This is a genomic window from Kitasatospora sp. NPDC004240, assembly GCF_053603215.1.
Genome location: NZ_JBSGFD010000063.1, coordinates 1 through 43,561 on the forward strand (window position 1 = coordinate 1; position 43,561 = coordinate 43,561).

Below are 43,561 nucleotides of genomic sequence, written 5' to 3' on the forward strand. Positions count from 1 at the left end.
CGGGGCACCCGGCCCCGGCCGGCCCGGCGGCGCCGGCACCCTCGACCCGCACCGCCCGCCGTGGCAGCATCGGCGGCGCGGGGCGGGGCGGGACCGATCTGGGGAGAGATGCGGTGGCGTACGACTTCGACGTGCTGGTGGTGGGCGGCGGGATCGTCGGGCTGTCCACGGCGTACGCGCTGACCCGGGCGCGGCCCGGGCTGCGGATCGCCGTCCTGGAGAAGGAGGCGGTGGTCGCCGCGCACCAGACCGGCCGCAACAGCGGGGTGATCCACAGCGGCGTCTACTACCGGCCGGGCTCGCTCAAGGCCCGGTACGCGGTGGCCGGCGCCGCCGAGATGGTGGAGTTCTGCCGCGAGCACGGCGTCCCGTACGAGGTGACCGGCAAGCTGATCGTGGCCACCGGCCGGGACGAGCTGCCCCGGCTGCGGGCGCTGGCCGACCGCGGCCGGGAGAACGGCATCCCGGTCACCGAACTGGACCCGGCAGGCATCGCCGGGTACGAGCCCGAGGTGACCGGCCTCGCCGGACTGCACATCGGCACCACCGGCATCTGCGACTTCCCCGCGGTCGCCCGCGTCTACGCCCGGCTCGCCGGCGAGGGCGGCGCCGAGCTGCGCACCTCCACCGAGCTGCGCGAGGTGCACCGCCGCCCGGACGGGGTGACCGTGCGGACCTCGGCCGGCGAGCTGCGCTGCGCGGTGCTGGTCAACTGCGCCGGGCTGCACAGCGACCGGATCGCCCGGCTGGCGGGCGACGACCCGGGGGTGCGGATCGTGCCGTTCCGCGGCGAGTACTACGAACTCGCCGAGAAACGGCGGGAGCTGGTGCGCGGCCTGGTCTACCCGGTGCCCGACCCGGCGTTCCCCTTCCTCGGCGTGCACCTCACCCGGGGCGTCCACGGCGACGTCCACGTCGGCCCGAACGCGGTGCCCGCGCTGGCCCGCGAGGGCTACGACTGGCGCACGGTGCGACCGCGCGACCTCGCGGAGACCGCGGCGTTCCCCGGCACCTGGCGCATCGCCCGCCGCCACTGGCGCTACGAGGTCGGCGAGCTGCGCCGCTCGCTCTCCAAGCGGGCGTTCACCACCGCCGTCCGGCGGCTGCTGCCCGCCGTGACCGCCGACGACCTGGTGCCGGCCACCGCCGGGGTCCGGGCCCAGGCGGTCGCCCGGGACGGCGCGCTGCTGGACGACTTCGCCTTCGCCGGCTTCGACCCGGACGACCCGTGCTCCGCCCGCCGACTGGTGCACGTGCTCAACGCGCCCTCCCCCGCCGCCACCGCCTCGCTGCCGATCGGCCGCGAGGTGGCCCGCCGGGCGCTGGCCGCGCTGGAGGCGGGCGGGTGAGCGGCCCCGCCCCCGCGGCCGGGTGAGCGGCGCCGGACCCGCCCGCCCGTGATCCCCCGGGGCCGGGCGGGCCCGGGTGAGCAGCACCACTCCCGCCCGGGCCCGCGGGCCGGCCGGGCGGGGCCGGCGCCCCCGTAGACTCGGGTGATTGTGACTGCCACTGCCCCGATCCCCCAGCGATCGCCCTCCGCCCGGCTCTCCGCCGCACCGGCCGCGTACCCCGCGCCGATGTACCCGCACAAGGCCACCGAGGCCCAGCACAGCGAGCGCCGCATCCGAAGCTTCCAGCCGCGCCGCGGCCGGATGACCAACGCCCAGGCGGGCGCGCTGGACCGCGGCTGGGAGCGGTACGGGATAGCCATCGACGGCAGCCCGCTCGACCTCGCCGCGCTGTTCGGCGGCCTCCCGGTCACCCTGGAGATCGGCTTCGGCATGGGCGAGACCACCGCCGCGATGGCCGCCGCCGACCCCGCGATGGGCATCCTCGCCGCCGACGTCCACACCCCCGGGCACGGCAACCTGCTCGGCCTGCTGGAGCGCGACGGCAGCGAGAACGTCCGCCCGGCCGCCGGGGACGCGGTGATCCTGCTGCGCGACATGCTCCCGGACGCCTCGCTGGCGGGCCTGCGGGTCTTCTTCGCCGACCCGTGGCCCAAGCCCAAGCACCACAAGCGGCGGCTGGTCCAGTCGTCCTTCCTCGACCTGGTGCTGCCGCGGCTCGCCCCCGGCGCCCTGGTGCACTGCGCGACCGACTGGGAGCCGTACGCCGAGCAGATGCTGGCCGTGCTCTCGGCCTCGCCCGAGCTGGAGAACCTGCACCCGGAGGGCGACGGCACCGGCTGGCTGGAGCCCGCCGACCACCCGGACGGCTCCGTGCCCGGGTACGCGCCGCGGCCCGACTGGCGCCCGGTGACCAAGTTCGAACGGGCCGGGATCGCCAAGGGCCACGTGGTGCACGACCTGCTGTTCCGCCGCCGCTGAGTGTTCGGGCCGGTCCGTACGGGCCGGCCCCCCGCGTCGTTCCGGGCGGCGGCGCCCGCGTCCGGGGGCTCCCTGCGGGCCCGGCCGTGGCCTACCCTGTGCCGGGTGAGCAGCCCGTCCGGCGGCGGGCCCCCGGCCGGGGTCCAGGCCGCCGACGACCAGGAGATGCCCACGCGCGCCGCCGGCACCCGCGTGATCCCGGGGCCCCGGACGCGCCGGGCCCACCGGTTCGTGCCCCGACCCGCGTTCACCGCCCGGCCGGCCCCGGCGCCCACGGCCCGGGCGGGCGCGCCGCCCCGCCCGGTCGCGGTCTCCGCCGTCACCACCACCGCCGCGCTGACCCTGCTCGGCTGCGGGGTGCTGATCCTCCACCTGGTGCGCCGGCAGACCGGCACCACCGGGCTGCTGGTCGGACTGGGCCTGGCGCTCGTCCCGCTCCCCTTCGTGCTCGGCGGGCTGGTCTGGCTCAACCAGACCGCCCGGATCCCGCTGCGGCACATCGTCTTCTGCCTGGGCTGGGGCGCCTTCGCGGCGACGACCGTGGCGATCCTCGCCAACGGCTGGACCGCCGACTACCTCACCACCCACCAGGGCGGCCTCGGCGAGGCGTTCGGCGCCGACGTGGTCACCCCGCTGATCGAGGAGAGCGCCAAGGGCGCCGCCCTGCTGATGCTGCTGCTGCCGTTCGGTCCACGGCTGCGGTGCCGCGGCCACGGCTCCGACCGGCCCTGCTCCCCGCTGCTGCGTCCGCGCCCGGCGCCCCACCCGTACGCCCGGCGCGGGGCCGTCCTCCCGGCGCGGACCCGCCGGCGGCTGCGCCGCTGCCTGCGCCCGCTGCCGTACCTGCGCCCCCACCCCTTCTCACGCGCCCACCCGCGCGCCCGGTCCCGGCCGCGGACCCTGGCCGCCGGGGTGGTGCTCGCCGGGATCACCGCCTGCGGGTTCGCGTTCACCGAGAACGCCCTCTACCTGGGCCGGGCCTTCACCGACGACCAGCAGCAGCGGCTCGACAGCATCGGCCTGGGCGAGGAGCCCAGCCTGCGCGACTTCGACAGCACCGTGCAGACCTTCGTGCTGCGCGGGCTGCTCTCGCCGTTCGCCCACCCGCTGTTCACCGCGCTGACGGGCCTGGGCCTGGCCGTCGCGCTCACCACCGGACGCCGCTGGCTGGCCCGGCTGGCCGCCCCGGCCGGCCTGCTGCTGTCGATGGCCCTGCACGGCACCTGGAACGCCGCCGCCGACCTCGGCACGCACGGCTTCCTGGTGGTCTACGCGGTGCTGATGGTCCCGTGCTTCACCGCGCTGGTCTGCTTCGCCGCCTGGGCCCGCACCCGCAGCGCCCGACGGACCCGCCGGCCCGGGCGCGAGCGGCCGACCGGGGAGGGCGGGGAGGTCGGGGCGGCCCGCCGACGCGTCCGCCGGTTCGCCTTCCGACGGACGTCCGCGGCGGCCGCGGAGCCCGGTGCCGCACCCCCGTGAGGAACGGATTTCCCATCCGGGCGACTTCCCCGTATCGTTGTGTTCACCGACGCGGGGTGGAGCAGCTCGGTAGCTCGCTGGGCTCATAACCCAGAGGTCGCAGGTTCAAATCCTGTCCCCGCTACTCAGTAGCCGAAAGGCCCGGAGGATCATCCTCCGGGCCTTTCGCGTTCCCGGGGCGCGACGAGGGCACGGTCCGGGAACGAAGCGGTAACGCAGACCGGATTCAAGATCCGGTAAAGGGTGCGCGACGGATACTGATCGCACACTCACCCGTACGGGTGGCGACACCGCACCAGAAGGAACCCGATGTCCTCGAAGCGCCTCCTCAGCACCGCCGTGATCTGCCTGGCCCTGGCGGCCGGTACGACCGCCTGCGGGGACAAGGGCGGCAGCACCGCGGCGGGCACCCCGGCCGCCGCTCCGACCAGCGCCAAGCCGACCCTCGACACCGAGAAGCTCACCGCCGAGGAGATCGAGCAGAAGGCCAAGGACGCCCTGGCCTCCGCCAAGTCGGTCCGGATCAAGGGCGAGATCACCATGGAGGAGGAGGGCACGATCAAGATCGACGTCGCCCTCGACACCAAGGGCCAGTGCACCGGCTCGATGACCATGGCCGGCCTCGGCAGCTTCGAGATGATCAGCGACGGCACCCAGACCTGGGTGAAGCCGGACGAGAGCTTCTGGAACGGCATCGACGAGAAGGGCGCGGCCGCCGAGCTCTTCAAGGGCCGCTACCTGTCGGGCGTCAACGACGACCCGCAGATGAAGCAGATGGCCTCCGTCTGCAACCTCACCGAGTTCACCAAGCAGATCACCGAGCCCGGCAGCAGCGAGAAGGTCACCAAGGGCACCGCCGGCACCGTCAACGGGCTGAAGACCTTCAGCCTCAACATGGTGGACGAGGACGGCCAGCCGGGCGTCCTCCACGTCGCCACCGAGGGCGCCTTCTACCCGGTCCGGATCGAGCAGACCGGCGGCAAGGAGCCGGGCAAGGTCGACTTCACCGACTACGACAAGCCGGTTGAGGTCAAGGCCCCGGCCCCCGAGAACGTGGTCGACGTGTCCAAGCTCAAGTCGCAGTTCCCGAACGCCGTCTGAACCGGGCCGGCGCCCTCCCGGGATCGGCGGAGATAATCCGTTGCCCTCCTTCGGGTGGGCTGCCTATGGTGGCAGCACACTGAAAGGAGGTGATCCTGAGTTGAGTACCTTCAGGATGCGTGAGGTGGCTGCTCGCTAGAGCCGCCCCTGCCTGCGCAGGGTGGAGCCGAAGGCTCCCGGCAGGCGAAATCCATAGCAGTCACCCGGCCCGTGGGCTCACCGGTACATCCCCGGTGCCTCGGCCGTCGGCCCCGCACGGGGCCGGCCGGCGAGGAGCAGCCCACGGGCTGTCTGCTGTCCCGGCCCGGGCCGGCGCCTCACGACCTCCCACCGGGGCCGCTAGAGTCGCCCCGGATTTTCCGGGCGGGACGGGCGGACGGGGGCAGGAATGGCGAGGGGGCAGCGGGCCGGGAGCACGGCGGCCCTGCGCAAGGTGCAGCAGGTCGCGGGGACGGGGCTGCTCGGGGTGGGCGTGGTCGGGCTGGTGCTCTTCTCGCTCGGCCGCGAACGGGTCTGGCAGGCCCTCGGCGGCGGGCTGGTGGTGGCCGGGGCGGCCGCGGTGCTCGGCGCCGCACTGGGCTTCCTGTTCGGGGTGCCCCGGGTCCGCTCCGGCGGCGAGCAGCCGCGGCGCGGGGCCGGCTCGTACGTGCCGAACACCAATCTGGAGCAGGTCTCCGACTGGCTGACCAAGGTGCTGCTGGGGGTCGGGCTGACCCAGCTCGGCTCGCTCGGGGAGCGGCTGCGCACGCTCGGCGACGCGCTGGCCCCGGCGCTGGGCGGGGAGGCCGGGGCGGCCCCGTTCGCGGCGGCACTGGTGCTGTACTTCCTGCTCGCCGGGTTCCTGGCGGGCTGGCTGGTGACCCGGCTGCTGCTGCCGCAGGTGCTCTCGGACGCCGACCGCGCGCTGGACCTCTTCCTGGCCGGCCAGGACCGCGACCGCCGGGGCGACAAGGTGGGCGCGGACGACCTGCGGGTACGGGCGATGCAGCACCTCGGCCTGCTGGGCGGCAGCGCCGACCGGCCACGGGAGGACGACGCCCGGCTGCCCGCGGGCGGGCCGGAGAGCGTGGTGGCCGAGGTCCGCTCGACCGCGCGCCGCTCGGTGCTGGCGGCCGGGCAGGTGCGGGAGCTCTTCGCGGACGGCGGCGGGGCGCGCCGCATCGAGGCGCTGGCGCTGATGCAGGGCGATCCGGCGCTCGCCGACCTGGCCAGTGTGCTGGACGCGATCGAGCGTCCGCGCTCGGGGTTCGAGCAGTACCAGGCCCTGCTGGCGGCCCGAGGTCTGCTCTCCCGGCTGCCGGCCGGTGAGGCGCGGCGGCTGCGCGAGGCGGTGGCCGGACGGCTGGTGGCGGCGGACGGCATCCCGTACGGGTCGGACCGCAGTTGGCTGGCGGAGAAGATCCTGTCCCGCCTGGACGGGCCCGGCGGAAGCGGGCCGGCCGGGGGGCCGGCCGGAGCGGCCGACGAGGCCGGCCCGGTGGTACCGCAGCAGCCCCAGGGGCCCGACCGGCCCTGAGGATCCGACGCCGAGGATCCGACGCCGAGGATCCGGCGCTGAAGACGCGGGCCGGGGACGCGCGCCGGGGACCGGCGCCCGAACGGCGGTGGCCCGCCTCCCCGACGATCCGGGGAGGCGGGCCACCGATCGTGCTCAGGAGGCTCAGGCGGCCGTGGCGCCCTTGCGGCGGCGCAGCACCACGACGGTCGCGGCACCGGCCAGCAGGGTCGCGGCACCGACGCCGGCGATCACCGGGGTGGCCGAGGAGGAGCCGGTCTCGGCGAGGTTGCCGCCGGTGGTGAGGGCGGCGCGCGGGCCCTTGCCCTTGCCGCGCAGCTCGTCCACGCCCTTCAGGTCGGAGACCTTCACGGTCTTGCCCGTGGCGTCGCCGCCGGAGGCCTTGCCACCGGCCGCGGCGATCTCGAAGCCGAAGAGGTAGACGTCGCCGAAGCTGCAGTTGCCCTCCTTGCCCATGGAGAAGCCGGCGGTGAGGAAGAAGCCGCTGGAGGCGGGCGCCTTGCCGTCGACCATGATCCGCATCTTGGCGTCGGCGTACTGGCCGGCGCCGATGTTGCGGGCGCTGGCGAAGAAGCCCCAGGTCTCGGCGCCGCGGTCGGCGTTCTTCCACTGGCCGGCCGAGGCGTCCCACCACTCGACGGTGACCATCAGGTCCTCGACGTCCTTGACCCGCGGGTCGACGGTGCCCAGGTGCAGGTCGATGTCGACCTGGGTGAGGGTGCGCTTGGAGATGTTGGTGGCCCGGTAGGTGAACTCGTGCCAGCCGGAGCCGGCCACGATGTTGCCGGGCAGGCCGCGCAGCGAGGTCTGCACGGAGTTCTCGTCGGCCGGCCAGGCCTCGCACTGGTCCGGGAACGGCGTCTTGAGGTCGGACGGCGTCGGGGTGGTGGAGGGCGTCACGGTGGCGCCGGCCGAGGGGCTGGCCGAGGAGGACGGCCGGGCGGACGTGCTCGCGGTCGGCGAGGCCGACGCGGAGGGCTGGGCGGAGGTGCTCGCGGACGCGCTCGCGGAAGGCGAGGCGGAGGCGGAGGCCGAGGCCGAGGCCGTCGGCGTGGTGCTGGGAGAGGCGGCCGTCAGGCTGCTCCCGGTCGCGCTCGCCAGCGGCGCGGCCATCAGCGTGGCCGAACCCATGACCGTCGCGACCGCGGCCGTCGCCCAGACACGGCGAAGCTTCATCTTGTTCTGTCTCTTCCGAGTGAAGTGGGAGGCCGCCGTGACCTGCGGGACCAGTGGGTCCCGTGGGTCTCGACGGACTCATGTGGCCGGATGGCCAAACCGTATGACGATCACTTCACCCGATTGGTTGTAGGCGGATGGTCAGAATGAGAACGGATTTTCAGCCCGCCCCCACGCAGTCCCACCGCCCCGCCGTACCCGGCCGTCCCGGGCCGCCCCACCGCCCCGCGCCGCCCCACCGCCCGGAGCACCAGCACCCGTCCGGTCCGCCGCCCGGGCCGTACCAGCCGCAGCACCTCGCTGCCGATCCGCCGCTCGCCGAGCTCCCTGCGCAGCCCGTCCAGGTGCGGGCAGCTCCGCCCGAGGCCGTCGTGCAGCGGCCGCACCCGCACCTCCCCGCCCGGCGCGGTGACCCGGACCAGCTCGACCAGAGCGGCCAACTGGTGCTCGGGGCCGAAGCGTTCCGGGTAGGCGAAGAGCAGGTACCCGCTCAGCGCCAGCGCGAAGGTGCCGTCCGCGAAGGGCAGCCGGGGGAGCTCGGCGGCCACGTACTGCTGCGGGTGCGCGGCCGCGTCCTCGGCGAACAGCCGGCGGGCCCGGTCCCAGCTGCGCAGGTAGCGGTCGTACGGGAGATGACGGGCCGGCGGGTACAGCTCGGGGCGTTCGGCCATCGCGGCGGCCATCGCCGTACGGGCGGCCACCGCGCCGGCCTCGACCTCGCGGACCGGGCGCGCGTACACCGGGTCGGCGGCGATGACGCGGCAGCCGAGTCCCCGGGCCTCGGCGACCAGCGCGGCGGCGCCGCCGGGGCAGTCCAGGACGGGCCCGGGCAGGGCGGCGAGGCGGGCGCGGGTCAGCCCGAAGAGTCCGCAGTACTCGTCCAGCGGACGGGAGGTGACCAGGATTCCGGGCGGCGGGTCGGCCATCCGGCCATCGGAACACGGGCCCGCCCGGCCCGCACGCCCGGCGGAGCGGGCGGATGACGGGCCGGGCGGATGACGGACCGGGCGGATGACGGACCGGGCGGATGACGGGGCGAAGGGCTCAGCGGCCGAGCAGTCCCTGGACGGCGAGCCGGTTGACGTTGGTCAGCCCGCGCACCAGCTGCGGGGTGAGGAAGACGAGGAGCAGCCCGAGCAGCGAGACCGCGGCGATCTGCGCGGGCGACTCGATGAAGAACTGGTGGCGCACGTTCTCGTCGTCGTAGTAGTCGTACAGCTGGGCGCCCGGCCAGTCGGTGAAGGCGCCGTACACCCAGTGGTAGGCCGGGTAGAGCGCCAGCGACCAGCCGACCAGCAGGAAGACCAGCGACAGCACGAAGCTGAGGATCGCCCACGGGAACATCAGCACCTGGTACAGCACGGCCTTCCAGCCCGCCGCGTCGCCCAGCCGGCTGCCGACGGTGGCCCAGAAGCCGGACCGCTTGGGGCGGACGGGCCGCGGGCCGGGCACGTCCAGCGCCAGCATGCCGCGGGCCCGGGCCCGCTCCAGCCGCCCGAAGCCCCGCCCGCCGGTGAGCAGCAGGGCCAGGACCGGGAGCCCGAGGACGGTGATGAAGGTGCCGGCGCCGAGGGAGAACAGCACGATCGAGAAGGAGAAGCCGGCGATCGCCACCGGCAGGCCGGTCAGCGTGTAACCGATCTCGCGGTAGGTGTAGGAGGAGAAGGGGGCGCGCCAGAAGTACGGGGGCCGCTCGGTGCGGTGGGCCCGGGCGGGGCGGTCCGTCCGGTCGTGGTTCTCGGGGGAGTCGTCGACGTCGTACTCACGGTGGGGTGCGTACTGGCTGCTCATGGCCGGTCGGTCCTCGGTCTGTCGTGGCGGCGGTTCCTGGGGGTGATCCCAGACTCGCAGAGCGGCAGCGGGCCGGACATCCGGTCTCCCGGCGAACCGGGGGTGGGGATAACCCCCGGCCGCCCTACCCGGCCCCGGACCCGCGCCGGACCACGGTGACCACGCGGATCGCGGGGATCACGCGGATCGCGGGGATCACGCGGATCGCGGGGATCACGACGACCACTCGTCCTCCAGCAGCGAGTACTGGTAGGAGTCGTGCCAGCGGCCGCCCAGGTACAGGTCGTGCCGGATCCGCCCCTCCAGCCGGAACCCGGCCCGTGTCAGCACCCGGGCCGAGGCCGCGTTGTCGGTGTCCACCCGGGCCTCCAGCCGGTGCACACCCAGGGTGGCGAAGGCGAAGTCGCACAGCAGGGCGGTGATCTCGCCCGCGTAGCCCTGCCCCCAGGTGTCCCGGCGCAGCGCGTAGCCGAGGGTGGCGCCGCGGTGCTCGCCGAGGCCGAGGGCGGCGTTGCCGATCGGCACCGCGTCGGCCGGGTCCTCGGCGTCCGCGAGCCGGGTGACGGCGAGCCGGTAGACCGTGCGGATCTCGCGCTGGGCCTCCTCCAGGTACTGCTCGACCTGGTCGTCGCAGTCCTCGCGGTCGCGCGGCTCGAACGGCAGGTACCGGCAGGTCTCCGGGTCGCCGAAGACCGCGTGCAGCGCGTCGACGTCCTCCGGGGTGTGGTGGAACTCGCGGACGGCCAGTCGCGGGCCGGTGAGCAGAACGGGCACCATGCCTGCCGACCCTACCTCCGGCCAGCGATTACCGTACGTGAACATGGAAGAAGAAGACCTGCGGCTCGCCCCGCGCACCAGGGCCGCCGACCTGCTCGCCTGGGCGCAGGCCCAGGGCCGCGCGCCGGTGGCCGAGGAGCCGGTGCGGACGGTGCTGGCCCTGCTGGAACTGGGCGACGGCAGGATGCACGACGGATGGCCCGAGCTGACCTCGAACACCCTGGAGCAGCTGCTGTACGAGCGGCTCCACCTGTACGTCCAGCCCGCGCCGGAGCAGGACCCGCTGGAGTACGGCCGGGCGGTGGACCTGCTGATCGACCACCAGCGCGCGGCCAAGCGGCTGAACGCCAAGCGCCAGGAGCGGCTGCACGCCGAGGCCGAGTGGCAGGGCGAACTGGCGGCCGGCCTGCTGCGCCGGGCCGACCTGGTGACCTGGCCCCGGCTGTACGCGCTGCTGCTGCGCGCCGCCGGGGTGGACGTCGCGGACGACGCGGCGGTCCGGGCCTGGCTGGAGGGGTTCCGCACGCTGGATCCGGCGGGGCGGGCGGCCGCGTACGAGGAGCTGGAGCGGGCCGGTCTGCTGGACCCGGTGGACGGTGACGGCGGCTGGGGTCCGACCCGGCTGATGTCGGTGGGCATGGCCACGGACGGCGCCCGGATGCTGCTGGAGCAGGGGCTGATGCGGCGCAGCTACCGCAACCTGGCGGAGCTGACCGCGCTGGGCCGCCCGATGCCGCAGGAGCTGGCCGGGGACTTCGAGGGCTTCGAGGCGGCGGCGGTCTCGGTGGCACTGGACCTGTACGGCGACTGGACGGTGCCCAGTCTGCCGCGGCTGCTGGTGGAGGAGTACCCGGACCTGGCGCCGGAACCGGGCCAGGAGGAGATCGAGGCGTACCTGGCGCAGCTGCCCCAGGACGACATGGACGAGCCGCCCCAGGACGACACGGCCCAGGACGAGCTGCCGGAGTGATCCGGGCGGCGTGACACGGAGGGCAGGAACGCGGACGGTCCCGGGAGCGCGTGCTCCCGGGACCGTCCGGTGTGGCGTGGGGCGGGCGTCAGGGGGTGAGGCCGCGCTGCTCGAACCAGGTCTCCGGGTCGACCGGGGCGCCGCCGCCGGGGCGGACCTCGACGTGCAGGTGCGGGCCGGTGACGTTGCCGGTGGCGCCGACCTTGCCGATCTGCTGGCCGGGGACGACCTTGCCGGAGCCCTTGATGATCGAGGAGAGGTGGCAGTACCAGATCTCGGTGCCGTCGGGCAGGGTCTCGACGATCCGGTAGCCGTACGAGCCGGACCAGCCGGCCGAGGTGATGGTGCCGGCGCCGACCGCGTACACCGGGGTGCCGGTGGAGGCGGCGAAGTCCAGGCCGGTGTGCAGGTGGGCCCAGTAGCGGGCGCTCTGCCCGTAGTGGGCGGAGAGGTTGTAGTCCTTCACCGGCAGGTTGATGGCGGCCATCCGGGCGGCCTCGGCCGCGTCGGCGGCCTTCTTGGCCTCCTGCTGCTGGGCGACCTTCTTGGCCTGGGCGTCCTGGGCGGCCTGGAGGCGGGCGCTCTCCTCGGCGGCGGTGCGCTGGCTGTCGGCCTGGAGCTGGATGCGCGCGGCGAGGGCGAGGCCGGGGTCGGCGGCGAGCGCGACGGGGGTCTCGTCCGGGGTGGAGACGGCGGGCGCGGAGGCCGGCGTGGCGGAGGCGAAGCCGGTCGCGCCGAGGGTGGCGGCGACGGCGGTGACGCCCAGCAGCGGGGCGGTGCCCCGGGTCTGGCGGGGCATCCGGTGCCGGTTGGTCTCGGCGGGCTGCGGGGCCGTCTCGTCGGCGACGCCGGCGTACACGCTGTCGTGCGCGGGCGGCCAGTCGAGCAGCTGGGTGCCGGCGGCGGAGCCCGTCGGCTGGACCGGGGAGTGCGTCGACGCCACGGAGGCGCGCTCCTTTCCTTCCTTCGCGCCTACCGGGTTAGCTGACGGGTTCGGAGCAGGAAGGTCTCCTACGGCCGGGCCCGGGGGCCTGGCCGATTCACCCCAAGGAACGTGGTTCCCCGGCTCCCTGACCTGCCCGGGGGCGGGTCGTGCGGGATTAGGCGACGTGCACGGTGCCGTCGGGTACGGCGTTTCGACCGCGCTGCGTTATCAAACGTTAATCCTAGGAGCCCCTGATTCCAAGCCATTCGTTCGGGACAGTCGGTCACTGCCCTGACGCCGTGGCACGCGATGGGCGCTCCGTCACGTCTGACGACAGCACGCACCCTACCGGACGTAAAAGTGCGTCAACGAACGACCCTTGAACTGAGTACGCCTACTCATGCGTACGGCCCGACCGGCCGGGATTCTGGCGCCATGAGCTCACAGATGCAGTCCCGCACCACGGCGGCGTACCACGTCCAGGCCGTGCTGTCCTTCGCCATCTCCGGCACCGCGCTCGCGGTGGGCATCGCCTACCTCCCGGTGGAGGGGTGGACCCGGGCCTTCCTCGGCGTCGGCCTCCTCTACACGATCACCTCGGCCTTCACCCTGGCCAAGGTGATCCGGGACCGGCAGGAGGCCGGCGAGATCGTCAGCCGGGTCGACCAGGCGCGACTGGAGAAGCTGCTCGCCGAGCACGACCCGTTCAAGGTGGAGGGGGTCTGACCACCGGAGGGTCCACCACCGACGCCACGGACGCCACGGGCGCCTCCGCACCCTCGACACCCTCGACACCTTCGACGCCTCCCGGCGGTCTCCCCGCGCCGAGCGCTTGACGGCTAAGGCTATTAGCCTTAGCTTTATGGCTATCGGCAGTCGCACAACGGACCGAGGAGGCCCACGATGTCCCGCACCGCCACCCCCGCCACCCGCCACCTGGACCTCCCCGGCGGCCGGCTGGCCTTCGACGACACCGAGCACGGCGAGGGCCTGCCCGTCGTCCTGCTGCCCGGCATGCTCGACAGCCGCGCCGCGTACCGGCACCTGCACCCGCTGCTGGTCGCGGCCGGCCGCCGGGTGATCACCATGGACCTGCGCGGCTTCGGCGAGTCCTCGATCGTCTGGGACGACTACTCGCCGGCCGCCATCGCCGGCGACGTCCTCGCCCTGCTGGACCACCTCGGCATCGAACGGGCCGTCCTGGCCGGCAGCTCCTACACCGGTGCGAGCGTGGTCAGGGCCGCGGGCGACGCGCCGGAGCGGGTCGCCGGGATCGTCCTGCTGGACGCCTTCATCGAGAACCTCCCGCCGAACCTCGCGCAGCGCACCCTGGTCCGCGCCCTGGGCGCCCTGGTGGAGCGCGCCCCCGCCTTCTGGGGCTTCTACCTGCGCAAGATGGCCTTCCCCGGCCCCCGCCCGGCCGACCTCGACGCGTACGTGGCCGGCCTGGTCGCCGCCCTGCGCACCCCGGGCCGCAGGACCGCCACCCGGGGCTACACGCACGGCAACTCGGCGCCCGAGGGCTGGACCGCCGCGGTCCGCTGCCCGGCGCTGGTGATCATGGGCTCCAAGGACCCCGACTTCCCGAAGCCGGAGCTGGTCGCCGACCGGCAGGCCGCCGCGCTGAACGCCCGCAAGGTGATGATCGAGGGGGCCGGCCACTACCCGATGGCGGACTCCCCGCAGGCCACCGCCGACGCCCTGCTGCCCTTCCTCGCCTCCCTCTGAGCCCGGCCCCTCAGCCGAACCCAGAACCGAAACCGACACCGACGCCGAAACCGACGCCGGCACCGTCGCCGAGACCGACGCCGTACGCGAGCCCCCGGAGAACCCCCATGCCCCGCGCCGGACTGACCCCCGACCAGGTCGTCACCCACGCCCTCGCCCTCATCGACGAGCAGGGCCCGGAGGCCCTGACCCTGGCCGCCGTCGCCGCCCGCGCCGGCGTCGCCACCCCGTCCCTCTACAAGCACGTCAGCGGCGGCCTCGCCGAGCTGCGCCGGCTGATCGCCGTCCGGGTCACCGGGGAACTGGCCGACCGGCTCGCCGAGGCGGCCCTCGGCCGCGGCGGGGACGAGGCCGTGGACGCCGTGCTGCGCGCCTACCACGGGTACGCCGTCGAGCACCCGCACCGCTACGCCGCACTGCCGCAGGCCCCGCAGGCGGACGACGAGCTGACCCGGGCGGCCGGGCGGCTGGTCGGGGTGATCGTGGCGATGCTGCGCGCGTACGGCCTGGAGGGTTCCGAGGCGATCCATGCGGCGCGTACGGTCCGCTCGGTCGCCCACGGCTTCGCCTCGCTGTCGATCGGCGGCGCCTTCCGGCTCGCCGAGGACCCGGCCGTCACCCAGGACCGGCTGATCGGCGTGCTGACCGACGGGCTGCGGGCCTGGCCGAAGCCCTGAAGCCCGGGGCCCGGGGCCCGGGGCCCGGAGCACCGAGGCACCGAGGCACCGAGGCACCGAGGCACGGAACCCCGCGGCCCGAGGGCCCCGGCAGGCCCCCCGTCGCCCCGCGCCACCGGGCCGGAGCGGTCCATCCGGGTTACATTGGCCGCGCTGCCAGGTGGTCATCGACCGGGGACCGCCCACCCGAGGCGGAGGTCCCTCACGTGCCCGCACCCAAGGCGTGGTGGCTCCGCGCCCGGATACCGCTCCGGAGCCCGCTCGCGCACTGGCGCGAGCGCCTGCTGGACGGCGACCGCCGTGCCGAGCGGGACGCGCTGTGGCTGCTGCTGGTGGTGGCCGCGCTGTTCAGCGTCCTGCCGGTGGCGTTCCCGGCCACCTGGCCGCCCTCCTCGCTGGTGCTGCCGCTGGTCGCCGGCGGTCTGGTGCTGCGTCGCCGGCTGCTGCTGGTGGTGTCCTGCGCGGTGCTCGTGGGCTGTCTGCTGAGCGTGCTGACCGCAGAGCCGCGCGGCGTCCGGGTCGGCGTGCTCTTCGTGCTGGCGGCGACCGCGATCGGGGTGCTGGCCAGCAGCCGCTCCCGCCACCGGCTCGGCCTGCGCGGCAACCGGGGCGACTCGATGCTGCTGGAGCTGGCCGAGCACACCCGGGAGCTGGGCCGGCTGCCCGACCGGCTGCTGGACTGGCACTTCGACGGCGCGCTGGCGCCGGTCGGCGGCGCGTCCTTCTCCGGTGACTTCGTGCTCTGCTCCCACCGGCCCGAGGACGACCTGCTGGAACTGCTGCTGGTGGACGTCTCCGGCAAGGGCAGCCGGGCCGCCGCCCGTTCCACGCACCTGTCCGGGGCCTTCGCGATGCTGCTCGGCCGGGTACCGCCGGAGGACTTCCTCCCGGCCGCCAACGACTACCTGGTCCGGCGGGGCTGGGAGGACGACTTCGCCACCGCGGTCCACCTGGCGCTGCGCCCGGCGAGCGGCCGCTACCGGCTGTTCAACGCCGGCCATCCGCCGCCCGCGCAGTACCGGCCGGGCGGCGGCGGCAGCTGGTGGCTGGGTCCGACCGGGGGCCCGGCCCTGGGCCTGCTGCCCGACACGCCGTACCCGGCGGTGCACGGGCGGCTGGCGCCGGGCGACTCGCTGCTCATGTACAGCGACGGGCTGGTGGAGCTGCCGGGGGCGGACCTCGACGAGGGCGTCGAACGGCTGCTGGCCGCCGCCGAGCCGGTGCTGCGCACGCCGCGGACCGTCGAGCGCGGCGGACGGCCGTGGCAGGGCGCGGCCGACCGGCTGGTCGAGGCGGTCGCACCGGACGTCGCCGACGACCGGACCCTGGTGCTGGTGCGACGCCTGGGACACCATTCGCCGATCTGAGGAAATAAGGTATGAAGAATCACGTAACCCCCTAGGGCACCTGTCCCGGAGCGGAAAGGCCCGGTATCCCGATGGACCTGTCCTCCCCCCGGCTCCCCTCCACCGAGGACGGCGGCCGACCCCCTCGCAGCAGCCCCACGACCCGGAGCGCGATGCGCTGCGTCCGCTTATTGCTCGGCTGCTCCAGCGCCGCCGAACTGCTCGCCACCGTGCTCGCCGAGGGCCCCGGCTGGATCACCGGCGAGGGTTCCGCGCTCTACCTGACGGACCCCGGCGGGATGCTCCGGCTCACCGCCTCCCACGGACTGCCCGACTGGGCCCACGAGCGCTACGGCGTGGTCGACCCCGCGAGCGACCTGCCCGCCGCGATGGCGCTCCGGCTGCGCCGCCCGTACCTGCTGAGCCCCGAGCGCACCGGCGCCGACTACCCCAACCGCAACACCGGCATGGGCACCGGCATGATCGCCATCATCACCCTGCCGATGATCGTCGACGAGCGGCCGATCGGCGTCCTCGGCCTCGCGCTGGCCCACCGGGGCACCGTCCCCCGCCGCGACCTGGACGTGCTGGAGACCATCGCCGACGCCTGCGGCCACCGCCTCGCGTACCTGCTGGACAGCGACCTCGCGCGGGCGCGCACGCCCCGGGGCACGACGGCCGCCGACGCGCGTGTCGCGGGCGGGGTGCGGACCGGCCCCGGTCCGGAGGGCGGCAGCGAGGGCGGGCCGGACGCCGGGCTGGCCCATCCGCTGCTCTCGCTGGCCGTCCGCGCCGCCGGGCACGGCGCCTTCGAACGCGACCTGGTCACCGGCGAGGACTTCTGGGACGTCCAGGCCCACCGCGTGGTCGGGCAGCCGGTGCCACCGGAGGGCGCCCGGGGCGGCCCCGGGATGGAGCGGATCGTCCACCCCGAGGACCTGCCCGACTTCCAGGCCGCGCTGGCCGAGGCGCTCGCCACCGGCGGGCCGTACCGGCTCACCTACCGGGTGCTGCGCCCGGGCGGCGGCGTGATCCGGATCGCCGAGCACGGCGAGGTGATGCTCGACGTGCACGGCCGCCCGGTCCGCATCGCCGGGCTGCTCGCCGACCGGGACCGGGCCCGTACGCCCGAGGAGCGCCCGCCCGCCGGGCCCGCCGGCCGTGCCGCCCCCGCCGTCGTCGGCGCCCGCTCCGCCCTGCTGCTGGCGCTCACCCGGGCGCTGTCCCGGGCGGTCACCGTCCGGGACGTCACCACCGCCGTCACCGACGTCGCCCGCCCGGCCCTCGGCGCCGCCAGCATCGTGCTCGACCTGGTCGACGAGGGCCGGCTGCTGCCCGTCTCGCACACCGTCTACGGCGGCCCGCGCCGCAGCGAGCTCAACCGGCTGGCCGACCTGTCCGCCGGGGTGATGCAGCGCTCGCTGGAGCGCTCGGCCCCGCTGTTCAGCGAGCCCGGCCAGGCCGGCCGGGCCAGGGAGGACGGCCGGGGCCGGGAGAACGGCCGGGCCCGGGAGGGCGGCGGCCCGCTCACCCCGGCCGCCTGGGCGGTGCTCCCGCTGATCGCCTCCGGCCGGCAGGTCGGCTCCTGCCTGATCACCTTCGCCACCGAGCGCGGCTTCAGCCGCGAGGACCGCACCCTGTACTCGGCCTTCGCCGGCGTCCTCGCGCAGTCCCTGGAACGCGCCCGCCTCTACGACACCCACCACCACCGGGCCACCGAGCTGCAGCGCGCCATGCTGCCGCGCACCCTGCCCCGGCTGCCTGGCATAGCCAGCGCCGCCCGCTACCTGCCCAGCACCGAGGGCATGCAGATCGGCGGCGACTGGTACGACCTGCTGAAACTCCCCGACGGACGGATCGGCCTGGTCATCGGCGACGTCCAGGGCCACAACGCCGAGGCCACCGCGGTGATGGGCCAACTGCGCAGCGGGCTGCGCGCGTACGCCACCGACGGGCACGACCCGGCGGACACCCTGGCCCGCACCAGCCGGCTGCTGTCCGAGCTCGACACCGACCTGTTCGCCACCTGCCTGTACGTGACCCTCGACCCCGCCGACGGCACCCTGCTCGCCGCCCGGGCCGGCCACCCCTCGCCGGTGCGGATCGGGCCGGACGGGCGGGCCGCCGAGCTCGCCGTGCCGGGCGGCCCGCCGCTGGGCGTCGCCCCCGGTCTGCCGTACCGGCTGACCTCCGGGCGTCTGGCGGGCGGCGAGACGCTGCTGGTGTACACCGACGGCCTGGTGGAGGACCGTGAGGAGGACTACGACGAGTCGGTGCAGCGGATGATCGACGGCCTGGAGGTGTGGACCCGCACCGCCGGCCCGCTCCACCCGGATCCGGCCCACGCCCTGGAGCGGCTCGCCGACCTGCTGACCCTCAACGTCACCGAACGCCGCTCCCGCCCGGACGACGTGGCCCTGCTGCTGCTCCACCGTGTTACTCGCCCACTCGCCTCCGGGCCCTCCTGAGCCGCCTCCTTTGCCCCGTCGCGCAGCTGCCCAAACCCCCGAAGACCGACTGTTTGCAGACGTATTGACGGGTTTTTGACGGGATCGGGTCACCTGATGAGATCCGTTCACACCATCGTAGGATCATCGCCCTAGAATTCGCCGCGTGACGATGACTCAGTGGTGTGCAACGGCTACCGGCGTACTCGCCGCGATCGCCCTGTTGGCCGCCGCCCGCTACCGCTCGGTCACCCGCACCCAGCGCCGCCGGCTCGGCCGACAGCAGCGCGAGCTGGACCGGCTGCGCGAGCAGCTGTCCGTCGAACTGTCCCGCCGCGGCGCCGAACTGGCCGCCGTGCAGCAGGAGCAGGAGCTCACCGCCTCCACCCAGCGGGCCTTCCTCAGTGTCGCCCGCCGGATCCTCGTCATGGCGCACGACCAGCAGGCCCTGCTGGACGAGATGGAGCGCACCCACGACGACCCCGCGCTGCTCGAAGGCCTGCTCAAGGCCGACCACGCCGCCGCCCAACAGGCCCGCCTCGCCCAGACGCTGGCCGTGCTGTGCGGGGCGCGGGCCGGCCGGCACTGGCCCGAGCCGGTCCCGCTGGAGGACGTGGTCCGCGGCGCCCAGTCGCGCATCCTGCCCTTCCAGCGGGTGGTGGTCCGCAGCCGGATCGAGACCGCCGTGGTCGGCGCCGCCGCCGAGGCGCTGATCCACGCCGTCGCCGAGCTGCTGGACAACGCCACCCGCTATTCCCCGCCCAGCACCCAGGTGTTCGTCACCCTGATGCCCGTCCACAACGGTGCCGTCATCGAGATCGACGACGGTGGGGTGGGCATGCCCGAGCAGGCCGTGCTCAAGGCTGCCTCCGCCCTGGCCGGCGGCAGCAGCCTGGAGGTCTCCCGGCTCGGCGAGGTCCCGCAGTTGGGCCTGGCCGCGGTGGGCCGGCTCTCCGAGCAGTACGGGTTCCGGGTCACCCTCAGCTCCGCGCCGTCCCCGTACGGCGGGGTGCGGGTCGTGGTGCTGCTGCCGAACGCCCTGCTCACCGACCCGCTGCCGCCGACCGTCCCCGGGTTCGACGACCGCGACTTCCCGTCCGCCCCACCCCGGCGGCCGGAGCCCCCGCGCCGGCCGGCCGCCCCCGCGGCCCCCGTCGCACCCGCGGCCGGCACCACCGTGCCGCCGCCCCTGCCGCGCCGCAGCCACCGGCGTGACCGCTCCGGCCCCCCGGCGCCCGCGGCCGCCCCCGCGCCGCTGCCGCCGTACCGCTCCGCCCGGGACGCGCAGGCCTTCATGGCGATGTTCCAGGCCGGCACCGCCAGCGGACGTTCCGCCGTCCGCGGTGCGGCCGCGCACCCCGACCCTTCCCTGCCCGCTTCCCCCCAGCCTCCCCAGCGCACCGGAGAGTTCCATGACCACCACCCCTGATCTCGGCTGGCTGCTCGCCGACATCGTCGCCGTCCCCGAGGTCCAGCACGCCGTCGTGGTGTCCAACGACGGTCTGGAGATCGGTCGTAGCGTCGGCATCGTGCGCGACGACGCCGAGCGGCTGGCCGCGGCCTGCTCCGGCCTGCAGTCGCTGGCCCGCGGCGTCGCCCAGGGCTTCGGCGGCCACGGCAGCGCCACCCGCCAGATCATCATCGAGTACGGCGGCGGCTACCTCTTCATCGTCGCCGCCGGCGCCGGCGCCCACCTCGCCGTGGTGACCGGGGAGGCCGTGGACGCCGGCCTGGTCGCGTACCAGATGCAGGTCCTGGTCGAGCGGATCGGCACCCACCTCACCAGCCCGCCGCGGGTCGATCACGCGGCGGGGGGCCAGCGGTGAACGGGCCGGTCCGGCCCTACGTGATCACCGGCGGCCGGGCCCGCCCGACCCGGGCGGCGCTCGCCGTCGAGAGCCTGGTCAGTGCCGTGCCGGACCGGCCCGAACTGCCCGAGGACGCCCTGCTCAACCGGGAGCACCAGCGCATCCTGGACCTCTGCCGCAGCCTGCTGTCGGTCGCCGAGGTCGCCGCCCACCTCGGGCTGCCCCTCGGCGTCGTCAAGGTGCTCGTCGGCGACCTCTGGGACCTCGGCGCCGTCCAGGTGCTCCCACCCGTACCGCAGGCCGAGCGCCTGCCCGCAACCCTCCTGGAAGAGGTGCTCGTTGGCCTCCGCCAACTCCGCTGACCAACCCGCCCCCGGGCCCGACTACCTGCCGTCCTCCGTGCAGGGCGCGGTGAAGATCCTGGTCACCGGCCCGTTCGGGGTCGGCAAGACCACCCTGGTCGGCTCCCTCAGCGAGATCACCCCGCTGCGCACCGAGGAGACCATGACCGCCGCCAGCAGCGGCGTCGACGACCTCACCGGCCACGAGGGGAAGACCACCACCACGGTCGCCCTGGACTTCGGCCGGATCACGCTCAACTCCCGGCTCGCCCTGTACCTGTTCGGCACCCCCGGCCAGGAACGTTTCTGGCCGCTCTGGGACGACCTGTCGCAGGGCGCGCTCGGCGCCATCGCGCTGGTCGACCTGCGCCGGCCGCAGGAGAGCTTCGACGTGCTCGGCCGCCTGGAGGAGCAGCGGATCCCCTTCGCCGTGGCCGTCAACACCTTCCCGGACAGCCCCAGTTACCCCGAGGACGAGCTGCGCTCGGCCCTCGACCTGCTGCCCGAGGTGCCGATCCTGCACTGCGACGCGCGCGACCGGCGGGCCTCCTACGACCTGCTGATCGACTTCGTCGACCACCTGCACTCCACCGCCGTACTGGAGCTCCAGCGATGACCAGTCCCGAGCCGGGCGGCGCGGTCGCCCCGCCCCCCGGCTGCCCGATGCACACCGCGCCGACGCCGGGCGGCGGATATCCGCCGCTGTACGGCGCCGCCGTGGCCGAGGACCCGCACGGCCTGTACGCCCGGCTGCGCGAGCACTACGGCCCGGTCGCCCCGATCGAGCTGGAGCCGGGCGTCGAGGCCTGGCTCGTCCTCGGCTACCCCGAGCTGCTCGAACTCACCCGCAACGAGGCGCTGTTCTCCAAGGACTCGCGCCGCTGGCGGGTGCCCGCCGAGGGCCGGCTGAAGGCCGACTCCCGGCTGCTGCCGATGACCGCCTGGCGGCCCACCCTGCTCAACCTGGACGGCGCCGAGCACCAGCGGCTGCGCGCCGCCGTCTCGGACACCCTCGCCCAGATCGACCACCGCCAGCTGCGCGGGACCACCGAGGCCGCCGCCGACGCCCTCATCGACAGCTGGGGCCCGGACGGCACCGCCGACCTGATCGCCCAGTACGCCCGCCGGCTGCCGCTGCTGGTCTTCACCCAGCTGCTCGGCCTGCCCGCCGAGGCCGGTCCGCACCTGATCGGGCTGATCAGCCACATCGCCGACAGCGGCGCGGACTCGCAGCGGGCCAACCAGGAGTTCCAGGCGCTCCTGGTCGACCTGGTGCGCAGCCGCCGGGAGCGGCCCGGCGCCGACCTGACCTCCTGGCTGCTCGCCCACCCGGCCGCGCTCAGCGACGAGGAGGCGGTGCACCACCTGGTGGTGCTGATGGTCGCCGGCAACGAGACCACCATCAACTGGACCGGCAACACCCTGCGGCTGCTGCTCACCGACCGCCGCTTCCGCGCCACCCTCACCGGCGGCCGGCTCACCGTCTCCGACGCCCTGGAGGAGGTGCTCTGGCGCGACCCGCCGACGCAGAACTTCCCGGGCCGCTGGGCGACCTCCGACACCGTCCTCGGCGGCCAGTACATCAGCGCCGGCGACATGCTGGTGCTCGGCCTGGCCGCGGCCAACGCCGACCCGGCCGCCCAGGGCCCGGCCTCCGCGATCGCGCACGGCGCCCTCGGCGGCAACCGGGCCCACCTGGCCTGGGGCGCCGGCCGGCACGTCTGCCCCGCCCAGCACCCGGCGCGGATCATCGTCGAGACCGCGGTCGAGACGCTGCTGCACCGCCTGCCCGACCTCCAGCTCGCCGTTCCCGCCGGGGAGCTGGCCTGGCGTCCGTCGCCCTGGTCGCGCGCGCTGGCCGGGCTGCCGGTGCTGTACAGCGCCTTCACCCCGCCGCGGCCGCCCGCCGCCGCCGCCGATCCCGCCGTCCCCGCCGATCCCACCGCCCCCGAGAGGCCCGCATGGACACCGCCGACGCCTTCGAGCCCGTCCGACTCGACCCCTTCGGACGCGACCAGCACGCCGAGAACGCCCGGCTCCGAGCCGCCGGCCCGGCGGTCCTGGTGGAGCTCCCTGGCGGGGTGGTGGTCTGGGCGATAACCCACCACGACACCCTCCAGGAGCTGCTGGCCGACCCGCGCGTCGGCAAGGACCCGCAGCTGTGGACGACGTTCCGGGAGGGCCGCCTGCCCGAGGGCTGGCCGCTGATGAACTTCGTGACCGTCCCCGGGATGATCACCGCGGACGGCGAGCAGCACCGCCGGCTGCGCGGCCTGGTCACCCAGGCGTTCACCCCGCGCCGGATCGCCGAGCTGCAGCCCGCCGTGGAGGCCCGCACCCACGCGCTGCTGGACGCCGTCGCCCGGCTGGAGGGCCCGTTCGACCTGCGCGAGCACTTCGCGTACCCGCTGCCGATGCAGGTCATCGGCGAGCTGCTGGGCCTGCCGCCCAAGCAGCAGGACGAGCTGCACGAGCTCTCCAACACCCTGGTCTCCAGCTCGGCCACCCCCGAGTCGGCGGTCGCCGCCCAGCGGGCGCTGTTCGCGCTGCTCGCCTCGGTGGTCGCCGCCAAGCGCGCCGAGCCGGGCGACGACCTCACCACCGACCTGATCGCCGCCCGCGAGTCCGAGGACCGGCTGAGCGAGCAGGAGCTGGTCGGCACCCTGCTGCTGATGCTGGTCGCCGGCCACGAGACCACGCTGAACCTGATCACCAACGCGGTGCGCGCCCTGCTCGCCCACCCCGAGCAGCTGAAGCTGGTGCTGGACGGCGCGCAGCCGTGGTCCGCGGTGATCGAGGAGACCCTGCGGTACGACTCGCCGGTCGGCCAGTTCCCGCTGCGCTACGCGGTCGAGGACATCGAGGTCGGCGGGGTGCTGATCCGCCGCGGCGAGGCGCTGCTGGCCTCGTACGCCGCCGCCGGGCGGGACGGCTCGCACCACGAGGACGCCGACCGCTTCGACATCACCCGCCGGCCGAACCGGCACCTGTCGCTGGGCCACGGCCCGCACTTCTGCCTGGGCTCGGGCCTGGCCCGGCTGGAGGCGGAGACGGCGCTCGGCGCGCTGTTCGGGCGCTTCCCGGGCCTCGCGCTCGCCGAGGGCGCGGCACCGGAGCCGATCGGCTCGTTCGTGAGCAACAGCGTGAAGACGCTCGTCGTCACGGTGTGACACCCGAAACGGCCCGGTAGGACACCCGGACGGCCGGGTACGGCACCCGGACGGCCCGGTGACCACCGGGCCGTCCGGTCGTTGGGCCCGTCATGAAGAAGATCGCGGCGCTCGCCGCCCTCGCCATGACGGGCCTCGCCCTGTCCGCCCCGGCCGCGTCCGCCACCACCTCGGTCGCCGAGCAGCCGGACGCGCTGGGCGGGCTCTCCAGCGGATTCCAGGTCTCCCCGGCGGACATCGTGCTCGACACGGCGTCCGAACTCCCGGTCACCGACAAGCCGGTGAAGGCGCTCAAGGAGCTCGGCGCCGCCCAGGTCAAGCAGCAGCTCACCGAACCGGGCCTGCACGGCCACATCGGCTGACCGGCCCCGCCGGTCAGCCGATCCGATCCGGTCGTTCATGCCCGTCGGCCGGCCCTCCCCGTCGGGCCGGCCGTACGGACTCAGCGCGCCGGGTTCGGCGCGGCGGATTCAGCGCGCCAGCGCGTTCATCTCCCCGTAGCCGAGCCCGCCCGCCAGCGCGGTGTACGTGCCGGAGCCGTACACCGCCTCGGCGGCGAACCGCAGCGTCCCGAAGGCCAGGAGGGCCAGGCCCGGGCCGAGGCTGACCCGGGCCACGCCGAGCTCGGCGAGCTCCGGGACGGACGGGAAACCGGGGCCGGCCAGCACGTTGAGCGGCGCCGGGACACCGCCCACCAGCTTGGCGATCGACTCCCGGTCGGCGACGCCGGGCACGAACACGCCGTCCGCGCCCGCCTCGACGTAGGCGTTGAGCCGGGCGATCGCCGCCTCGACGCGGCCCGCCGGATCGCCGACGCCGCGCAGGAAGAGGTCGGTCCGGGCGTTGATGAACAGGTCCACCCCCGCCTCGTCCGCCACCGCGCGGGCGGCCGCGATCCGCTCGGCGGCCTCGGCGGTCGACCAGAGCGCCCCGCCGCCGCCGTGCCGGCCGTCCTCCAGGTTGACGCCCACCGCGCCGGTGGCCAGCAGCCCGGCGATGGTCGCGCCGACCCCGGCCGCGGTGTCCGCGAACCCGCTCTCCAGGTCCGCCGTGACCGGCAGGTCCACCGAGCGGGCGACCAGCGCGGTCTGCGCCAGCACCTCGGTGAGGTCGGCGCCCTCGCCGTCGCGCGCGCCGAGGGTCCAGGAGACGGCGGCGCTGGCGGTCGCCACGGCCGGCGCCCCGGCCCGCGCGACCAGCCGGGCACCGGCCGCGTCCCAGACGTTGGTGAGCACCAACGGCTCGCCGCTGTGGTGCAGTTCGTGCAGGAGTCGGGCCTTGGCCTGCTGGGTGTTCGTCATGGACTTCCTCGTCACATCGTCGGCCTTACTTGGGGGCTGGGGAGAACCGGCAGGTCACGCTGATCCGGTTCCAGGAGTTGATGACGCAGATCAGGCCGATCAGCTGCGACAGCTCCTTCTCGTCGAAGCACTCGGCGGCCTCCCGGTACACCGCGTCCGGGACGTGGCCGGCGGTGAGCTGGGTGACGGCCTCCGTCAGCGCGAGCGCCGCCCGCTCGCGCGCGGTGAACCACGACGTCTCGCGCCACGCCGGCAGGGAGAGCAGGCGGTACTCCTGCTCACCGGCCTTCACGGCGTCGGTGGAGTGCATGTCTATGCAGAAGGCGCAGCCGTTGATCATCGACGCGCGGATCTTGACCAGTTCGACGATCACCGGGTCGAGACCCCTGCGGGCGGCGCCGTCCAGCGCGATCATCGCCTTGTAGAACTCGGGGGCGTGGGCGGCCATGTCGAGCCGGCGGTCGGGCGCGGGAACAGGGGTGGCATCGTCAACAGTGGTCATGACGCCCACAGTAGGAACGCCCTGGCCTGCTCCTTTGGTGCATTTGGGCGCGGAGATCGTGGGCCACTTCACGACCTTCGCCGGGCGGCGGCCCTGGCCAACATCAGGTTGGTGACCACGGTGACCGAGCAGAGCACGAAGAGGAAGAGGAGGTTCGCCGTCCCGGGATGCGCGGCCCGGTACGGCCGGGCGACGAGGAGGCCCACGGCGGCGCCGGCGACCACGGAGAGCGCCGACGCCGCGACCAGGACCAGCGGGTGAGGACCCGCGCGCCTCATCCGGCGGGCCTCATCCGGAGGGCGGCGGGACGGGCGGGCTGCCGATGTGCTCGGGTCTGGCCGTCCACTCGACGCCCCCGCCCGGCGGGCGCAGGTAGACCCGCCCGTCCAGGACGTCCATCACCACGCCCGTGCGCCGGGCGCGGATGTCGTGCACCAACTCGCCCGGCTGAGGGCTCGCGGCCTCGTTCACGCCCCCGCCTCCCGTTCACGCCGGGCGCGCACGCCGTCGCGGATCACCTCGACGAGCTTCACGACCTCGTCCGTACGGGCGGCGCCCAGGTCGATCAGCACGACCCCCGTGACGGAGGCGGAGATCCAGTCCACGCCGACGGAGGGCAGGCGGACGTCGGCGGCGGCAGTAACGGCGAGGAGGTCCTCGACGGCCTGCGCGGCCTCCCGGCGGGCCTCGGCGGTCATCCTGCGGAGCATCGATCCCATCCCGCCGCTCACCCCTCCCAGGGGGCGAGGAACGAGGTGGCGACCTCGGCCCGGAAGTCCCCGCTCATCACGACGGTGGCCAGCCGCCCGTGGACGGCCAGCACCCGCGCCTCGGCGCGGAGTTCACGGCCGCCGAGGAGGACGGGCGGGGTGAGCCCGACACTGACGACGTCGCCGACGGCCGGCCAGGGGACGGTCAGGTGGGGGTCGGGTTCGGTTTCGCGCTCGTACGGCATGGGCCGGGCTCCTGTGGGGGCGGGATTTCCTGATTACCCCTCCAGAATCGGCACGCTTGATTACGCTGTGAAGTCGAACGAGCACGACTGGTTGAATGCTGGAAGAGCGAGGTGCACGATGGCCGCTCCCAAGGGTCTCCCCGCCGGCAAGTCCCCCCGCGAGTACTACGGCTCCGAGCTGCGACGCCTGCGCGAGGCCGCGTGCCCGCGGATGACGCAGGAGAAGCTGGGCGAGCTCACCTTCGTATCGGGCGGCTACATCGGCCAGTTGGAGTGCGCGGTGCGCGTCCCGCAGCTGGACCTGTCGCAGCGCATCGACCAGGCGCTCGCTACAGGCGGCGTGCTGGAACGGCTGCACGGCCTGCTGGAGTTCTCGCGATTCCCGGACTACTTCAAGCATGCCGCCGAGTACGAGCTGAAGTCCCTGACAATCAGCGAGTTCGCCGGGCATCTCGTTCCGGGCGTCCTTCAGACACCGGACTACGCCAAGGCGATCTTCATTGATTCTCAGGAGCTGCTCACCGATGACGAAATGGCAGAGAGGATCGCGGCACGGCTGGAGCGAGCCCGACACGTAACCGCTCCTACTGGACCCGAATTGTGGTACATCCTCGACGAAGCGGTGCTGCGCCGCGTCATCGGCAGCCACGAGGTCATGGCGGATCAGCTCCGCCACATCGCAGATCTGATGATCCGCCGGCGCCTGGTGGTTCAAGTCACCACTTTCGCCGCAGGGATGCATCCGCTACTCACCGGACTTCTCTGCCTCATGACGTTCGAGGACGCCCCTCCTCTCGCCTACAGCGAAGGCCCGTTCGCAGGTCAACTCCTCGACGATTCCGTGTTGGTCGCCAAATGCCGCCGGGCCTACGATCTGGCACGGGCCGTCGCGCTGTCGCCGAAGGCGTCCCTTGCCCTGATCCTGTCGGCGGCGAAGGAGCACGAACATGCCCAAGCCCAAGACTGAACCGCAGCTGGCCCGTTGGCGGAAGAGCAGCTACAGCAACGCCGAGGGTGCCTCCTGCGTCGAGGTGGACGACGCCAACCCCGGCCATGTCCGCGACTCCAAGGACCCCCACGGGCCCACCCTCGACTTCACCACCCACGCCTGGCAGACCTTCGTGACCGCCGTCCGCCGGGGCGACTTCGGCACCGTCTGACCACAGCAATCGCCTTGCTGCCCCCGCCGCCCCACGGGGCGGCGGGGGCAGCTGCGTCCCGCGACCGCCCGGTTCACGACGCGGAGCCCGGGGCCGGGACGGCCTTCTCCGCCGCGCGGCTGGTCTCCTCCCAACCGGCCCAGGTCGACATCCGCTGCTTGGCGAGGTCGAAGGCCAGGTCGTAGACCATGCTGCCCAGCAGCAGCCGCAGCGGCGGCTCCTCGGCGTCCACGAGCTTGATCAACGCCTCGGCGGCCAGCCGGGGTTCGCTGTCGATGGAGCCCTCGGCCCACTGCTTCTCCAGCTCGGCCCGGAGCGGGGCGTACGCGTCGACCGGCTCGGTGGTCCGCATGGCGGTGTAGAGGTCCGTCCAGTAGCCGCCCGGCTGGACGATGCTGACCTTGATCCCGAAGGCCGCGGCCTCCATGGCGAGGGCCTCGCTCATGCCCTCCAGGGCGAACTTGCTGGCGCTGTACAGCCCGGTGCTCGGGAAGCCGCCGAGGCCGCCGATGCTGGAGATCTGGACGATGTGCCCGGCCCCCTGGGCGCGGAGCACCGGCATGACGGCCTGGCTGACCCAGAGCGCCCCGAAGAAGTTGACCTCCATCTGCTCGCGGGCCTGGGCCTCGGTGAACTCCTCGACCATGCCGGCCGACAGCGTCCCGGCGTTGTTGACGACGATGTCGAGCTGGCCGAAGTGCTCGGCCGCTGCCGCCACCGCGGCGAACGCGGCCGTCCGGTCAGTGATGTCCGCGGTGAGCGGCAGGACGCGGCCGGGGTGGGCGGCGGCCAGTTCGTCGAGGGCCGTGGTGGTGCGGGCGACGGCGGCGACGCGGTCGCCCGCCGCGAGGGCGGCCTCGGCGAAGGCGCGGCCGAGGCCCCGGCTGGCGCCGGTGATGAACCAGGTCCGCGGCTGGGCGGCGCCGGCGGTGACGGTGGTGGTGGCTGCGGCGGTGGTACGCATGGATGGTCCTCCCCTAGTGAGACGAGACGATCCGTCTCGTCGATGTGCTCAACTATGCGCCGGGCCGTTCGCGAAGTCAAGACGGACCGTCTCGTCTCTTCACTTTGCTACCGTGGACCCATGACCACGCCACCCAAGGCCCCGAACGCCGCCCGCCGCAGCGAGGCCTCCCGCCGCGCGATCCTCACCGCCGCGTTCGAACTCGCGGGGGAGGTCGGCTACGCCAAGCTCGGCATCGAGGCCATCGCCGCCCGGGCGGGGGTCGGCAAGCAGACCATCTACCGCTGGTGGCCCACCAAGGGGGCCGTTCTCTTCGACGCCTTCCTGATGCTCAGCGAGGACGCCGAGGGCAACGCCGAACTCCCCGACACCGGCGACCTGGAGGCCGACCTCAAGACGGTGCTCCGCGCGACCATCGCCGAACTGAACGACCCCCGCGTCTCCGAGCCGATGCGCGCGCTCACCCTGGAGGTGGCCGCCGACCCCGCGCTCGCCGCCGTCTACGCCGAGCGGCTGGAGGAGCCCGTCCGCGCGCTCAAGCGCCGCCGCCTGTCGGCTGCGCGCCAGGCCGGGCAGCTCGACGCCGCCGTCGACCTCGACGCCGCCGTCGACCTGATCTGGAGCCCGCTGCTCAGCCGCTGGCTGCTGCGCAGCGGCCCGCTGACCGAGGAGTACGCCGACTCCGTGGTCGACACCGCCCTGCGCGGACTGCGTCCCGCTGGCTGAACCGGCCGGGAAAAGCCTCAGGGCCGTCAGACCCCGTGGTCTGACGGCCCTGTCGGCTTTTTCTCATGATCAGGCCTTGTTGAAGGTGTTCTTGGCCCAGAGGTAGGAGACGACGGCGATACCGGCGCTCCAGGCGAGGGCGATCACGCCGCTGTTGCCGATCGGGGTGCCGAGGAGCAGGCCGCGGACGGTCTCCATGATCGGCGTGAAGGGCTGGTACTCGGCGAACCAGCGGATCGCGGTGGGCATCGAGTCGGTGGGGACGAAGCCGCTGCCGAGGAAGGGCAGCAGGATCAGCGGCATCGGGGCGTTGCTGGCGGCCTCGGCGGTCGGGGACTTCAGGCCGAGGGCGACCGACAGCCAGGTGATGGCCACGATGAACAGGGTGAGCAGTCCGGCGGCGGCCAGCCACTCGACGGCGGTGGCGTTCGGGCTGAAGCCGATCGCCAGGGCGACCCCGATGATGGCGGCCATACCGAGGAGTTGCTGGATGACGCTGCCGACGACGTGGCCGGTGAGGACCGAGGCCCGGGAGATCCGCATGGTGCGGAAGCGGGCGATGATGCCCTCGGTCATGTCGGTGGCGACCATGACGGCGGTGCCGGTCGCGGCGGTGACCACCGCCATCAGCATGATGCCGGGGACCACGTAGTCGACGTAGGCGTCCCGGCCGCCACCGCCACCGAGACCGGCGCCGAGGGTGCCGCCGAAGACGTAGACGAAGAGCAGCAGGAGGATCACGGGCGTCAGGACCAGCTGCACGGTCATCGACGGGTAGCGGAGCAGGCGCTTGAGCTGGCGCCGGACCATGGTGGACGAGTCGCGCATGCTCAGGGCGAGGGTGCTGCTCATCGGACGGGCTCCTTCTGCTGGCCGGTGAGGGTGAGGAAGACGTCGTCGAGGTCGGGGGTGTGGACGCTCATCGCGGCGACGTCGATCCCGCGGTCGTCCAGGAGGGTGAGCAGTTCGCGGACCGTGCGGACGCTGCCGTCGCCCGGCACCTGGAGGGTGAGCGCCTCGCGGTCGACGGCCCCCGCGCCGACGAGGCTCCGGGCGGCGTCGAGCAGGTGGGCGTCGGCGAAGGTGAGTTCTATGTGGCCGCCGGGGATGAGCCGCTTGAGGTCGTCGGCGGTGCCCTCGGCGATCAGCCGTCCGTGGTCGAGGAGGGCGATCCGGTCGGCGAGCTCGTCGGCCTCCTCCAGGTACTGGGTGGTGAGGAAGATGGTGACGCCGCTCGCGACCAGCTCCCGGACGATGCCCCACATGGAGCGGCGGCTGCGCGGGTCGAGGCCGGTGGTGGGCTCGTCCAGGAAGATCAGGCGCGGGTCGCCGACCAGGGTCATCGCCAGGTCGAGCCGGCGCTGCATGCCGCCCGAGTAGGTGCCGGCCGGCTTGCGGGCGGCCTCCACCAGGTCGAACCGCTCCAGCAGTTCGGCTGCCTTGCGCCTACCGTCCCGGCGGGACAGGTGCTTGAGGTCGGCCATGAGGAGCAGGTTCTCCTCGCCGGTGAGCAGCTTGTCGACGGCCGAGTACTGGCCGGTGACGCCGATCGCGCCGCGGACGTCGTCCGGCCGGCGGGCCAGGTCGTGACCGGCCACCTGGACGGTGCCGCCGTCGGCCTGGATCAGGGTGGACAGGATCTGGACGGTGGTGGTCTTGCCCGCGCCGTTCGGGCCGAGCAGGGAGAAGATCGTTCCCTCGGGGACGGTCAGGTCGACGCCGTCGAGCACGACCTTGTCGTTGTAGGACTTGCGCAGCCCGTTCGCCGCGATCGCCAGGTTGGTCATGTCGGTGCTCCTCAGATGCTGCGCGCGGCGATGTTGCCGTACGAGGTGGTGGCGGTGATGGTCAGCGCGGCGCCGGTGTTGGTGTTGGTGAGGGCGTTGGTGATACGGCCGTAGGCGGTGCCGGCGTCGAGGGTGGCGGAGGTGCCGCGGGCGGCGGTCACGCTGATGTCGCCGTGCTCGGTGCGCAGTTCGACCGCGCCGGAGACGGCCTCGGTGACGGTGAGGTCGCCCTTCTGGGTGTGGAGCTTCGCGTCGCCGGTGAGGCGGCCGAGGGTGATGTCGCCGGCCTGGAGGGTCAGTCGGGCGGCGGCGAGCTCGTCGAACTTCACCGAGGCCTGGGCTCCCTCGAAGGTGACCTCGCCGAGGCGGCCGACGCCGCGGAGTTCGGCGAGGGCGGCCTTGGCGTCGAGGTGGGAGCCGGCCGGCAGCTGGACGGTCACCTCGACCTGCCCGGAGTTGCCGAGGATCCGGTTCTTCGCCGGGGCGGCCTCGATCCGCAGCACACCGTCGGTGTAGGTGACCTGGATCTGCTCGGCGGCCTTCACGTCCTTGCTCTTCGAGGCGTCCTGCGGCCGGACCTCGACCACGGTGTCGGCGCGGTCCGCGGCGATCAGCCGGATCAGACCGGCCGGGATGTCGAGGACGGTGGTGATGGCGGCGGGGGTGTCGAACTTCTGCATCGTTGCTTCTCCTGCGCTTGCGCTTCGGCGTTTCTGACAGGGGAAAAGCTACGTTGCTTTCCAACACCCGACAACAAGTCCGTTGCGCAAAAATACAATCATCGCAGGTCAGGACAGTGAAATCGTTGCACCGGTTCAGAATCTAACGCAATGACAGATGCTCTTGCATTGCAATGGACTGCTGATGAACGCTATGCTGGGGCCACCACGGACCATGAAGGAGGCCCCGATGCCGGGAGGCAGGCTCACCCAGCAGGAACGCCAGCAGATCGCCCTGGGCGTGGCCGACGGCCTCGCCTACGCGGAGATCGCCAGGCGCCTCGACCGTCCGACCTCGACGGTCACCCGGGAGGTGATGCGCAACGGCGGCCCCGCCGGCTACCGCGCCGACCTCGCCCACCGCGCCACCGAACAGCGCGCCCACCGCCGCAAGCAGGCCGCGCCCCGCGGGCCCGAGGCCGCCCCGCAGGCGTACGGGCGGGACGCCGAGGCGGTGCGCGCGTACGAGGAGACGCTCACCACCGTCCTCATGCAGACGGGCACGCCGAAGATGATGGCCCGCATCCTGACCTGCCTCTACATGAGTGACACCGGCAGCATGACCGCCTCCGAACTGGTCCAGAAGCTCCAGGTCAGCCCGGCGTCCGTGTCCAAGGCGATCGCCTTCCTCGACAGCCAGGGCCTGGTGCGCCGCGAACGCGACGAACGCCGCCGGGAGCGCTACATCGTGGACGACGACGTCTGGTACCAGTCGATGATCGCCAGCGCCCACGGCACCACCCAGCTCGCCGAGGCCGCCCGCGAGGGCGTCGGCGTCCTCGGCGCCGGCACCCCGGCCGGCGTCCGTCTGGAGAACATCGCCCGCTTCGTCGACTTCGTCTCCGAGAGCATCATCCGGGCCGCCGAACAGGCCCGCGACATCCTCCACACGAAGCCCCCGGCCACTCCGGCCGCCCAGCCCGCCCCGGACGACACCGACTGACCGGCTGGCCGACCGACCGTCACCGCGCCCACCGTCGAATCCGGTTGCCCGCCGGGGCTGGTGGGCGCGGATAATCCCCGTACGGACTCGTGACCCGTGACCCGTGACCGATCGGTGGAGATACCCCCATGACCACCTCTTGGACCACCTTCGGCGGTGACCTCCACCTCGACCTCACCGGCCGCCGCGCCGCCGGGGCCGGACTGCGCGCGGCCCTGGAGGAGGCCCTGCGGGAGGCCGTGCTGGACGGCCGGCTCGCCCCCGGCACCCGGCTGCCCTCCTCCCGGGCGCTCGGCGAGGACCTCGGCATCGCCCGCAACACCGTGGTGGAGGTGTACGGCCAGCTCACCGCCGAGGGCTGGCTGACCTCCCGCCAGGGCTCCGGCACCACGGTCGCCGAGCAGTCCGCGCCGCACCGCGCCCCCGCCGGCCCGCGCCGCCCGGACGCGCCCCGGAGCCTGCGCCACGACTTCCGGCCCGGCCGCCCCGACGTCTCGCTGTTCCCGCGCAGCGCCTGGCTGGCGGCCGCCCGGCGGGCCCTCGCGGTGGCCCCCAACGAGGCGCTGGCGTACGGCAGTCCGATGGGCCGCCCCGAACTGCGCGAGGCCCTGACCGGGTACCTGGCCCGGGTCCGCGGCGTGCGCACCGACCCCGAACGGCTGCTGATCTGCACCGGCGTCACCCAGGGCCTCGGCCTGCTCGCCACCGCCCTGCGCGAACGCGGCACCCGCGCACTGGCCGTCGAGGCGTACGGGCTGCCGCCGATGCGCCGGGTGGTGGAGGCCAACGGGCTGGCCGCGATGCCGCTGCCGGTCGACGAGGAGGGCGCCCGCACCGACCTGCTGCCCTGGACCAACGCCGGCGGGGTCCTGCTCACCCCCGCCCACCAGTTCCCCACCGGGGTGCCGCTGGCCGCGCACCGCCGGGCGGCCGCCGTGGCCTGGGCCCGGGAGAGCGGCGGCTTCGTGATCGAGGACGACTACGACGGCGAGTTCCGCTACGACCGCCAGCCGCTCGGCGCCACCCAGGCGCTCGACCCCGAGCGGGTGGTCTACGCGGGCACCGCCGCCAAGAGCCTGGCCCCCGGACTACGGCTGGCCTGGCTCGCCCTGCCGGACGAACTGGTCGAGCCGGTGGCCGAGTTGAAGCGCCTCGCGGACACCCAGTCCGGGGTTCTGGACCAGCTGACGCTGGCCGAACTGATCACCTCCGGCACCTACGACCGGCACGTACGCCGCTGCCGGCTGCACTACCGGCGCCGCCGCGACCGCCTGGTCACCGCGCTCGCCGAGCGCGCCCCGCACGTACGGGTCACCGGGATCGCCGCCGGGATGCACGCCGTCCTGGAGCTGCCGCCCGACTCGCTGCCCGAACCGGAGCTGCTGGAGCGGGCGGAGGCCGCCGGGCTGGCCCTCAACGGCCTCGCCTGGTGCCTGGCCGACCCCGCGCTGGCCCGGGACGCCGCCCCGGGCCTGGTCATCGGCTACGGCACCCCGCCCGAGCACGCCTTCCCGGCGGCCCTGGACGCGCTCTGCGCGCTGCTGGGCAGGGTCTGAGGCGGGTATGTCCCGGTCGGGCTACTTGTTGCGGTTGCCCAGCTCGAAGAGCAGCATCAGGAAGCCGGCGAAGGCGTGGGTGGCGACCATGTAGATCAGCACCCGGACGGTGACCCGGCGGTTGGCCCACTTGCCGGCGTCGATGGTCTTGGGGGCATTGGTGGTGTCGGCCATGACGGTTCTCCTCGGGTGCGGGTGATGAGGGGTCAGTGGGTGCCGGGCGAGGGTCAGTGGGGCGTGGCGGGCCCGCCGCCGAGGCACAGCTCGCCGCCGGGGCTCTGCAGCAGGGTGTGGACGAACAGCAGCTCCACCCCGTCCGCCGACTCGGCGGCGATGCAGTGCGGGGTGAGCGAGTCGAAGTGCGCGGAGTCGCCCTCGTCGAGCTGGTGGACGCGGTCGCCGAGGGTGAGCCGCAGCCGCCCCTGGAGCACGTACAGCCACTCCTCGCCGGGGTGCACCCGGACCACCGCGTCCTGGATGCCCGGCGGCACCTGGACCCGCAGCGCCTGCATCGCCCGGCCCGGGGCACCGGCCCTCCGGTAGCCCCAGCCGCCGGCCCGGCCGGGCTCGATCGCGCCGCCGCGCACCACCGGGTCCGGCTCCACCATCGCCTCGCCGAGCAGGCCGGAGACGGAGGTGCCGTAGGCGCGGGCGAGGCCGAGCAGCACCGGCAGCGAGGGCTGCCGTCTGCCGGTCTCCAGCCGGGACAGATACGCTGGGGAGAGCCCGACCCGGGCGGCCGCGACCTCCAGGGTGAGCCGGCTGGAGAGCCGGTGCTCACGCAGGCGGGCCGCGAGACCGGACACCTCCTGGTCGTCGGCGGCGTCGGTGAGGTCGTCGCTGGTGGTCATGTGACCAGTGGACACCCGCCGTGCCGGGCGGGCAAGAATTTTGCCTCAGAGGCAATCCGCCGTAACCCCGTGCCGGGTGGGCCCGTTGACCCGCAACGATCGTGCCCCGCGGAGGGTTACGGGCGAGCCGTGCGGTGGCTCACGGCCGGGGGATGTTGCGCAGGTTGCTGCGGGCCAGATCGATCATCCGCCCGACCCCGCCGGACAGCACCGTCCGGCCCGCCGCCAGCGCGAACCCCTTCAGCTGAGCCGCCGTGATGTGCGGGGGGATGGAGAGCGCGTTCGGGTCGGTCACCACGTCCACCAGCGCCGGCCCGGGCCGCTCCAGGGCCTCCGCCAGCACCTCCCGCACCCGGGCCGGCTCGGTGACCCGCTTCGCCGGGATGCCCATCGCCCGGGCGATCCCCGCGTAGTCGACGTCCCCGTTGTCGATCTCCGACTCCGGGTAGCCGGACACCAGCATCTCCAGCTTGATCATGCCGAGCGCGCCGTTGTTGAACACCACCGTCTTCACCGGCAGCCGGTGCCGGGCCACCGTGAGCAGCTCCCCCAGCAGCATCGACAGCCCGCCGTCGCCCGACATCGAGATCACCTGCCGCCCCGGGCAGGCCAGCTGGGCGCCGATCGCGTGCGGCAGCGCGTTCGCCATCGACCCGTGCAGGAACGAACCGATCACCCGGCGGCGCCCGTTCGGCCGCAGGTAGCGGGCGGCCCACACGTTGTTCATGCCGGTGTCCACGGTGAACACCGCGTCGTCCGCCGCCACCTCGTCCAGCACCGAGGCCACGTACTCCGGGTGGATCGGCAGGTGCTTCTCGATGTCCCGGGTGTAGGCCCCGACCACGTCCTCCAGCGCCTTGCAGTGCTTGCGCAGCATCTCGTCCAGGAACGCCCGGTCGTCCTTGCGCTCCAGCAGCGGCAGCACCGCCCGCAGCGTCGCCGAGACGTCCCCGTGCACCGCCAGCTCCAGCGGCGTACGACGGCCCAGCCGCGTCGCGTCGTGGTCCACCTGGATCGTCCGCGCCCCCGGCAGGAACGAGTCGTACGGGAAGTCGGTGCCGAGCAGCAGCAGCAACTCCGCCGAGTGCAGCGCCTCGTGGCAGGCGCCGTAGCCGAGCAGCCCGCTCATCCCGACGTCGTACGGGTTGTCGAACTGGATCCACTCCTTGCCGCGCAGCGAGTGCCCCACCGGCGCGTTCAACGCCGCCGCGAGCTCCATCACCTCGGCATGCGCCCCGCGCACCCCCGCCCCGCAGAACAGGGCCACCGTCCGGGCCCCGTTCAGCGCCGCCGCCAGCGCCTGGACCTGCGACCACGGCGGAGCGGCCACCGCCTGCTCGGTGAGGAAACCGCCCTGCCCGGTCGGCCCGGCGGCCGGCAGCGCGGCCACGTCACCCGGGAACGCCAGCACCGCGACCCCGGGCGAACCCAGCGCGTGCTGGACGGCGATCCGCAGCAGCCGGGGCAGCTGGGCCGGCGTCGACACGCTCTCGCACCAGGCGCTGCAGTCGGTGAACACCCGCTCGGGATGGGTCTCCTGGAAGAACCCGGTGCCGATCTGCGCGGACGGGATGTGCGAGGCCAGCGCCAGCACCGGCAGACCGCCGCGCTGGGCGTCGTACAGGCCCTGGATGAGGTGGGTGTTGCCCGGGCCGCAGGAGCCCGCGCAGACCGCGAGGCGGCCGCTCAGCTCGGCCTCGGCCGCCGCCGCGAACGCCCCGGCCTCCTCGTTGCGCACGTGCACCCAGCCGATCCCGTCGGCCCGGCGGATGGCGTCCACCACCGGGTTCAGGCTGTCCCCGACCACCCCGTAGACCCGTTCCACCCCGGCCTGCCGGAGCACCTCCACCATCTGCTCGGCCACACTCACCACGGAAGCACTCCCACTCGCCGGCCACGGGTCACCTGCACCCTCCACCCGTGTGCGGGCCCCCGCAGCCGGGGCGCGGCCGACGGGGTGACGGCGGGGGCCGTGGCGGGCGGGGCGCAGGGGTCCGTGGGGGCCGGGGTCCGTGCGTTCGGGGCTACTCCGCCGCGAGGTGGTCGGGGCCGGCGGTGATGGTGCCTCCGGCAACGCCGGCCTGGGGCTGGCGGCGGGCGGGTTCGCGGCCGGGGGGCTGGATGCAGCGTTCCTGGGCGGGCGGGCTCGCGGTGGGCCGGACCGCCGGGGTGCCCGGCCGGAGCTGGAACTCCTCGCCGTCGTGCCGCACCCGGATCGAGGAGCCCCGGCGCAGCGTGTACGTGGTGTCGTCGTGGGTGATCCGGACCGCCAGCAGCATCCCGCGCACCTGCATCGAGAAGCTCAGCCGCATCAGCCCCGGGGGCAGCCGCGGCCGGAACGACAGCGTCTCGCCGTGGTCGCGCAGCCCGCCGAACCCGGCCACCAGCGCGATGCAGGCGCCGGCCAGCGAGGCCATGTGCAGCCCGTCCCGGGTGTTGCCGCCGAGGTCGTGCAGGTCCATCATCGCGGCCTCGGCGGTGTAGTCGTACGCGAGGTCCAGCTGCCCGACCTCCGCGGCGATCACCGCCTGGGTGCAGGCGGACAGCGAGGAGTCGCGCACGGTGAGCCGCTCGTAGTACGCGAAGTTGCGGGCCTTCTGGTCGTCGGTGAAGGCGTCGCCGCGCACCTGCATGGCGAGCACCAGGTCGGCCTGCTTGACCACCTGCTTGCGGTACAGGTCGAAGTACGGGTAGTGCAGCAGCAGCGGGTAGTTCTCCTGCGGGGTGTTCTCGAAGTCCCAGACCTGGTGGTCGGTGAAGCCGTCGGCCTGCGGGTGCACCCCGAGGTTCTCGTCGTACGGGATGAACATCGCCGCGGCCGCGTCCCGCCAGGCGGCGGTCTCCTCGGTGTCCACGCCGAGCGCGGAGGCCTCCCGGGGGTGCCGGGTGGCGGCCTCGGCGGCGTGCCGCAGGTTGCTCTGGGCCATCAGGTTGGTGAAGACGTTGTTGTCGGCGACCGCGCTGTACTCGTCCGGCCCGGTGACCCCCTCGATGCGGAACCGCCCGACCGCGTCGTGGTGGCCCAGCGAACGCCACATCCGGGCCGTCTCGACCAGCAGCTCCAGCCCGTACGCCCGCTCGAACTCGACGTCCCCGGTGACCCGGACGTACCGGGCGACCGCCGCCGCGATGTCGGCGCCGATGTGGAACGCGGCGGTGCCCGCCGGCCAGTACCCGGAGCACTCCTCGCCGCGGATCGTCCGCCACGGGAACACCGCGCCGGACAGGCCGAGTTGGGCGGCCCGTTCGCGGGCCAGCGGCAGGGTGGTGTGCCGCCAGCGCAGCGCCTGGTTGACCGCGGCGGGCAGGCAGTAGGTGAGCACCGGCAGGACGAAGGTCTCGGTGTCCCAGAAGCTGTGCCCGTCGTAGCCGGGGCCGGTCAACCCCTTGGCGGGGATGGCCCGTTCCTCGCTGCGCGCGCCGGACTGCAGCACGTGGAAGATCGCGAACCGGACGGCCTGCTGGAGTTCGACGTCACCCTCGATCTCGATGTCGCTGGCGGACCAGAACTCCTCCAGGAACTTGGCCTGTTCGGCCACCAGCCCCTCCCAGCCGGTGAACCGGGCGGCGGTCAGCGCCGCCTCGACCTGGTCCCGCACCGCGGGCAGCGAGCGGGTCGCGGACCACCCGTACGCCATGAACTTGACCAGCCGCACCCGCTCGCCGGGCCGCAGCACCGTGGTGACGCTGATCCGGCCGTGGTCGGCGGCGCTCTCGGCGACCGTGTCGAAGCGGTCCGGGCCCTCGATGAGGTGGTCCATCCCGGCGGCGACCCGGATCCCGCTGTAGCGGGTGCGGTGCACCAGGACCGCCTTCGTCCCGTCGGCCTGGTGGCTCTCGCCGTGCAGCGGGGCCTCCAGCGCGGCGGCGGCCCGCGGGTCGCCCTCACCGCCGCCGGGCAGCTGCTCGTTCGCCACCAGCTCGGACTGGAGGACGATCCGCACCGGCCCGTCCACCGCCTCGACCACGTACTCCACGGCGGCCACCGCGCGCTGGGTGAGCGAGACCAGCCGGGTGGACCCCACCCGCACCGTCCGCCCGGCCGGGGACGTCCACTCGGCCTCGCGGCGCAGCAGCCCGTCGCGGAAGTTCAGCCGGCGGGTGTGACCGCGCAGCTCGCCGTAGCGCAGGTCGAAGGGCTCGTCGTCCACCAGCAGTCGGATGATCTTGCCGTTGGTGATGTTGATGATGCTCTGGCTGGACTCCGGGTACCCGTAGCCGCCCTCCCCGTACGGCAGCGGGCGCAGCTCGAAGACGCCGTTCAGGTAGGTGCCGGGCAGGCCGTGCGGCTCGCCCTCGTCCAGGTTGGCGCGCAGGCCGATGTGGCCGTTGGAGAGCGCGAAGACGGACTCCGCGCGGGCCAGCGAGGCCGGGTCCAGGCCGTGTTCGGCGATCTGCCAGGGGTCGACGACGAAGGGCTGCTCCTGGCCGCTCACCGGTCCTCCTCCAGCAGTTCGGCGAGGTCGGTGACGACCACGGTCGCGCCGTCGCGGCGCAGTTCGGCGGCCTGCCCGACCCGGTCGACGCCGACCACCGCCCCGAAACCGCCCGCGTGCCCGGACGCTACCCCGGCGAGCGCGTCCTCGAACACCGCGGCGTGCTCCGGCGCGACGCCCAGCGCCTGGGCGGCGGCCAGGTAGGTGTCCGGGGCAGGCTTGCCGGGCAGGCCCTCACGCTTGGCGACCAGCCCGTCCACGACCACGTCGAACAGCTCCTCGATCCCGGCGGAGCGCAGCACGTCCCGGCAGTTGGCGCTGGACGACACCACCGCCGTGGGCAGCCCCAGCGCGCGCAGCCGGCGCACGTACGCCACCGAGCCCTCGAACGGCTGCACGCCCTGCTCGCGGATCATCCGCAGCACGGTGTCGTTCTTGGCGAGGCTGATGCCGTGCACGGTGCGGGCACCCGGCGGATCGGCGTCGGTGCCCTCGGGCAGGTCGACGTCGCGGCTGGCCAGGAAGGCCCGGGTGCCGTCCAGTCTGGGCCGGCCGTCCACGTAGGTGTCGTAGTCGGCGACCGCGTCGAACGGGACGAACGGCCCGCCGGTGCGGATCGCCTCCGCCCGCAGGAAGGCGTCGAAGGTGTCCTTCCAGGCCGCGGCGTGCACCTTGGCGGTCTGGGTGAGCACCCCGTCGAGGTCGAAGAGGAAAGCGCGGATGTCGTCCGAAAGCCCCAGCATGGGTGCAGTCTCACCCGTACGACGGGTTAAAACCGCCCATTCCCGGCGGCGCGTCGCGGGAACGGGCGGCTGTGCGTGGCTTCGGGTGCGGGTTCTGGTTTGGGTGCGGGTGCGGGTGCGGGTGCTCAGGGCGAGTCGGGCGAGGCGATCAGCGCGAACGCCGCGCCCTGCGGGTCCTGGACCACCGCCATCCGGCCGGACTGCATGTCGAACGGCGGCTGGATCACCGAGCCGCCCGCCTTGACCAGGGCGTCCACGGTGGAGTCGGTGTCGTCCACCGAGAAGTAGGTCATCCAGTGCGACGGCGTCCCCGGCGCCAGGTACCCGGCGACCGGCTGCATCCCGCCCACCGTGCGCTCGTGCACGTTGAGCGAGTAGTAGCCCTCCATGCCCTGGATGGTCGCCGGGCGCAGGCCCAGCGCCTGGTGGTAGAAGCGGCCGGCCGCGTCGGTGTCGTTGGTGTTGAGCTCGTTCCAGACCAGCGCGCCGGGCTCGTTCACGATGCCCGCGCCGTTGAACTCCACCGGCTGCCAGACCCCGAACACCGCCCCGGTCGGATCGGCGGCGACCAGCATCCGGCCGGTCGTGCCGACGTCCATCACCGGGTACATGATCGTGCCGCCGTTGTCGGCGATCGCCCGGCTCGTGGCGTCCACGTCCTCCGAGGCCAGGTAGGTGGTCCAGGCGACCGGCGGAAGGGGTTCGCCCTCGGGGGCCATCCGCCCCATGATCCCGGCGACCGGCTTGCCGTTCAGCGAGCACACGGCGTAACCGCCGAACTCGGGCGGGCCGATCTCGCCCTGCCAGCCGAACAGGTCGCGGTAGAAGTCGAGGGCGGCCTGCTGGTCGCTCGCCATCAGATCGACCCAGCACGGCGTGCCGGGCTTGTACGGAGCGGTGACTACGGGCATTGCTGGCCTCCAGTGGTCGGCGGGCGGCCGAGTGGTCGGCGGAGATCGGCGGTGGGGCTCGGTGGTGGGGCTCGGTGGTGGAGCGGCGGACGTCCGCGGGGATCGGCGGGGATCGGCGCACGGGCGAACGCCGGGTACACCGCCCACCTTCGTCGCGCGTCCGCGATCCCGCCACCGGACGGCGTCCAGGTGGGCACGGTGACCGGGGCACGGTGACCGGGGCACGGCGGTGGGGGCCCGGGGTCAGGTCTGGTGCTGGGGCGGGCGCACGAAGTACGGCTGCACCTTGCCGCTCTGCGCGAAGTCCTTCAGCCGCACCAGCAGCTCCGCCCAGGTACCGGCCACCATGGGGACGCCCTCCTCGCTGCCCGGCTGCCAGCCGCCGTGGCGCAGCAGCAGCCGGGTGCGGTGCGGGTCACCGGGCTGGTCGGCGAGGTCCCAGCTGATCCACGTCCCGGCCCAGTGCGGCGGGAAGGCGCCCACGTTCGCCCAGACCACCCGGTCCCGGTCGGCTCGCTCGCGGCGCAACCGGAAGGGCTCCGGGACGTCCGGGAAGTCGAACAGCAGGACGTCGCCCTCCCGGTCGACCTCGGTGGTCCACCAGGAGGTCAGGCCGTCGTGGGTGTTCAGCGCCGCGAGGACGGTCTCGCGGGGCGCGGCGATGTCGATCTGCATGGCGATGTCGGTCACGAGGTCCGCCTCCCGGGCGCTGCGGCGTACGACCCCCTGACCGACACGATGGCAGGGTTTGCGGATCCCCGCTCCCCGCTCGGCCACTGCTCGGCCGCTGCTCAGGCCCGGCTCAGCCCCCGCTGCCGTACGTGATGTCGCGGCAGATGTCGTCGTCCGCCGAACGCGAGCCCTCCGTCACGCTGGGCGGCAGGCTCACCGGCGCGCTCGGGGCGGTCGCGGCCGCCGACTTCGCGGTGCCCGCACCACCGGCGCCCGTCGCGGCGCCGGCGTTGGCCGCCGCGAAGTCCTTGCCGACGATCACGGTGATCCCCGCCGAGGACCCGGCCTCCACGGTGGCGCCCGGGAACAGCGCCGCGACCTTCTCCGCGTTCGCCTTCTGGCCGGAGCCGTACTCGATCACGGTGGTGGCGTACTTGGTGCTGGCCGCCGTGCCCATCTTGGTGACGGTGAACTTGGCCGCCTTCAGCTGGTCGCCCGCCGCACCCGCCATGCCGGAGACGGTGGTGCCGTTGTAGACGGCGACCTTGATGCTCGCGTTGGCCGGGTCCGGCGCGGCGGGGGCCGCGGTGGAGGCCGGGGCGGCGGGCTGACCGCTCGGCGCGGCCGACGGGTCGGCCTGCTGGCCGGTGGCGTTCTGGCCGTCGATGGTGCGGTCGGCCTTGAGGCTCTCCCACAGCTTGTCGACGTCCGGGTGGACCAGTTCGAGGTCCTCCGCCTTGAAGCGCCACGGCGGGGTGACGAACTTGAGGTTCTTCATGTCGATGTTCTTCAGCGAGAGCCCGAAGCCCATCAGCTTGTCCACCGAACCCAGCCCCTCGTCGACGGTCATCGACTTGGTGGCGGCGTCCGCGAGCGGCAGCAGGTTGGTGGGGTTGAGCCCCCGCTTCTTGACGCTGGTGATCAGCGAACCGAGGAAGGCCTGCTGACGCTTCATCCGGCCGATGTCCGAACCGTCGCCGATGCCGTGCCGCAGCCGCACGTAGTCGAGCGCGGACTGGCCCGAGACCGTCTGCCGGCCGGCCTGCAGGACCTGCTTGCCCTTCTTGGTCAGCTTCGGGTTGATGTCGTTCTCGTAGATGGGCCCCGGGAGGCAGACCTCGACGCCTTCCACCGCCTTGGTCATCGCGGAGAAGCCCTGGAAGTCGACCACGATGGTGTGGTCGACCCGGATCCCCGTCATCTTCTCCACCGTGTTCAGCGTGCACGCCGGGTTGCCGGCCGCCGAACCGCCGACCGAGAAGGCGCTGTTGAACAGCGCGCCCTTCTCCTCCTTGGTCCACTTGCCGTTCGGCAACTTGCAGGAGGGTCTGGTGACCAGCGCGTTGCGGGGTATCGAGACGCCGATCGCGTGCTTGTGGTCGGCGTAGACGTGCAACAGGATCGTGGTGTCCGAACGGGCGCCGTCGCTGTCGCCGCCGCCCAGGTCGGAGTTGTTGCCGCCGCGGCTGTCGGAGCCGATCAGCAGCACGTTCACCGGCTTGTTGCCGTCCGCGTCGGCCTGCGCCTCCGGCGGACGGTCCTTGGCGATCGCGTCGCTGTCGAAGGTGGTGAGGTTGCCGTTCAGCTTCCAGTAGATGAGCCCGCCGGCCGCGGTGACCAGCACCAGCACGCCGGCCGCCGACCAGGCCACGATCTTCTTGACGTTCTTCTTCGGGCGCCGGCTGTTGCGGGCCGCCGCCCGGCCTCCGGGGCCGCCGCCGTCGGGGCCACCGGCTCCGGCTCCGGCCGGGGC

45 protein-coding genes, 1 tRNA gene and 1 riboswitch are annotated in these 43,561 nt (G+C 73.9%); of the genes, 23 read left to right on the top strand and 23 right to left on the bottom strand.

Features of this window, described 5'->3' with window-relative positions; genetic code table 11:
* The first annotated feature begins 113 nt into the window (after positions 1–113).
* From lhgO to ACWEQL_RS18880, 6 genes are all read left to right on the top strand, one after another.
* The gene (lhgO, locus tag ACWEQL_RS18855) at positions 114–1,349 is read left to right on the top strand and encodes an L-2-hydroxyglutarate oxidase (RefSeq protein WP_452151422.1); all 1,236 of its coding nucleotides are present in this window, start codon (positions 114–116) and stop codon (positions 1,347–1,349) included.
* Positions 1,350–1,499: 150 nt separating this feature from the next.
* On the top strand, positions 1,500–2,330 hold the full coding sequence (trmB, locus tag ACWEQL_RS18860) for a tRNA (guanosine(46)-N7)-methyltransferase TrmB (protein ID WP_452151380.1): 831 nt from the start codon (positions 1,500–1,502) through the stop codon (positions 2,328–2,330).
* Between the two features lie 105 nt (positions 2,331–2,435).
* Positions 2,436–3,809 (top strand): PrsW family intramembrane metalloprotease, encoded by a 1,374-nt coding sequence (locus tag ACWEQL_RS18865; protein ID WP_452151381.1) that lies wholly within the window; start codon positions 2,436–2,438, stop codon positions 3,807–3,809.
* A gap of 50 nt (positions 3,810–3,859) precedes the next feature.
* A tRNA-Met gene (locus tag ACWEQL_RS18870) sits at positions 3,860–3,933 on the top strand.
* A gap of 185 nt (positions 3,934–4,118) precedes the next feature.
* The gene (locus tag ACWEQL_RS18875) at positions 4,119–4,910 is read left to right on the top strand and encodes a hypothetical protein (protein WP_452151382.1); all 792 of its coding nucleotides are present in this window, start codon (positions 4,119–4,121) and stop codon (positions 4,908–4,910) included.
* 388 nt (positions 4,911–5,298) lie between these two features.
* Positions 5,299–6,426 carry a hypothetical protein gene (locus ACWEQL_RS18880; RefSeq protein WP_452151383.1) on the top strand — a complete coding sequence of 376 codons (1,128 nt, stop codon included), beginning with the start codon at positions 5,299–5,301 and terminating at the stop codon, positions 6,424–6,426.
* A 144-nt stretch (positions 6,427–6,570) separates the two neighbouring features.
* Here the strand turns inward: ACWEQL_RS18880 and ACWEQL_RS18885 are convergent, their stop codons facing one another.
* The 4 genes from ACWEQL_RS18885 to ACWEQL_RS18900 all read right to left on the bottom strand — a co-directional run bounded on the left by ACWEQL_RS18885 (position 6,571) and on the right by ACWEQL_RS18900 (position 10,170).
* Positions 6,571–7,602, bottom strand: a complete 1,032-nt coding sequence (locus ACWEQL_RS18885) for an LAETG motif-containing sortase-dependent surface protein (RefSeq protein WP_452151384.1) — start codon at positions 7,600–7,602, stop codon at positions 6,571–6,573.
* Between the two features lie 110 nt (positions 7,603–7,712).
* Entirely contained in the window at positions 7,713–8,528 is an 816-nt protein-coding gene (locus tag ACWEQL_RS18890) for a class I SAM-dependent methyltransferase (RefSeq protein WP_452151385.1), read from the bottom strand.
* A 118-nt stretch (positions 8,529–8,646) separates the two neighbouring features.
* The gene (locus ACWEQL_RS18895) at positions 8,647–9,393 is read right to left on the bottom strand and encodes a sensor domain-containing protein (protein WP_452151386.1); all 747 of its coding nucleotides are present in this window, start codon (positions 9,391–9,393) and stop codon (positions 8,647–8,649) included.
* A 213-nt stretch (positions 9,394–9,606) separates the two neighbouring features.
* Positions 9,607–10,170 carry a GNAT family N-acetyltransferase gene (locus ACWEQL_RS18900; RefSeq protein WP_452151387.1) on the bottom strand — a complete coding sequence of 188 codons (564 nt, stop codon included), beginning with the start codon at positions 10,168–10,170 and terminating at the stop codon, positions 9,607–9,609.
* 43 nt (positions 10,171–10,213) lie between these two features.
* On the opposite strand from ACWEQL_RS18900, the gene ACWEQL_RS18905 reads away from it, so the two are divergent.
* On the top strand, positions 10,214–11,140 hold the full coding sequence (locus ACWEQL_RS18905; protein WP_452151388.1) for a hypothetical protein: 927 nt from the start codon (positions 10,214–10,216) through the stop codon (positions 11,138–11,140).
* A gap of 88 nt (positions 11,141–11,228) precedes the next feature.
* On the opposite strand, the gene ACWEQL_RS18910 is transcribed toward ACWEQL_RS18905, so the two are convergent.
* Positions 11,229–12,083 (bottom strand): M23 family metallopeptidase, encoded by an 855-nt coding sequence (locus ACWEQL_RS18910; RefSeq protein WP_452151389.1) that lies wholly within the window; start codon positions 12,081–12,083, stop codon positions 11,229–11,231.
* Between the two features lie 12 nt (positions 12,084–12,095).
* A riboswitch (cyclic di-AMP (ydaO/yuaA leader) is annotated at positions 12,096–12,257 on the bottom strand.
* Positions 12,258–12,500: 243 nt separating this feature from the next.
* Between ACWEQL_RS18910 and ACWEQL_RS18915 the strand changes: the two genes are divergently transcribed.
* From ACWEQL_RS18915 to ACWEQL_RS18965, 11 genes are all read left to right on the top strand, one after another.
* On the top strand, positions 12,501–12,791 hold the full coding sequence (locus ACWEQL_RS18915; RefSeq protein WP_452151390.1) for a YiaA/YiaB family inner membrane protein: 291 nt from the start codon (positions 12,501–12,503) through the stop codon (positions 12,789–12,791).
* A 177-nt stretch (positions 12,792–12,968) separates the two neighbouring features.
* Complete coding sequence (locus tag ACWEQL_RS18920) at positions 12,969–13,793, top strand: alpha/beta fold hydrolase (RefSeq protein ID WP_452151391.1); 825 nt, start codon at positions 12,969–12,971, stop codon at positions 13,791–13,793.
* 107 nt (positions 13,794–13,900) lie between these two features.
* A complete protein-coding gene (locus ACWEQL_RS18925; protein WP_452151392.1) occupies positions 13,901–14,470 on the top strand; it encodes a TetR/AcrR family transcriptional regulator in 570 nt (189 codons plus the stop codon).
* 206 nt (positions 14,471–14,676) lie between these two features.
* Positions 14,677–15,837 carry a PP2C family protein-serine/threonine phosphatase gene (locus ACWEQL_RS18930; protein WP_452151393.1) on the top strand — a complete coding sequence of 387 codons (1,161 nt, stop codon included), beginning with the start codon at positions 14,677–14,679 and terminating at the stop codon, positions 15,835–15,837.
* Between the two features lie 71 nt (positions 15,838–15,908).
* On the top strand, positions 15,909–18,284 hold the full coding sequence (locus ACWEQL_RS18935) for a SpoIIE family protein phosphatase (protein WP_452151394.1): 2,376 nt from the start codon (positions 15,909–15,911) through the stop codon (positions 18,282–18,284).
* Positions 18,285–18,435: 151 nt separating this feature from the next.
* Positions 18,436–19,692, top strand: coding sequence for an ATP-binding protein (locus ACWEQL_RS18940; protein ID WP_452151423.1), 1,257 nt, complete (start codon positions 18,436–18,438; stop codon positions 19,690–19,692).
* A complete protein-coding gene (locus tag ACWEQL_RS18945; RefSeq protein ID WP_452151395.1) occupies positions 19,676–20,089 on the top strand; it encodes a roadblock/LC7 domain-containing protein in 414 nt (137 codons plus the stop codon). Before ACWEQL_RS18940 ends, ACWEQL_RS18945 begins: the two co-directional genes overlap by 17 nt.
* Complete coding sequence (locus ACWEQL_RS18950) at positions 20,086–20,433, top strand: DUF742 domain-containing protein (protein ID WP_452151396.1); 348 nt, start codon at positions 20,086–20,088, stop codon at positions 20,431–20,433. The genes ACWEQL_RS18945 and ACWEQL_RS18950 overlap by 4 nt, the downstream gene beginning before the upstream one ends.
* On the top strand, positions 20,411–21,028 hold the full coding sequence (locus ACWEQL_RS18955) for a GTP-binding protein (RefSeq protein WP_452151397.1): 618 nt from the start codon (positions 20,411–20,413) through the stop codon (positions 21,026–21,028). Before ACWEQL_RS18950 ends, ACWEQL_RS18955 begins: the two co-directional genes overlap by 23 nt.
* Positions 21,029–22,373: 1,345 nt before the next feature.
* On the top strand, positions 22,374–23,582 hold the full coding sequence (locus ACWEQL_RS18960) for a cytochrome P450 family protein (RefSeq protein WP_452151398.1): 1,209 nt from the start codon (positions 22,374–22,376) through the stop codon (positions 23,580–23,582).
* 92 nt (positions 23,583–23,674) lie between these two features.
* The gene (locus ACWEQL_RS18965; protein ID WP_452151399.1) at positions 23,675–23,944 is read left to right on the top strand and encodes a hypothetical protein; all 270 of its coding nucleotides are present in this window, start codon (positions 23,675–23,677) and stop codon (positions 23,942–23,944) included.
* A 108-nt stretch (positions 23,945–24,052) separates the two neighbouring features.
* Here the strand turns inward: ACWEQL_RS18965 and ACWEQL_RS18970 are convergent, their stop codons facing one another.
* The 6 genes from ACWEQL_RS18970 to ACWEQL_RS18995 form a co-directional block, all read right to left on the bottom strand.
* Positions 24,053–24,883 carry an isocitrate lyase/PEP mutase family protein gene (locus ACWEQL_RS18970; RefSeq protein WP_452151400.1) on the bottom strand — a complete coding sequence of 277 codons (831 nt, stop codon included), beginning with the start codon at positions 24,881–24,883 and terminating at the stop codon, positions 24,053–24,055.
* Between the two features lie 25 nt (positions 24,884–24,908).
* Complete coding sequence (locus ACWEQL_RS18975) at positions 24,909–25,385, bottom strand: carboxymuconolactone decarboxylase family protein (RefSeq protein ID WP_452151401.1); 477 nt, start codon at positions 25,383–25,385, stop codon at positions 24,909–24,911.
* 68 nt (positions 25,386–25,453) lie between these two features.
* Positions 25,454–25,663 carry a hypothetical protein gene (locus ACWEQL_RS18980; RefSeq protein WP_452151402.1) on the bottom strand — a complete coding sequence of 70 codons (210 nt, stop codon included), beginning with the start codon at positions 25,661–25,663 and terminating at the stop codon, positions 25,454–25,456.
* 10 nt (positions 25,664–25,673) lie between these two features.
* On the bottom strand, positions 25,674–25,856 hold the full coding sequence (locus tag ACWEQL_RS18985) for a hypothetical protein (RefSeq protein ID WP_452151403.1): 183 nt from the start codon (positions 25,854–25,856) through the stop codon (positions 25,674–25,676).
* Positions 25,853–26,095, bottom strand: a complete 243-nt coding sequence (locus tag ACWEQL_RS18990; protein ID WP_452151404.1) for a hypothetical protein — start codon at positions 26,093–26,095, stop codon at positions 25,853–25,855. Before ACWEQL_RS18990 ends, ACWEQL_RS18985 begins: the two co-directional genes overlap by 4 nt.
* Before the next feature lie 17 nt (positions 26,096–26,112).
* The gene (locus tag ACWEQL_RS18995) at positions 26,113–26,340 is read right to left on the bottom strand and encodes a hypothetical protein (protein WP_452151405.1); all 228 of its coding nucleotides are present in this window, start codon (positions 26,338–26,340) and stop codon (positions 26,113–26,115) included.
* Positions 26,341–26,458: 118 nt separating this feature from the next.
* Here ACWEQL_RS18995 and ACWEQL_RS19000 point away from each other — a divergent pair, with 118 nt between their 5' ends.
* Together ACWEQL_RS19000 and ACWEQL_RS19005 are read left to right on the top strand one after the other, a co-directional pair.
* A complete protein-coding gene (locus ACWEQL_RS19000; protein ID WP_452151406.1) occupies positions 26,459–27,307 on the top strand; it encodes a helix-turn-helix domain-containing protein in 849 nt (282 codons plus the stop codon).
* The gene (locus ACWEQL_RS19005) at positions 27,288–27,500 is read left to right on the top strand and encodes a DUF397 domain-containing protein (protein WP_452151407.1); all 213 of its coding nucleotides are present in this window, start codon (positions 27,288–27,290) and stop codon (positions 27,498–27,500) included. The genes ACWEQL_RS19000 and ACWEQL_RS19005 overlap by 20 nt, the downstream gene beginning before the upstream one ends.
* 73 nt (positions 27,501–27,573) lie before the next feature.
* Here the strand turns inward: ACWEQL_RS19005 and ACWEQL_RS19010 are convergent, their stop codons facing one another.
* Entirely contained in the window at positions 27,574–28,464 is an 891-nt protein-coding gene (locus ACWEQL_RS19010) for an SDR family NAD(P)-dependent oxidoreductase (RefSeq protein WP_452151408.1), read from the bottom strand.
* 120 nt (positions 28,465–28,584) lie between these two features.
* Here ACWEQL_RS19010 and ACWEQL_RS19015 point away from each other — a divergent pair, with 120 nt between their 5' ends.
* Positions 28,585–29,190: a TetR/AcrR family transcriptional regulator gene (locus tag ACWEQL_RS19015; protein ID WP_452151409.1), complete on the top strand. Its 606-nt coding sequence runs from the start codon at positions 28,585–28,587 to the stop codon at positions 29,188–29,190.
* 69 nt (positions 29,191–29,259) lie between these two features.
* On the opposite strand, the gene ACWEQL_RS19020 is transcribed toward ACWEQL_RS19015, so the two are convergent.
* From ACWEQL_RS19020 to ACWEQL_RS19030, 3 genes are read right to left on the bottom strand one after another with little or no spacing between them, the layout of a single operon-like run.
* A complete protein-coding gene (locus tag ACWEQL_RS19020) occupies positions 29,260–30,042 on the bottom strand; it encodes an ABC transporter permease (protein ID WP_452151410.1) in 783 nt (260 codons plus the stop codon).
* Positions 30,039–30,977: an ATP-binding cassette domain-containing protein gene (locus ACWEQL_RS19025; RefSeq protein ID WP_452151411.1), complete on the bottom strand. Its 939-nt coding sequence runs from the start codon at positions 30,975–30,977 to the stop codon at positions 30,039–30,041. The genes ACWEQL_RS19020 and ACWEQL_RS19025 overlap by 4 nt, the downstream gene beginning before the upstream one ends.
* 11 nt (positions 30,978–30,988) lie before the next feature.
* The gene (locus ACWEQL_RS19030; protein WP_452151412.1) at positions 30,989–31,657 is read right to left on the bottom strand and encodes a DUF4097 family beta strand repeat-containing protein; all 669 of its coding nucleotides are present in this window, start codon (positions 31,655–31,657) and stop codon (positions 30,989–30,991) included.
* Positions 31,658–31,886: 229 nt separating this feature from the next.
* Here ACWEQL_RS19030 and ACWEQL_RS19035 point away from each other — a divergent pair, with 229 nt between their 5' ends.
* Together ACWEQL_RS19035 and pdxR are read left to right on the top strand one after the other, a co-directional pair.
* On the top strand, positions 31,887–32,639 hold the full coding sequence (locus tag ACWEQL_RS19035) for a helix-turn-helix domain-containing protein (protein ID WP_452151413.1): 753 nt from the start codon (positions 31,887–31,889) through the stop codon (positions 32,637–32,639).
* Between the two features lie 128 nt (positions 32,640–32,767).
* Positions 32,768–34,195 carry a MocR-like pyridoxine biosynthesis transcription factor PdxR gene (gene pdxR / locus ACWEQL_RS19040; RefSeq protein WP_452151414.1) on the top strand — a complete coding sequence of 476 codons (1,428 nt, stop codon included), beginning with the start codon at positions 32,768–32,770 and terminating at the stop codon, positions 34,193–34,195.
* Between the two features lie 21 nt (positions 34,196–34,216).
* Here pdxR and ACWEQL_RS19045 read toward each other — a convergent pair whose 3' ends face one another.
* From ACWEQL_RS19045 to ACWEQL_RS19080, 8 genes are all read right to left on the bottom strand, one after another.
* Positions 34,217–34,369, bottom strand: a complete 153-nt coding sequence (locus ACWEQL_RS19045) for a DUF6126 family protein (RefSeq protein ID WP_452151415.1) — start codon at positions 34,367–34,369, stop codon at positions 34,217–34,219.
* 53 nt (positions 34,370–34,422) lie between these two features.
* Complete coding sequence (locus tag ACWEQL_RS19050; RefSeq protein ID WP_452151416.1) at positions 34,423–35,046, bottom strand: helix-turn-helix domain-containing protein; 624 nt, start codon at positions 35,044–35,046, stop codon at positions 34,423–34,425.
* 139 nt (positions 35,047–35,185) lie between these two features.
* Positions 35,186–36,898: a pyruvate dehydrogenase gene (locus tag ACWEQL_RS19055; protein ID WP_452151424.1), complete on the bottom strand. Its 1,713-nt coding sequence runs from the start codon at positions 36,896–36,898 to the stop codon at positions 35,186–35,188.
* A 172-nt stretch (positions 36,899–37,070) separates the two neighbouring features.
* The gene (locus ACWEQL_RS19060; RefSeq protein ID WP_452151417.1) at positions 37,071–39,482 is read right to left on the bottom strand and encodes a glycoside hydrolase family 65 protein; all 2,412 of its coding nucleotides are present in this window, start codon (positions 39,480–39,482) and stop codon (positions 37,071–37,073) included.
* Complete coding sequence (locus ACWEQL_RS19065) at positions 39,479–40,225, bottom strand: HAD family hydrolase (protein ID WP_452151418.1); 747 nt, start codon at positions 40,223–40,225, stop codon at positions 39,479–39,481. The genes ACWEQL_RS19060 and ACWEQL_RS19065 overlap by 4 nt, the downstream gene beginning before the upstream one ends.
* Before the next feature lie 125 nt (positions 40,226–40,350).
* On the bottom strand, positions 40,351–41,136 hold the full coding sequence (locus tag ACWEQL_RS19070; RefSeq protein ID WP_452151419.1) for a VOC family protein: 786 nt from the start codon (positions 41,134–41,136) through the stop codon (positions 40,351–40,353).
* Between the two features lie 243 nt (positions 41,137–41,379).
* Positions 41,380–41,826: an SRPBCC family protein gene (locus ACWEQL_RS19075; RefSeq protein WP_452151420.1), complete on the bottom strand. Its 447-nt coding sequence runs from the start codon at positions 41,824–41,826 to the stop codon at positions 41,380–41,382.
* A 112-nt stretch (positions 41,827–41,938) separates the two neighbouring features.
* On the bottom strand, positions 41,939–43,561 hold a 1,623-nt coding region (locus ACWEQL_RS19080), incomplete at its 5' end, for an LCP family protein (RefSeq protein WP_452151421.1).

Bases quoted from the DNA above. Each gene is read 5' to 3' on its own strand.
- ACWEQL_RS19000 (WP_452151406.1), top strand. From the start codon at position 26,459: ATGGCCGCTCCCAAGGGTCTCCCCGCCGGCAAGTCCCCCCGCGAGTAC.
- ACWEQL_RS18925 (WP_452151392.1), top strand. From the start codon at position 13,901: ATGCCCCGCGCCGGACTGACCCCCGACCAGGTCGTCACCCACGCCCTC.
- ACWEQL_RS19025 (WP_452151411.1), bottom strand. From the start codon at position 30,977: ATGACCAACCTGGCGATCGCGGCGAACGGGCTGCGCAAGTCCTACAAC.
- ACWEQL_RS18980 (WP_452151402.1), bottom strand. From the start codon at position 25,663: ATGAGGCGCGCGGGTCCTCACCCGCTGGTCCTGGTCGCGGCGTCGGCG.
- ACWEQL_RS18990 (WP_452151404.1), bottom strand. From the start codon at position 26,095: ATGCTCCGCAGGATGACCGCCGAGGCCCGCCGGGAGGCCGCGCAGGCC.
- ACWEQL_RS19065 (WP_452151418.1), bottom strand. From the start codon at position 40,225: ATGCTGGGGCTTTCGGACGACATCCGCGCTTTCCTCTTCGACCTCGAC.
- ACWEQL_RS19050 (WP_452151416.1), bottom strand. From the start codon at position 35,046: ATGACCACCAGCGACGACCTCACCGACGCCGCCGACGACCAGGAGGTG.
- ACWEQL_RS18975 (WP_452151401.1), bottom strand. From the start codon at position 25,385: ATGACCACTGTTGACGATGCCACCCCTGTTCCCGCGCCCGACCGCCGG.
- ACWEQL_RS18900 (WP_452151387.1), bottom strand. From the start codon at position 10,170: ATGGTGCCCGTTCTGCTCACCGGCCCGCGACTGGCCGTCCGCGAGTTC.
- ACWEQL_RS18880 (WP_452151383.1), top strand. From the start codon at position 5,299: ATGGCGAGGGGGCAGCGGGCCGGGAGCACGGCGGCCCTGCGCAAGGTG.
- ACWEQL_RS18905 (WP_452151388.1), top strand. From the start codon at position 10,214: ATGGAAGAAGAAGACCTGCGGCTCGCCCCGCGCACCAGGGCCGCCGAC.
- ACWEQL_RS19005 (WP_452151407.1), top strand. From the start codon at position 27,288: ATGCCCAAGCCCAAGACTGAACCGCAGCTGGCCCGTTGGCGGAAGAGC.
- ACWEQL_RS18875 (WP_452151382.1), top strand. From the start codon at position 4,119: ATGTCCTCGAAGCGCCTCCTCAGCACCGCCGTGATCTGCCTGGCCCTG.
- ACWEQL_RS18960 (WP_452151398.1), top strand. From the start codon at position 22,374: ATGGACACCGCCGACGCCTTCGAGCCCGTCCGACTCGACCCCTTCGGA.
- ACWEQL_RS18895 (WP_452151386.1), bottom strand. From the start codon at position 9,393: ATGAGCAGCCAGTACGCACCCCACCGTGAGTACGACGTCGACGACTCC.
- ACWEQL_RS19030 (WP_452151412.1), bottom strand. From the start codon at position 31,657: ATGCAGAAGTTCGACACCCCCGCCGCCATCACCACCGTCCTCGACATC.
- ACWEQL_RS19070 (WP_452151419.1), bottom strand. From the start codon at position 41,136: ATGCCCGTAGTCACCGCTCCGTACAAGCCCGGCACGCCGTGCTGGGTC.
- pdxR (WP_452151414.1), top strand. From the start codon at position 32,768: ATGACCACCTCTTGGACCACCTTCGGCGGTGACCTCCACCTCGACCTC.
- ACWEQL_RS18995 (WP_452151405.1), bottom strand. From the start codon at position 26,340: ATGCCGTACGAGCGCGAAACCGAACCCGACCCCCACCTGACCGTCCCC.
- ACWEQL_RS18965 (WP_452151399.1), top strand. From the start codon at position 23,675: ATGAAGAAGATCGCGGCGCTCGCCGCCCTCGCCATGACGGGCCTCGCC.
- ACWEQL_RS19045 (WP_452151415.1), bottom strand. From the start codon at position 34,369: ATGGCCGACACCACCAATGCCCCCAAGACCATCGACGCCGGCAAGTGG.
- ACWEQL_RS18935 (WP_452151394.1), top strand. From the start codon at position 15,909: ATGGACCTGTCCTCCCCCCGGCTCCCCTCCACCGAGGACGGCGGCCGA.
- ACWEQL_RS18890 (WP_452151385.1), bottom strand. From the start codon at position 8,528: ATGGCCGACCCGCCGCCCGGAATCCTGGTCACCTCCCGTCCGCTGGAC.
- ACWEQL_RS19010 (WP_452151408.1), bottom strand. From the start codon at position 28,464: ATGCGTACCACCGCCGCAGCCACCACCACCGTCACCGCCGGCGCCGCC.
- ACWEQL_RS18970 (WP_452151400.1), bottom strand. From the start codon at position 24,883: ATGACGAACACCCAGCAGGCCAAGGCCCGACTCCTGCACGAACTGCAC.
- ACWEQL_RS19035 (WP_452151413.1), top strand. From the start codon at position 31,887: ATGCCGGGAGGCAGGCTCACCCAGCAGGAACGCCAGCAGATCGCCCTG.
- ACWEQL_RS18940 (WP_452151423.1), top strand. From the start codon at position 18,436: ATGACTCAGTGGTGTGCAACGGCTACCGGCGTACTCGCCGCGATCGCC.
- ACWEQL_RS19015 (WP_452151409.1), top strand. From the start codon at position 28,585: ATGACCACGCCACCCAAGGCCCCGAACGCCGCCCGCCGCAGCGAGGCC.
- ACWEQL_RS18885 (WP_452151384.1), bottom strand. From the start codon at position 7,602: ATGAAGCTTCGCCGTGTCTGGGCGACGGCCGCGGTCGCGACGGTCATG.
- ACWEQL_RS19055 (WP_452151424.1), bottom strand. From the start codon at position 36,898: ATGGTGGAGGTGCTCCGGCAGGCCGGGGTGGAACGGGTCTACGGGGTG.
- ACWEQL_RS19020 (WP_452151410.1), bottom strand. From the start codon at position 30,042: ATGAGCAGCACCCTCGCCCTGAGCATGCGCGACTCGTCCACCATGGTC.
- ACWEQL_RS18915 (WP_452151390.1), top strand. From the start codon at position 12,501: ATGAGCTCACAGATGCAGTCCCGCACCACGGCGGCGTACCACGTCCAG.
- ACWEQL_RS18945 (WP_452151395.1), top strand. From the start codon at position 19,676: ATGACCACCACCCCTGATCTCGGCTGGCTGCTCGCCGACATCGTCGCC.
- ACWEQL_RS18920 (WP_452151391.1), top strand. From the start codon at position 12,969: ATGTCCCGCACCGCCACCCCCGCCACCCGCCACCTGGACCTCCCCGGC.